This is a genomic window from Streptomyces sp. NPDC039424 (assembly GCF_055639495.1).
The window spans coordinates 14,247-71,917 of the sequence record NZ_JBVKAI010000012.1; the positions used below are offsets into that span (position 1 = coordinate 14,247).

Annotated in this window: 41 protein-coding genes and 2 pseudogenes (1 of these 43 only partly in view); 20 read left to right on the plus strand and 23 right to left on the minus strand. The window is 66.4% G+C overall.

Translation table 11 applies throughout. From position 1 onward, the window contains the following. A partial coding sequence (locus ACZ7L0_RS26850; RefSeq protein ID WP_471245128.1) for a radical SAM/SPASM domain-containing protein occupies positions 1-1,009 on the minus strand: 1,009 nt, incomplete at its 3' end. 556 nt (positions 1,010-1,565) lie between these two features. Between ACZ7L0_RS26850 and ACZ7L0_RS26855 the strand changes: the two genes are divergently transcribed. Both ACZ7L0_RS26855 and ACZ7L0_RS26860 read left to right on the plus strand, forming a co-directional pair. Next, the gene (locus ACZ7L0_RS26855; protein WP_471245129.1) at positions 1,566-2,003 is read left to right on the plus strand and encodes a hypothetical protein; all 438 of its coding nucleotides are present in this window, start codon (positions 1,566-1,568) and stop codon (positions 2,001-2,003) included. 132 nt (positions 2,004-2,135) lie between these two features. After that, on the plus strand, positions 2,136-2,447 hold the full coding sequence (locus ACZ7L0_RS26860) for a site-specific integrase (protein WP_471245130.1): 312 nt from the start codon (positions 2,136-2,138) through the stop codon (positions 2,445-2,447). Between the two features lie 51 nt (positions 2,448-2,498). On the opposite strand, the gene ACZ7L0_RS26865 is transcribed toward ACZ7L0_RS26860, so the two are convergent. The 3 genes from ACZ7L0_RS26865 to ACZ7L0_RS26875 all read right to left on the minus strand — a co-directional run bounded on the left by ACZ7L0_RS26865 (position 2,499) and on the right by ACZ7L0_RS26875 (position 4,343). Continuing rightward, complete coding sequence (locus tag ACZ7L0_RS26865) at positions 2,499-2,723, minus strand: hypothetical protein (protein ID WP_471245131.1); 225 nt, start codon at positions 2,721-2,723, stop codon at positions 2,499-2,501. A gap of 119 nt (positions 2,724-2,842) precedes the next feature. Next, complete coding sequence (locus tag ACZ7L0_RS26870) at positions 2,843-3,205, minus strand: hypothetical protein (RefSeq protein WP_471245132.1); 363 nt, start codon at positions 3,203-3,205, stop codon at positions 2,843-2,845. Positions 3,206-3,272: 67 nt separating this feature from the next. Next, positions 3,273-4,343, minus strand: a complete 1,071-nt coding sequence (locus ACZ7L0_RS26875) for a hypothetical protein (protein WP_471245133.1) — start codon at positions 4,341-4,343, stop codon at positions 3,273-3,275. A 390-nt stretch (positions 4,344-4,733) separates the two neighbouring features. Between ACZ7L0_RS26875 and ACZ7L0_RS26880 the strand changes: the two genes are divergently transcribed. Beyond that, positions 4,734-5,012 carry a hypothetical protein gene (locus ACZ7L0_RS26880; protein ID WP_471245134.1) on the plus strand — a complete coding sequence of 93 codons (279 nt, stop codon included), beginning with the start codon at positions 4,734-4,736 and terminating at the stop codon, positions 5,010-5,012. Positions 5,013-5,255: 243 nt separating this feature from the next. Here ACZ7L0_RS26880 and ACZ7L0_RS26885 read toward each other — a convergent pair whose 3' ends face one another. From ACZ7L0_RS26885 to ACZ7L0_RS26915, 7 genes are all read right to left on the minus strand, one after another. Continuing rightward, positions 5,256-6,086 carry a DUF6207 family protein gene (locus tag ACZ7L0_RS26885; protein WP_471245135.1) on the minus strand — a complete coding sequence of 277 codons (831 nt, stop codon included), beginning with the start codon at positions 6,084-6,086 and terminating at the stop codon, positions 5,256-5,258. A 7-nt stretch (positions 6,087-6,093) separates the two neighbouring features. Beyond that, on the minus strand, positions 6,094-6,987 hold the full coding sequence (locus ACZ7L0_RS26890; RefSeq protein WP_471245136.1) for an XRE family transcriptional regulator: 894 nt from the start codon (positions 6,985-6,987) through the stop codon (positions 6,094-6,096). Positions 6,988-7,713: 726 nt separating this feature from the next. After that, positions 7,714-8,703 carry a hypothetical protein gene (locus tag ACZ7L0_RS26895; protein ID WP_471245137.1) on the minus strand — a complete coding sequence of 330 codons (990 nt, stop codon included), beginning with the start codon at positions 8,701-8,703 and terminating at the stop codon, positions 7,714-7,716. Between the two features lie 755 nt (positions 8,704-9,458). Then, on the minus strand, positions 9,459-9,602 hold the full coding sequence (locus ACZ7L0_RS26900) for a hypothetical protein (protein WP_471245138.1): 144 nt from the start codon (positions 9,600-9,602) through the stop codon (positions 9,459-9,461). A gap of 393 nt (positions 9,603-9,995) precedes the next feature. Continuing rightward, on the minus strand, positions 9,996-10,445 hold the full coding sequence (locus tag ACZ7L0_RS26905; RefSeq protein ID WP_471245139.1) for a hypothetical protein: 450 nt from the start codon (positions 10,443-10,445) through the stop codon (positions 9,996-9,998). A 17-nt stretch (positions 10,446-10,462) separates the two neighbouring features. Next, the gene (locus ACZ7L0_RS26910; RefSeq protein WP_471245140.1) at positions 10,463-10,672 is read right to left on the minus strand and encodes a hypothetical protein; all 210 of its coding nucleotides are present in this window, start codon (positions 10,670-10,672) and stop codon (positions 10,463-10,465) included. Between the two features lie 466 nt (positions 10,673-11,138). Next, positions 11,139-11,309, minus strand: coding sequence for a DUF5670 family protein (locus ACZ7L0_RS26915; RefSeq protein WP_471245141.1), 171 nt, complete (start codon positions 11,307-11,309; stop codon positions 11,139-11,141). 336 nt (positions 11,310-11,645) lie between these two features. On the opposite strand from ACZ7L0_RS26915, the gene ACZ7L0_RS26920 reads away from it, so the two are divergent. The 6 genes and pseudogenes from ACZ7L0_RS26920 (at position 11,646) to mihF (ending at position 21,366) form a co-directional block, all read left to right on the plus strand. After that, a complete protein-coding gene (locus ACZ7L0_RS26920) occupies positions 11,646-14,777 on the plus strand; it encodes a Tn3 family transposase (protein ID WP_471245142.1) in 3,132 nt (1,043 codons plus the stop codon). Between the two features lie 183 nt (positions 14,778-14,960). Beyond that, positions 14,961-15,257, plus strand: coding sequence for a trypco2 family protein (locus ACZ7L0_RS26925; RefSeq protein ID WP_471245143.1), 297 nt, complete (start codon positions 14,961-14,963; stop codon positions 15,255-15,257). Between the two features lie 54 nt (positions 15,258-15,311). Then, positions 15,312-19,502, plus strand: coding sequence for a tetratricopeptide repeat protein (locus ACZ7L0_RS26930; protein ID WP_471245144.1), 4,191 nt, complete (start codon positions 15,312-15,314; stop codon positions 19,500-19,502). A gap of 118 nt (positions 19,503-19,620) precedes the next feature. After that, entirely contained in the window at positions 19,621-20,637 is a 1,017-nt protein-coding gene (locus ACZ7L0_RS26935) for a recombinase family protein (RefSeq protein WP_471245145.1), read from the plus strand. Continuing rightward, on the plus strand, positions 20,630-20,956 hold the full coding sequence (locus ACZ7L0_RS26940; protein WP_471245146.1) for a hypothetical protein: 327 nt from the start codon (positions 20,630-20,632) through the stop codon (positions 20,954-20,956). The genes ACZ7L0_RS26935 and ACZ7L0_RS26940 overlap by 8 nt, the downstream gene beginning before the upstream one ends. A 96-nt stretch (positions 20,957-21,052) precedes the next feature. Beyond that, positions 21,053-21,366, plus strand: a pseudogene (gene mihF / locus ACZ7L0_RS26945) (integration host factor, actinobacterial type). Between the two features lie 218 nt (positions 21,367-21,584). Here mihF and ACZ7L0_RS26950 read toward each other — a convergent pair. From ACZ7L0_RS26950 to ACZ7L0_RS26975, 6 genes are all read right to left on the minus strand, one after another. Next, the gene (locus tag ACZ7L0_RS26950) at positions 21,585-22,205 is read right to left on the minus strand and encodes a hypothetical protein (protein ID WP_471245147.1); all 621 of its coding nucleotides are present in this window, start codon (positions 22,203-22,205) and stop codon (positions 21,585-21,587) included. Positions 22,206-22,348: 143 nt separating this feature from the next. Continuing rightward, complete coding sequence (locus ACZ7L0_RS26955; protein ID WP_471245148.1) at positions 22,349-22,795, minus strand: hypothetical protein; 447 nt, start codon at positions 22,793-22,795, stop codon at positions 22,349-22,351. Between the two features lie 5 nt (positions 22,796-22,800). After that, complete coding sequence (locus ACZ7L0_RS26960) at positions 22,801-29,631, minus strand: polymorphic toxin-type HINT domain-containing protein (RefSeq protein WP_471245149.1); 6,831 nt, start codon at positions 29,629-29,631, stop codon at positions 22,801-22,803. A 211-nt stretch (positions 29,632-29,842) separates the two neighbouring features. Next, complete coding sequence (locus ACZ7L0_RS26965; protein ID WP_471245150.1) at positions 29,843-34,183, minus strand: LamG domain-containing protein; 4,341 nt, start codon at positions 34,181-34,183, stop codon at positions 29,843-29,845. Positions 34,184-35,231: 1,048 nt separating this feature from the next. Then, on the minus strand, positions 35,232-36,521 hold the full coding sequence (locus tag ACZ7L0_RS26970) for an MFS transporter (protein ID WP_471245151.1): 1,290 nt from the start codon (positions 36,519-36,521) through the stop codon (positions 35,232-35,234). 17 nt (positions 36,522-36,538) lie between these two features. Further along, complete coding sequence (locus ACZ7L0_RS26975; protein ID WP_471245152.1) at positions 36,539-37,261, minus strand: AfsR/SARP family transcriptional regulator; 723 nt, start codon at positions 37,259-37,261, stop codon at positions 36,539-36,541. Between the two features lie 496 nt (positions 37,262-37,757). On the opposite strand from ACZ7L0_RS26975, the gene ACZ7L0_RS26980 reads away from it, so the two are divergent. Both ACZ7L0_RS26980 and ACZ7L0_RS26985 read left to right on the plus strand, forming a co-directional pair. Beyond that, on the plus strand, positions 37,758-39,143 hold the full coding sequence (locus ACZ7L0_RS26980) for a radical SAM protein (RefSeq protein WP_471245153.1): 1,386 nt from the start codon (positions 37,758-37,760) through the stop codon (positions 39,141-39,143). A 33-nt stretch (positions 39,144-39,176) separates the two neighbouring features. Beyond that, on the plus strand, positions 39,177-40,280 hold the full coding sequence (locus tag ACZ7L0_RS26985) for a SagB/ThcOx family dehydrogenase (protein ID WP_471245154.1): 1,104 nt from the start codon (positions 39,177-39,179) through the stop codon (positions 40,278-40,280). A gap of 345 nt (positions 40,281-40,625) precedes the next feature. Here ACZ7L0_RS26985 and ACZ7L0_RS26990 read toward each other — a convergent pair. Then, a pseudogene (locus tag ACZ7L0_RS26990) lies at positions 40,626-40,822 on the minus strand (IS256 family transposase); the annotation flags it as partial. A 224-nt stretch (positions 40,823-41,046) separates the two neighbouring features. On the opposite strand from ACZ7L0_RS26990, the gene ACZ7L0_RS26995 reads away from it, so the two are divergent. Further along, entirely contained in the window at positions 41,047-41,301 is a 255-nt protein-coding gene (locus ACZ7L0_RS26995; RefSeq protein WP_471245155.1) for a hypothetical protein, read from the plus strand. Positions 41,302-41,464: 163 nt separating this feature from the next. Here ACZ7L0_RS26995 and ACZ7L0_RS27000 read toward each other — a convergent pair whose 3' ends face one another. The 3 genes from ACZ7L0_RS27000 to ACZ7L0_RS27010 all read right to left on the minus strand — a co-directional run bounded on the left by ACZ7L0_RS27000 (position 41,465) and on the right by ACZ7L0_RS27010 (position 44,746). Beyond that, a complete protein-coding gene (locus ACZ7L0_RS27000; RefSeq protein WP_471245156.1) occupies positions 41,465-41,848 on the minus strand; it encodes a DUF6009 family protein in 384 nt (127 codons plus the stop codon). 196 nt (positions 41,849-42,044) lie between these two features. Continuing rightward, entirely contained in the window at positions 42,045-43,586 is a 1,542-nt protein-coding gene (locus tag ACZ7L0_RS27005) for a DNA primase family protein (protein WP_471245157.1), read from the minus strand. Then, the gene (locus ACZ7L0_RS27010) at positions 43,583-44,746 is read right to left on the minus strand and encodes a bifunctional DNA primase/polymerase (RefSeq protein WP_471245158.1); all 1,164 of its coding nucleotides are present in this window, start codon (positions 44,744-44,746) and stop codon (positions 43,583-43,585) included. The genes ACZ7L0_RS27005 and ACZ7L0_RS27010 overlap by 4 nt, the downstream gene beginning before the upstream one ends. Before the next feature lie 1,679 nt (positions 44,747-46,425). On the opposite strand from ACZ7L0_RS27010, the gene ACZ7L0_RS27015 reads away from it, so the two are divergent. Continuing rightward, positions 46,426-47,919 (plus strand): cytochrome P450, encoded by a 1,494-nt coding sequence (locus ACZ7L0_RS27015; protein ID WP_471245159.1) that lies wholly within the window; start codon positions 46,426-46,428, stop codon positions 47,917-47,919. Between the two features lie 109 nt (positions 47,920-48,028). Here ACZ7L0_RS27015 and ACZ7L0_RS27020 read toward each other — a convergent pair whose 3' ends face one another. Then, on the minus strand, positions 48,029-48,724 hold the full coding sequence (locus tag ACZ7L0_RS27020; RefSeq protein ID WP_471245160.1) for a hypothetical protein: 696 nt from the start codon (positions 48,722-48,724) through the stop codon (positions 48,029-48,031). A gap of 295 nt (positions 48,725-49,019) precedes the next feature. On the opposite strand from ACZ7L0_RS27020, the gene ACZ7L0_RS27025 reads away from it, so the two are divergent. The 7 genes from ACZ7L0_RS27025 (at position 49,020) to ACZ7L0_RS27055 (ending at position 56,128) form a co-directional block, all read left to right on the plus strand. Continuing rightward, positions 49,020-50,228: a cytochrome P450 family protein gene (locus ACZ7L0_RS27025; protein ID WP_471245161.1), complete on the plus strand. Its 1,209-nt coding sequence runs from the start codon at positions 49,020-49,022 to the stop codon at positions 50,226-50,228. 275 nt (positions 50,229-50,503) lie between these two features. Beyond that, a complete protein-coding gene (locus ACZ7L0_RS27030) occupies positions 50,504-51,490 on the plus strand; it encodes a cytochrome P450 (protein WP_471245162.1) in 987 nt (328 codons plus the stop codon). A 273-nt stretch (positions 51,491-51,763) separates the two neighbouring features. Next, the gene (locus ACZ7L0_RS27035) at positions 51,764-52,396 is read left to right on the plus strand and encodes a hypothetical protein (RefSeq protein WP_471245163.1); all 633 of its coding nucleotides are present in this window, start codon (positions 51,764-51,766) and stop codon (positions 52,394-52,396) included. Further along, positions 52,396-53,637, plus strand: coding sequence for a DUF6545 domain-containing protein (locus tag ACZ7L0_RS27040; protein WP_471245164.1), 1,242 nt, complete (start codon positions 52,396-52,398; stop codon positions 53,635-53,637). Before ACZ7L0_RS27035 ends, ACZ7L0_RS27040 begins: the two co-directional genes overlap by 1 nt. A gap of 224 nt (positions 53,638-53,861) precedes the next feature. Continuing rightward, positions 53,862-54,389, plus strand: coding sequence for a hypothetical protein (locus ACZ7L0_RS27045; protein ID WP_471245165.1), 528 nt, complete (start codon positions 53,862-53,864; stop codon positions 54,387-54,389). A gap of 989 nt (positions 54,390-55,378) precedes the next feature. Continuing rightward, a complete protein-coding gene (locus tag ACZ7L0_RS27050) occupies positions 55,379-55,855 on the plus strand; it encodes a hypothetical protein (RefSeq protein ID WP_471245166.1) in 477 nt (158 codons plus the stop codon). Between the two features lie 12 nt (positions 55,856-55,867). After that, positions 55,868-56,128, plus strand: a complete 261-nt coding sequence (locus ACZ7L0_RS27055) for a hypothetical protein (RefSeq protein ID WP_471245167.1) — start codon at positions 55,868-55,870, stop codon at positions 56,126-56,128. A gap of 197 nt (positions 56,129-56,325) precedes the next feature. Here ACZ7L0_RS27055 and ACZ7L0_RS27060 read toward each other — a convergent pair whose 3' ends face one another. Next, a protein-coding gene (locus ACZ7L0_RS27060; protein WP_471245168.1) for a hypothetical protein crosses the window boundary here: on the minus strand, positions 56,326-57,671 show its 3' portion. The gene runs 703 nt beyond the window's last position; only the last 1,346 of its 2,049 coding nucleotides appear in the window; its start codon lies off the right edge, out of view; its stop codon occupies positions 56,326-56,328.

Here is a 57,671-nt window from a genome sequence, read left to right on the forward strand (position 1 = left end):
GGTCCTCGTCCTCCTCGCGTTCGACGCTCGGGTCGCAGTTGGGCGTGCAGCTCTGCGGACACGAGCTTTGCGGGCACGCGGGAAGGTCCTCGTCCTCGTCCGGAGACTGGGTCTCGCCGCCCTTGTCCGGCTCGCCCTCGGCAGCGTGGCCCTCCGTGGTCCGTCCCGCCGCGAGCTTGGGCAGCCACACCGTTTCATGGATCGTCGTGCGGATCTCCCGCAGCGCAACACCGCGCACGATGTCGGCCAGCGTGGTGTCGAGCACGTTCCCGACGGGCCACTGTCGCGCCATCACACACGGATACGTCTCACCGTCAGGGGCGACGCAAAGCCGCCCGGACCAGCAGTGGCCACACAACTCCGACATCTGCGGTGGCTGCGACCTGAGGTCCTCGCCGCGCCCGAAGGCACGCACGGAGGACGATCGGACGTGCCGCACGCCGAGGTCAGCAAGGAAACGTTTCGTGCTTTCGATGTCCGACGGCGTCTGATCAATTTGGATCACCGCGGCACGGGTATCGATCTCATTATCAACGAGGCGTTTGAGATTACCAATGGTTCGAGCGTGGCTCGTCCTGTTCCTGGTTACAGCCGCATGCACCTCGGGCCTGTCGGAATACACCGACGTGGCGAAGTAAATGTTAGCACTGCGGGCGAACTGCACTGTCTTCTCGTCGAGATGGGTGAGGTTAGTGAATACCTCGACGAACTCGAACCCGATCTCCTTGGACGCCTCAAGCAAGCGCTGAAATTCTGGGTGGAGCGTGGGCTCGCCGCCGATGAACTGCATCTTACGACAGCCCAGGGAATACGCTTGAGTCATGACCGACAGGTAGTCGTCCGCCGTCAGCCGATCACTGTCGCCGGTCTGCGGGCCAGACTCCGTATAACAGTGAACGCACTGCAGATTGCAGCGGTTCGTCAACTCCAGCCACAAGAAATCCAAACCCGCACCGACCGGCTTGCGTTCACTCTGAGTGGGTGCCTGAGAAGGCATTTCAGTCTTCATGACGCCTCGCCGTCCCTAAATGCTTCGCCACGTCGGCACCAGTTTTGCATCCGCGCATCAAAAGGGCTGGAAGGACACGGCCCTGCTCTCGTACAGCTACGGCCAGGTGGCGTGTAGCGCTGAGTGACGCTCGGGGCTGCGCTCATTGCGAGGGTCAGCGGTGCAGCGGTTTAGCGGCAGCGATGGCTCCGTTTCAGGGTCGGCTCATCGGACTTCTGTCGCCTGGCGGCTCGTCAGGGTGGCCGCAGTAAATACCGGATTTACTGCGGTGGGCCCTCTAGGGTGATCATCGCGACCTGCGGCGGGGCATTCCGGCCGCGCAGGTGAGGTGTACGCATTTACTGCGGCAGCGCCTGGAGGGCGGGGCGGGCGTGACGATCGAACCAGTGACCGATAACGGGGTTGGGGGCGCGTTGCGAGTTCCGCGTGCCCGCGTGGTGCCCCTTTCCACCCCTCCGGCGACTTATACGACCGCGGTCGAGCGGTACCTCACCGGCGCGGGCATCGCGAAGTCCTCCGCGCGATCTACCGGACCTCGCTGACGACGTGGGGGTGGATGTTCGCCGGTGAGCGCACGCCGACCGGGCCCGCCCGACGCGGCGCGAAGCCGCCTATATACCCCATCGCCGCGATTGACGACCCGGTGCTGCCGGAGGTGCTGGCCGAGCTGGCGGCGGCCCGGGCGGACGAGATGGACGCCGACACCGTCAACCGCGAGCTGTCGATCGGGCGCAAGGCGATCGGCTGGTGGCAGCGGCAGGGCTGGATCGCCTGCGACCCGACGATCGGCATCGAGCGGCGCCCGGCGCCACCGGACCGCACGAAGGCTCTCGCGGAGAACCAGATCGCCGCCCTTTGGCGCCTGGACGCCGCGCTGCGGGAGAAGACGCTCTGGAAGATGCTCTACGAATCGGCGGCCCGGGCAGAGGAGATCTTGTGCCTGAACGTCGAGGATCTGCACCCGGGCGACAAGCGCGGCCGGACCCTGGCCTAGGGCGGGGCGACCGAGTGGATCCACTGGCAGTCCGGCGCCGCCCAGCTGCTACCCCGCCTGATCGCCAGCCGCAGCCGCGGCCCGCTGTTCCTCACCGGCCGCAAGGCCCCCACCGGAACGGCGACCCTGGACGTGTGCCCGGAGACCGGCCGGGCCCGGCTCTCCTACCGTCGGGCAGAGGAGATCTTCGAGGAGAACACCCGGTTGCTGGCCAACCCCCTCGCCTCACCCGAGAACATCGAGGACCTGGACGGCTGGACCCTGCACCGGCTCCGCCACAGTGCACTCACCCACGACGCCGAGGGCGGCACCTCCACCCCGATGCTGCTGGCCCGCTCCCGTCACGCCTCCGTCCGCTCCCTGGAGCGATACGCCCGCCCCGGCGTCGACGCGGTCGCCAGACACGTCGCCGAACGCGACCCCGCCGCACGCCGGCATCGATGAACCTGCAGAACCTACCGGCGGGTTACTTGCCCCCTGGTGTCCGAGCTGGGACTACCGGGCCCAGTACACGTGCACGTACCGCTTCAGCAGGTCGGCCCCGATCCCCCGCCCGCGGGCGTCTTCGCGGACCGCGAGGACGCCCAGCAGCGCCCCAACGATGTTCCCCTTGCGGTCCTGGGCGACCAGCGGCAGCGACATCGCGGCCGCCGCCGGCTGCAGGTCGCCAGCCGCCGCTGCCCGGACGAGCCCGCTCACCGCCGTCCTCAGCGCGTACACGAAACAGCTCCATCGAGGTCACTCTCGCCCCCTGAACAAGAAAAAGGGGTGCTCCACTCAGTGGTTGGAGCACCCGTGCCGGAACCGCAGTTCGAGGTGCGGTCGGCCTCTCGCAGACTTCAGGCTGCGCGGCGTGCGGGGTTGGTGTTGGCGCGCTGGGCGGTGGGTGCGTTGCTAGCGACCTTGATCCATGTACGGCAGATCGCGATCACGGCGTCGTAGCCGACCACGAGGGTGGTCAGGCCGAGGGCCATGGCGGTGTCGCTATGGGGCAGGTGGTGGCTGAAGTACAGGCTGGATGTTGTGGCGATCGCCGGGAGAGCGAGGCTGCCGGCCGGGCGGCGTGTGTTCTTCAGCTTGGCGAGCCAGCGGTCGCGTACGTCCCTAGGCGGGATGACCTTGAACCAGTTGTTGCTCTGGGGCGCGTTGCCGTTCACGGCGTCGCGGGCGACAAGGCTGAGGGGATTGTCGTTGGTCACCATTGTTTCCTTGAAGGGGCGGCCGGCTCGCGCCGGCCGCAGGGATGGGTTACGGGGGTGTTGGGCGGGTCTAGATGTCTTCCTCGTCGCCGAAGTCGAACTCGAAGTCGTCGTAGGGCGCGAGTGGGTCGAGGGGGTCGATGTCGTCGGCTTCGTTCTTGAGGATGCGGCTGATGCGGTGGGCGTCCCAGCGGTTGCGGGCGACGACGAAGTCGCCGAAGGCGATTTCGCCGGTGACGGCCTTGTACAGGTGCCTGCTGGCATCCCAGGGCTCTTTGAGGATCTTGCCGTTGTCGAGGAACCGAACGATCATGCCGTGGCCGACGGCGACCGGGATGATGGCGGAGTTCAGGACCGGCTCGCGCAGGTGCACCGCGCCCGGCACGGCGCCTCCCAGCACGGCCTGGGCGATCGCGGAGCTGGTGTCGACAGGGAAGAGCGGGTCCCTGTAGTGGCGACGGATACGGGAGGCCTCGTCCATCATCGAGTGCGGCAGGACCACGCAGTTCGGGTCGGGTTCCGCCACCGTCGGCTCCCCGGTCATGGCAAGCCAGCCGTCATCGAGGGACAGCCGGTAGGAGCCGGAGCAGTCGGACAGCAGCGCGGTCTTGGGGGTGACGAGCGCCGCGTAGAGGGGCCTGTCGGGCAGGTACGTGGTGATGGCGATGGACGTGGCGGTGGCGTCGCTCGCGGACAGCCAGCGGCGCAGGGAGCCGGTGAAGGCGACGGAGACGGCGGGCTGTTCGGCCTTCACCAGGGCGCGGAATTCCTCCTCGCGCTCGGCGGGGGTGCCGTCGTCACCGAGCACCGTGGGGGGCCGGCCGGACTCGTTGGCGAGGCTGGTCAGGGTGTCGCGTACGGCGTGGACGAGGCGGCGTTCGTGGGTGCGGGCCTGGTCTTCCCAGTAGGCGTCCTGGGTGAGGATGCCGGGTGGGATGTAGCGCTGTCCGAGGAGGGCGAGGACCTTGGCGTCACGTTCCTCCTGGGAGAGTTCGGCTTCCATGTCCTGGCCGTAGATCTTCTCGTGGCCGAAGGCGTCCATCATGCGCAGGGCGGTGTCGCATGCGTGGGCGGTTATGCCGCCGGTGGTGAGCGGCTCCTTCAGGCCGGGGCCGAGGGTGGCGGGAAGCTCGTGTAGCACAGGGAACTCCTTGCGTATGGGGGCTTGCGTGAAGGTGCGTGCACGGGGCGCACGCGGTCGCATGCGCTACGTGACAGCCATCATGACACGACCTTCGTGTAGTTCAGTCGGAGGATGGCACGTACGACTACATGACGCTCTCGACACGCCCGAACTAACGGAGTGTCAAACACCACACCGAGAGATGTACAACCGGCGACAAAGAACTCATGTGCGGCGCAACACATATGTCGTAGCCACTCCAAGGAACCTTGTAGTGTCGTAGTCTGAGCGGCGTTCAGTCAGCGAGAGTGCTGTCCGGCGGCAACCGGTCAGCACGTCGAACCGGGAATGGCATGCCCCGATCCCTGGCACGAACGGGGCATCCAGTCCCCGACGAAGGGAACACGCGTGTCGAGCGAGCGCAGGAAAGCAACCGACGAACAAGACCGCACGGTCGTCGTCTCTGTCCGCTTCCCCGGCCATCTACTGGAGCGCATCCAGGCCATGGCAGCCGTGCTGTCGACCACGGCCAACGCCGTCATCCGCGAAGGCATGGAAACCTACGTGCGAGAACGGGCCGCCAGCGACGAATTTAAACTCGCCAGCGAACAGTACGTCGCCCAGGCCCAGGCCCGGGTGGCCACCGTCCTCGCCGACCCCCCAGACAGCCGAGTATCGCGCGATTGACGCATTCAGACGGATCACCAGGCGATTTGTGCACACCGTGCTCACTATTTGATCCATACCGGTCCCATCGAGCCGGGGTCCGTCGCACGGACCTCGGCTCCGCTGTGAACCGGGCCGCCGGCCCCAAGTGCATCGGACCCGTCGTACGCCAGTCCACCGCAGGCGGCCTGCCTATGCGATGTCGGCCGCTGATACGCCGGCACGGCCCATGCCGAGACTGCCGCCGACTACTGCCGCGCGGCATCAGCGGTGCCCGCCGCGCACTGCATCCTGCACACGGCTGTCGCTGCTGCGGTTATGGCCGGAGCGGTTCGGCAATGCCCTGGGGGCCGGGTTGGGCCGCTGCGGGCGCTCGCTGGCGCCAGGGGCGTGCGAGGTGGTGGCGAGGATGATGGCGATGTGGGTGGCGAAGTCCTGCCCGGGCAGGGGGATTTCACGGTCAGGGTGCCGGGCGTAGCCGGCTGTGACGGCGGCGGGGACGTAGTCCAGGACGGCGGTGACGGTCTCGCTGCGGGGGCGGTCGCCCGGCGGTGTCAGCCGGTTGAGCAGGCGCAGGACGGTGGGGGTGCTGCGGTCCAGGCGGAGGCTGTCGGCTGGTGCCGTCGCGCCGGGCAGGGTGACCGTCTCGGGGTCTGTCTCGGTGTCGATGCTGGTCTGCTCCCGCCAGAAGTCGGCCGCGTACGTCTCACCGAGGGCGCGGTGGTGAAGGTAGAGGCAGTAGGAGGCGGCGTCGTCTCCCGCGCCGGCCGCGTACTGCCACCAGAAGCGGGCTCCTTCTTCCGCGTCCGCGAGCTGCAGGACGCATCCCAGCACCCAGGCGCCCCGCGGGGCGGGCAGTTGGTCGGTGACGAAGTCCTCCAGCGAGGCCGTGGAGTGGGTCACGGCTGCCTCGCACAGGGTGTTCAAATTCGTCATGGCAGTGTCGTCGGCGGTTTCTGGGCCGTCGTCCCACAGTGCGAAACCGTCCGGTGTCAGGGCCGGGTAGGCGCAGTCCTCGTAGGGGACGGTGTCCGGGGGGACAGCGGGCTGCCGCTGCAGCCGGGCTCGGGACAGGAGCTGGTCAATGGTGGTCATGAGCTGATCACTCCCTGGTGTCGTCACGTCGGCGGTAGATGTCGTCCAGGGCGGCGCGGGCGTGCCGGTCGATGGCGCGGGTAATGGCCGGGGACAGGCCCAGGACATCCGGGATGACGTCCTCGTCGATACCGCAGAGGTATCGCAGGACGGTGACGTCCTGCTGGTTGCCGGGCAGGCGGCCGATCGCGTCGAACAGCATCACCAGCTCACCGGCGTCGGCGAGCCGTTCGGCCAGGTCGCCGCTCTCGTTCTGCGACTGCGTCGACAGGGCCGCGGCCCGCAGGTCGACATGGCCCTCGGGGTGCCGGCACGCGCGGGCCATCACCCGCGAGCGCAGCAGCCGCCACGCGTAACGGCGCACGTCCGCGCTGGCGGCGGCCTCGTCCCAGTACAGCCACAGGATGTCGAAGGTCTCCGACACGACCCACTTGGCGCGGTGGTCGGTGAGCAGGAACGCACGGGCATAGGCGGTGTAGTGGCCACTCAACGACTCAGTGAAGCCCTCGTGGGCCACCGGCTGCAGCTCCCGCTCGAGCGCCACGTCCTCGACGGAGCGGCGGATCCAGTCCGGCTCCTTGCAGGCCTCCTGGGCGGCCGCCGCCCACAGCCGGCGCATCGGCCACGGCGGGATGTCCAGGGCTTTTATCACGCTGAAGGTGATCTCCCAGCCAGGGTAGTAGCCGTTGCCGCGCAGCAGTTCGGAGATACGAGTCTTGGAATACCCCGAGCGTGCCACGAGCTCGTCCAGCGTCAGACCGCTGGCGCGCAGCCGCGCGCGGACCGACTCCAGCCAGGCCCGGTGCGCGGCACCCACGTCCGCAGAGATCGGCTCGGGCTTGCGGCCCCGCCGACTGACAGGCTCCCCGTCAGATCGTTCCGGCACCGCGGAGGACGTCATCGCGGTGCCTCCTTCCGCCGCACGCGCGGCGTCGCGACCACCCGGCGCGAACCGGCCGGACCCTGAAGGGGTAAACCGGGCCGCACGACAAGATCAGGCCCTGCCGTACCGGGCGGCACAAACCCCGTGACGGGCACCGGGAGGTGCCCGGGCACGGCCCGCGCCGTGCCGGATGGGAAGACCGCCGCCACCGCAGCGGCGGTCGACACCTGCGAACTGGACATCGCACCTAGTTCCCTGGAATGGGCGTCTGGAAGGAACCCCTCGCCAGGCGGTGCTGAAGCGCCTCACGAGGAGCAGGACGCCAGCATGGTCCGTCCAGCCCTCGCCACGCCAAGTGATCATGGAGTTACGGAACAATAGGAGTCAGAGAGGCGGGAGTTACCCGACACAGCCAGTCAGGCGCGCACACATTGCGGCGCTTTTCAACCCGTATGAGTGGGAAAAGCCACTTACCGTTGCAGCAGCCCGCCCGATCCCCACCATGGAACACCGACGCCCCGGCGTCGAACCTTCCCGTCTGGAAGGCTGTGCGGGCCCTCGTGCTGAAGAACCACCCAAGGAGGGACGCACACCCCTCTCCCGCCCGGCATCCCTGTGCCGGGCGGGAACCCAGACACTGCCTCGCACTCCCCGCCGTCGGCCACGTTGCCGTCCTCATGTAGCGGGCGAGGTTCAGCTCCTGTCCGTACTTTTCCTGTGCGTTCGGGTACTGCTGCCGCGGACTCAGTCCACATGCGGTGAGGCTGCACCGGCCTCCGCGTACAGGCCCCGGATGTCGTCGGCAAGGCCGGGTTGGTCATCCAGGTCAACATCCCGGGCGTTGCCGATGAGGCCAAACAGGTCGTGCACCAGCCGGTCGTACGACACGGGCAACAGGAGCCCGTGGGGCGGGCGGGCATCCTCACCGAGAACGGTGGGCTGCGGGCGGGCCCGGTACTCGGCCAACGCGCTCTGATGGGTGCGGTAGGTGGCCACCGCTTCGTGCAGCCGATCCGGCCACGGCATGCGGACCGGCGGCGGTGCGGGCCGGCCCTCGAAGACAGTGCCCGCATTGACGAGCTGGTGCGCCTTGCGGGCGGCCTCGGAGGCGTCGGCACGCTGCTGCAGGTCGTGCACCGCGTCCAGGCGCAGCGCCAGGGAGATGATCGGGCCGGCGTGTGTGGTGGCCCAGATGTACTCGGCGCGGCGGGCGCGGCGGGCGCGGGCGACCTCTACGCGCTCGGCCTGGGTCCTTTCCTCGGCGTCGGGGGCCATGTCGTCGATGTCGTCGCGTAGTTGGAGATACCGGCGTTCGGCGGCCTGCCGGCTCTTGAGTTCCTGGGCATCGGCGATGCGCCGCCAGGTGACGTTGAGCGCGCGAGCCGCGCCGATGAGGCGCCGCTCGTCCAGGAGAAGCTTGTCGCGCAAGGCGCGGACGACGAGGAGCGCCGCAAGCACGCTGGTCTCGTCGATGTCCGGATCCCGGTAGCGGACACGCTGGATCAGCTCATCGTATTTGGCGGCCACATCAGTCAGGTCGCGGTCCTCGGGCCTGAACTCGCGGCTGGCGGCCAGGGCCAGTTCACCAGCCCATTCGTCCGGGTCTCGTTCGCGCTGGGTGTGTAAATGCAGCCAGGCCGCAGCGCGATTGGTTTCTTCGGGCCGACTGCAAAGTGTCGTCTTAATGACGACGCTTTTTGTCGTCCGGCGGACGACATTTTCTTGAGAAGGCATACGTGTATCCATGTATGAAGTCCAGCAGGGATTAGCGAGGCTCTTCTGGGTGGGGCACAGTGTCCTGGCCGCGGGTCACCGAACGGCGCCGACGGAAGAGGCGTGCGGCGGCCGCAGTCGCCGCACCGGTGGCCAGCACGAGGACTCCGGCAAGGTACTGGGGCCACACTTCATGCAAAGCACTCTGCATCATGGCAGGTCAACGCGCATGCTGTGGTTCCACACGCGCGGGTCTCCTCTCCGGAAGAAGGGCCTTCGGGCGGCATGGTGCCGACGAAAGCTGTGGTTGGGCCGCTGAGCCGCGACCCGCAGCACACGCCGCCTGCACGCCCGCGCACGGCAGGGGCGCACAGACAGCCATGTCCCTTGCCATTCAAAGAGTTCCCGTCTCGGACCGGATACCTGATTCAGAAAAGCGCCACCCTTCGCCACCCCTGAAATAAAGAGCGCCGCCATTCGTCACCCCGGAAGCAGGAATTCCGGGATCAACGATTCCCGCAGTCTGAAAAACGAAGGCACTGTGCACACATGCACACCCGAACTCAGCCGGGAACGCCAACGCCTGGCGGTACCGGGCCCTCCCAGCGCGCGGACCTCCGGCGACTGGCTTACCCAGGCCAAGGCTCACCGCGACCTTGGTGATACCACCCCTCGCGGGCGGGCATCCCGCACCCCCTGGTCGGCGAGCTGATCAGCACCCCCAAAAGAAGATCAACGCCGGGAACGAAACAGCTTGTCCCGGCCCAGCCCCTCCGCTACGGCGTCACGGCGGCCTGACGGCGCCAACGGTTCCAGGGCGGTGGGATGCGCACACCGTCGGGTCCTTGGAGAACGTCGAGCAGGGAAGCCTGGAAGGAGTCGCCGGCGCCGATGGTGTCGACGTTCTGCGCGAACAGCATGATGCGCAGCGGCGTCTCCAGGACGTGCGCGCCGACGCGTACCGGCGTCCGGGACCGGATGCGATGCGGCTTTGGTGGCTGGTGGCGGGCGACGGCGAGGTCGGATGTGGTCGAACACGACCTGGTGGTCGCGGGCGGCGCGGGTGCGCCAGTCCAGGACCTGTTCGCGGGTCAGGTCCTCGAGGACCAGGTCCCGGTCGACATCGGCCTCCGGCTGCGGTGAGGGCGGGGCGGGTGCCAGGCGCGGGGCGGGCAGCACGACCCAAGCCGGCGGCGTGGCCGGCTCATCAAGGGCGGGGTGCTCGACCGGGGCTTCGGCGCGGGCCTTGGCGGCCGCTGCCCGCCGGGCCCGGACCTGCTCCCACTCGTCTTCGCGGGCCCACGCCCGGGCGGTCACCGTCTCGTGCAGCTGCCGGTCGATTGCCGTACGGCGCTCCGCCTCGGAGGCGTAGGGCAACGCAGCCCGGAGGCCGTACACACACGGACCTGCATCACCAGGTCCCGGTCCTCAAGACGCTCCAGCACCCGCTCGCCCGCCGACGCCGTGCAGCCCAGCAGCCGGGCCAGCGTTGCGGCCGCCCGACCGCGCCGGGTGCCCACCGTGCCGCCGCACTGCCGCACCCGACCGTTCTCCCTCGCCTCCAGCACCACCAGCAGCAGCGCCAGCCGGTCCGTCGCAGCCGCCCGGCCCGTACGCGACCCGAGCAGCCCGGCCGGGGTTACCCGCCCGTCCCGGTGCACCCAGCCCGGCGCCATCACAGCCTCCAGCAGCCGCAGCAGCGTCGCGAGCTCCTTCTTCGTCAGCGCCAGCGGATGCCCAGCCACACCGTGCGCGGCCCACATCGGCAGAACCTTGCACTTCAGCCCCACGTCCTGGCCGACCGCGACGTCACCGACCGCGCCACCGTCCTGCGTACCGCGATCAGGTACCTCGGTTCCGGCAGCTTCGGCCACGTCGTACTGCTGCTGCAACCCACCCACGCCTCCGCGTGCCCGCTCTCGCCCTCGATGACGACGGTGAACCGAAAGCCCAGGGCCGTCGGATCGGTGCTGTTCGTCGCGTCGCTCATGCTGTGCTCCTGTCGATGGTCCACGCTGGGCACGATCATGATCGAGAAGTGCATTGTTCTGCACAGAACGCTGGACGGGCACGCCGCCTGCGAGCAGTCTCAGATGACTGACTCTGCGGTGGCGAGCTGGAGCAGGGTTGCCACTGATTGGCGGTCGCATGATCTGCCGGCAAGCATCAGCCGGGGCCCGATGCTTGCCGCTTTGACACGGTCGCGGGCCGCCCGGCCCGTTTGTCGCGCAAAAGCGGTGCGCAGCGGCCCCGCAGACAGGAGGAGCAGGGTTCCACTGCGGGGTCTGCGGGGCCGGTGCATCACTCACGTACCCTGCGGTGCGCCCGATACGCCCGATCCCTCCCAACCGCCCTGGCAGGAAGCCTTCCTACGTGGGTGGGGCCCGGCCGTACCCGGCCGGGCCCCACCCACCTCTCGCGCGTAACGCGGTCCTCGCGCCGAGTGTGTCCGTCGTCTACCAGCGGTACCAGCGACCCTTGCGGCCGCCGCTGTCCGCCGTACGGACGATGAAACCGAGCAGCCACACGACGAGCACGATCACTGCGATCCACCACAGTGCCTTCAGGGCGAAACCCGCGCCGAAGAGGATCAGAGCCAGCAGAAGAACTAGAAGCAGGGGAACCATCGTTATCAACCTCCTGACCGTCGGATGCCCTTACATCAGTCCTACAAGCACACAAAATATGAGTTACTTCCATGGAATGAGGGGCATATGCGCGGCGCACGCCGTGGACGGTTCCCCCTTTCTCGCACCTCACGCACCGCGGATACGCAGCATGTATCACTCAAAGCGATGCCATGGCCCTGGATTTGCCGGGGCCGTTACCGGCCTCGGGGAACAACGGAACAGCCACTAGCGCTAAGCACTTGATCTTGGTCGTCTAGCACAGTGGTCCCAGGGCTCGCGGTTGTTCGCCCGAAGATCACGTGAGTCGTCCGGCCCGTGGCTACCGTCCGCCGGGTGCCAGTGGAAATTCTGACTGATGAGCAGGCCGAAGCGTACGGGCGGTTCGTGGAGGAGCCGACGCGGCCGGAGCTTGAGCGGTTCTTCTACCTCGATGACGTCGACCGGGAGCTGATCCGGAAGCGGCGCGGAGATCACAACCGGCTGGGGTTCGCGCTCCAAATGTGCACCGTCCGCTACCTGGGGCTGTTTCAGGAGGATCCGCTGGACGTGCCGTGGTCGGTGATCGAGCACCTGGCGGAGCACCTGGGCGTGGAGGACGTCTCGTGTGTGAAGCGGTACACCGAGCGGCACATGACGGCGTACGAGCACGCGTGGGAGATCCGGGACGCCTACGGCTACCACCAGTTCGAGGACCACGAGTGGGGCCGGAAGTTCCGCGCGTTCCTGCACGGCCGTGCGTGGACGCACGCAGAGGGGCCGGTCGCGCTGTTCAACCAGGCGGTGGGGTGGCTGCGCCGGAGCCGGGTGCTGCTGCCGGGCGTGAGTGTGCTGGCCCGGCAGGTGGCGGAGGTCCGGGCGGTCGCGGAGAAGCGGCTGTACGCCACGGTGGCCAAGGCCGCGCGGCGGGCGGACGCGTCGCTGCCCGGCGACCTGGTCGCGCTGCTTGAGGTGCCGGAGGGGCGGCGGGTCTCGGCACTGGAGCGGCTGCGCCGGCCGCCGACGCGGACCACGGGCACGGGCATGGCGAAGGCCCTGGAGCGGGTCGATGAGATCTCCTCCTTCCATCTGGGCCGGGTGAGGATCGGCAAGGTCCCGCCGAACCGGCTGGCGGCGATGGCCCGCACGGGGTTCGGCAGCAAGGCGCCGAACCTGGAGCGCACCCCGGAGCCGAAGCGCACGGCGCTGCTGACGTCGGTGGTGCGGCACCTGGAGGCGTCCGCGATCGACGACGCGCTGGATCTGTTCGCGCTGCTGATGCAGGTGAAGCTGATGAGCGCGGCGAAGCGGGCTACAGACAAGGACTGGCTGGCGGCGAAGCCGCGGCTGGCGAAGGCGTCCCGTACGGTCACGGCGGTGTACCGGCTGTGGAGCGAGCAGCTGAGCCTGGTCACCGAGCACGGCGCCGACCTGGACGCGGCGGCGCTGTGGCGCGCGCTGGAGACGGAGGTTGGTCCGCGCGAGGAGGTGGAGGCCGCCGCCGCGCTGCTGGACGAACTGCTGCCGCCCGGCGACGACGAGGCGGAAGCCGAGATGCGGCGCCTGCTGGCCACCCGCTACAACACCGTCCGCCCGTTCCTGTCCCTGCTCGGGGAGTCGCCCGCGCTCGGGGCGGCCTCCGGCGGGGCGCGGGTGCTGGCGGCGGTGAAGCGGCTGCCCGCGCTAGCCCGGCGGAAGGTCAAGGTCAAGCCGCTGCTGCCGCGCGAGATCGACAGCAAGCTCGTGCCGCCGGCGTGGAAGCGGGCTGTGTTCTCCAACCCCGACCTGCCCGAAGGGGCTGTGGACCGCGACGCGTACGTGGTGTGCGTGCTGGAGCAGCTCTACCGGGCGCTGAACCGGCGGGACGTGTTCGCGTCGCCGTCGAACCGCTGGTCCGACCCGCGAGCGCGGCTGCTGGACGGCCAGCAGTGGGAGGCAGTCGCCGAGGATGTCCTGCACGGCCTGAGCCTGGATGAGCCGGTCACCGAACACCTCGCCGGGCGGGTACGGGCGCTGGACGCCGCGTGGCAACTGATGGCCGAACGGCTGGAGGAGGCCGGGCAGGACGCCAAGCTCAGCTTCGAGGTGCAGCCCAACGGGCGGCTGAAGCTGAACGTGGACCGGCTCGGCGCGGTCGGTGAGCCGAAGTCGCTGCGCTGGCTGCGCCAGACCACCGCGGCGATGCTCCCGAAGATCGACCTGCCGGACCTGCTGTTCGAGGTCGACTCCTGGACCGGGTTCCTGGACGCCTTCGTGCACCTCGGCGACGGCCGCACCCGCATGGAGAGCCTGAAGACCTCCCTGGTGGCGCTGCTGGTCGCGGAGGCCTGCAACATCGGCTACACCCCCGTCATCGACCCGAACGACGAGGCACTCACCCGGGCCCGGCTCGTGCACGTCGACCAGTACTACCTGCGGGCGGACACCATCGCCGCGGCCAACGCGCACCTGATCGAGGCTCAGGGACGCGTGCCGATCGTCGCGCACTGGGGCGAGGGCCTGCTCGCCTCCGTCGACGGACTGCGGTTCGTGGTGCCCAAGCGCACCATCAACGCCGGCCCGTCGCCGAAGTACTACCACTTCAAACGCGGCATCACCTGGCTGAACGCCGTGAACGACCAGGTCGCGGGCATCGGGCAGATGGTGGTGCCCGGCACCCCGCGCGACTCCCTGCACATCCTGGACACCCTGCTGAACCTGGACGCCGGGGTGAAGCCGGAGATGGTCGCCACCGACAACGCCTCGTACTCCGACATGGTGTTCGGCCTGTTCTCCATGCTCGGCTACAACTTCTCCCCGCGCTTCCGTGACCTGGCCGACCAGCGGTTTTGGCGCGCGGAGATGCCCGGCGTCACCACCGGCGGCTACGGTCCACTGGAGGCCCTCGCGCGCAACCGGGTGAACCTGAACAAGGTGATCACGCACTGGCCGGACATGCTGCGGGTGGCCGGCTCCCTGGTGACCGGGCAGGTCCGCGCCTACGACCTGCTGCGGATGTTCGGCCGCGAGGGCCGCCCCACCCCGCTGGGTCAGGCGTTCGCCGAGTACGGGCGGATCGCCAAGACCCTGCGTCTGCTGCGTGTGGTCGACCCGGTCGACGACACCTACCGACGGCAGATGAACCGGCAGCTCACCGTCCAGGAGTCCCGCCACAAGCTCGCCCGCGACATCTGCCACGGCAAACGCGGGCAGATCATGCAGGCGTACCGCGAGGGACAGGAAGACCAACTCGGCGCGCTCGGCCTGGTCCTCAACGCCGCCGTGCTGTGGACGACCCGTTACTTGGACGCCGCGGTCGCTGAGCTGTGGGCCCTGCCGGCCGACACGCGTGAGCACGACGTCCTCGTCGAGGACGTGGCCCGGCTTTCCCCGCTGCGTCACGCGAACCTCAACTTCCTGGGGCGCTACAGCTTCCGCTCAACCGTCCCGGACGGCGGGGCCTTACGGCCCCTGCGTGCCCCGGACACAGATACAGAGGACGACGTATAGGGGTAGCAACGTATGCCCATGGTCGAAGAGGGCGCGACAGGGTCGCAGAACGCACCAACGATGGCACGGTTTCTGTGGGTTTACTCCAGGAGAAAGAATCAGATACGGCCCCTGCCGCAGGCAGGGGAGACGAGAAGAGGGGGGATCGTGATGGGCAGCGTAAGCGGTTCGGGCGAAGAATGGATGGACTTGGCGGACGCCATCGCTCTGTTGCGGGATCAGATCGCCGAGGCCCAGGATCGGATCGCCGCCCCTGCGGGCGGCGGCCATCGGGGGGTGCTGTTCACGCTAGGGGAGATCACGCTGGACCTCGGCCTGGAGCTGACCGGCACCAAGGGGGTCAACGGCGGACTGCGGTGGAGCGTGATCAGCCTGGGCGGCAAGAAGGAGAGCGGCCGGAAGGCCACTCACGCGGTGACCGTGAAGCTGCAGCCGCACCTGCCCGGCGGCGGCGACCTTGACGTCAGCGACGAGGAGTAACCCGGTCCACGACCAGTACCACGCAGGGCATGAAGCAAGAACGGGGGGACTGTTGTGGAGTTCGACCGCCGGGTGCAGATCCGGATACGCAAACCAGGCACAGACAAGCAGGGCTTCGGCTCGGGCTACCTGATCGCGCCGCGGCTGGTGCTGACCGCCTCCCACGTTGTGGACGGCATGAACCACGCCGACCCTCACGCGCTCAGGGTGAGCCGCCCCGATGCCAGCGGACAGGAGTTTCCCGCAGCCGTGCGCTGGCGGCGCTTGGATGAGACGGTGGACGCCGCGCTGATCGAAATCCGCGACAGCCACGGCTGGCAGACGCCGGAGTCCCTCAGCGATCTGCTCACCCGTCCGCCGCAGAGGTACGGCCTGCTCATCGGCACCCGACCGCACCCGGTCACCCTCACCGGTTTCCCCCGTATGCAGAAAGACCCCGACGACGGTCGGCGCCTGGACGAACAGCTCACCGGCCGCATCACTCCAGGCACCGGATCCCTCGCCGGTCGCTACGAGATCTCCAGCACCGACCCCACTCTCCCTGTCGACATACCTCCAGGCACATCGGGGAGCCGCTGGTCGGGCATCTCCGGTGCTGCCGTCCTCACCGACGACGGCTTCGGCGGGGACATGCTGTGCGGCGTCGTGCGCCGCGACCGCCAGGCCGAAGGCGGCACCCGCCTGACCGCCACCCCCGCAGCCCATCTCCTCGCCGACCCCGGTTTTCGCGACCTCATCACCGAGCACACCGGCTGGGAACCCGTCCTCGAACCCATCGAACCTACTGCGCTGCTTACCTCCTCCGCCGCCGCCCGTGCCTTCCGCTCTCCCGCCGCGCTGCTGCGCGCGGACGCCGAGGCCGTCGCCTTCCACGGCCGTGATGCCGAACTCGCCGACCTGCGCAGCTGGTGCGAGCACGAACCGGACACTTTCGCGATCTCGGTCATGACTGGGCCAGGTGGACAGGGCAAGACCCGCCTCGCCCGCCGCCTCGCCGACATCCTCGGCTGGGAGGGCTGGGTCACCGGACAACTGCGATCCGACCTCACCGACGACCCTTTCTTCGACGGCACCCCACCCGACTTCACCACCCTGGGCACCGCCCTGCCCCTGCTCTTGGTCGTCGACTATGCCGAGACCCGTCCCCGCCTGCTGCGCCGCCTCATCACCCACGTGCACCGCTCTCGCCACCGCGTACGGCTCCTGCTGCTCGCGCGCTCAGATGGCGAATGGCGCACCGGTTCCTTTCAGGCCGTCCCCGACGTGCGGGACCTACTCGAAGAAGCCCCGGTCATCCCTCTCGGCCCGCTCATACCCGCCGGCAAACCCGCTCATGACCGGCAAAGCGCCTTCAAGCAGGCCGCTGACGACCTCGCCTGCCTGCTGCCCAAGGTCCCCACCCTGCCCACACATGACTGGAAGTCCCTTGCTGGCACGATCCGGCCCCCCTCCGACCTGAACCACCCTCGCTACGACAACGTCCTCACTCTGCAGATGACCGCCCTGGTCACCCTCCTCCAGCACGGACCCCGGCCCGCCGACACGCCCCCCGGCACTCCGCCGGAGCGCACCCTCCTCAAACATGAGGAACGCTTCTGGGAGGCCAGCGCAAAGACCCCCGCCTACAAACTCGACCTGCCCGTTCCCACCCTGGGTGCTGCGGTCGCGACGGCAGCCTTGTGCGGGGCCAGCACCCCGGACGAGGCCCGACAGGTCATCACCGCTCTGCCCGGCCTGCCCGACCACCAGCAGGCATCCGCCACAGCCTGGCTGGCCTCCCTGTACCCGGGTGGCCCGGACCGCTACTGGGGATCCCTGCAACCCGACCGCGTAGCCGAATACCACGCCTCCCGCATCCTCGAAGAACACAGCCGCCTGCTGCCCGCCCTCCTCGCCGCAGGCACCCCCGCCCAGCAGGCCCAGACCATCACCGTCCTGGCCCGCGCCGTCATCGCCCACTACAACGCCGAACGCACCACCGACAGCGAACACGTCCTGCGCACCCTGGACACGGCCCTGATCAACGCTCCCCTCGACTACGAGGCCGTCCATACCGCCTCGGCCGCACTGCCCTACCCATCCCGCATCATCTCCCCCCTCGCTCTGGGACTCACCGAAACCCTTGCCTGGGCTGACCGGCAACTGGCGCAAGCCTCCCCCGCCTACGAACCCAACTTCGCCAGCTCGCTGTCCAACCACGGCATCCGGCTGGCGGAGGCGGGGCGCCGCAGCGAGGCACTCACCACCGCCGAGGAGGCAGTGGAGATCTACCAACGGCTCGCGGCCGACGATCCCGCTGTCTACGAACCCGCCCTCGCCGGCTCGCTGTCCAACTACGGAGGCTGGCTGGCGGAGGCGGGGCGCCGGGGCGATGCGCTCACCGCGACCGAAGAGGCGGTGAAGATCCGGCGCAGGCTCGCGGCCGACGATCCCGCTGTCTACGAACCCGCCCTCGCCACCTCACTGTCCAACCACGGCAGCCGGCTGGCGGAGGTGGGGCGCCGCAGCGAGGCCCTCACCGCGACTGAGGAGGCCGTAGAGATCCACCGTCGGCTCGCGGCCGACAACCCCGCCGTCTACGAACCCGACCTGGCTCTCTCACTGTCCAACCTCGGCGCTGATCTGGCGGAGGCGGGGCGCCGCAGCGAGGCCCTCACCGCGACTGAGGAAGCCGTAGAGATCCACCGTCGGCTCGCGGCCGACAACCCAGCCGCCTACGAACCCGAACTCGCCGGCTCACTGTCCCGCCTCGGCAGACGGCTGGTGGAGGCCGGGCGCCGCAGCGAGGCCCCCACGGCGACCGAAGAGGCAGTAAAGATCCACCGTCGGCTCGCGGCCGACAACCCAGCCGCCTACGAACCCGAACTCGCACGCTCGCTGACCAATTTCGGCGCTGATCTGGCGGAGGTGGGGCGCCGCAGCGAGGCACTCACCGCGACTGAGGAGGCCGTGGAGGTCCACCGTCGGCTTGCGGCCGACAACCCAGCCGCCTACGAACCCGAACTCGCCACCTCACTGACCAACCACGGGGTCCACCTGGCCGAGGCGGGGCGCCGCAGCGAGGCCCTCACCACGACCGAAGAGGCGGTGAAGATCCGGCGCAGGCTTGCGGCCGACAACCCCGCCGTCTACGAACCCGAACTCGCCGGCTCACTGTCCAACCTCGGCGCTGATCTGTCCAGGGTGGGGCGCCGCAGCGAGGCCCTCACCGCCGCCGAGGAGGCCGTGGAGATCCTGCGCAGGCTCGCGGCCGACAAGTCCGCCGTCTACGAACCCGACCTCGCACGCTCGCTGTCCAACCTTGGGGTCCACCTGGCCGATGCGGGGCACCGAAGCGAGGCCCTCACCACTAAACAGGAGGCGGCGGAGATCCTGCGCAGGCTTGCGGCTGACAATCCAGCCGTCTACGAACCCGACCTGGCTCTCTCACTGTCCAACCTCGGCGCTGATCTGTCCGAGGCGGGGCACCGCAGCGAGGCCCTCACCACGACCGAAGAGGAGGTGAAGATCCTGCGCAGGCTTGCTGCCGACAACCCCGCCGTCTACGAACCCGACCTCGCCCGCTCGCTGTCCAACCTTGGCGTCTGGCTCGCGGAAGCTGGGCGTCAGAACGGCGCCGCCGCCGCGATCGAGGAGGCCTTCACTGCGATCGAGGAGGCGGTGGAGATCTACCACCGGCTTGCTGCCGACAACCCCGCCGTCTACGAACCCGACCTCGCCCGCTCGCTGTCCAACCTCGGCGTCTGGCTCGCGGAAGCTGGGCGTCAGGACGAGGCCTTCGCCGCTGCCGAGAAGGCGGTGAATATCCTGCGCAGGCTTGCGGCCGATAATCCAGCCGTCTACGAACCCGACCTGGCTCTCTCACTGTCCAACCTCGGCGCTGATCTGGCGGAGGCGGGGTGCCGCAGCGAGGCACTCACCGCGACTGAGGAGGCCGTGGAGATCCACCGTCGGCTTGCGGCCGACAACCCAGCCGCCTACGAACCCGAACTCGCACGCTCGCTGTCCAACCTCGGCAGACGGCTGGGGGAGGCCGGGCGCCGCAGCGAGGCACTCACCGCGACTGAGGAGGCTGCGGAGCTATACGACCGGCAAATTGACACGCCGCCCTCCGTGCTTCCGCAACTTGACGCCGTACTGGGCCTGCTGGCGGATCGACTTGAGGAACTCGGGCGTGAGCAAAAGGTTGGGAAGTTCCGCCGCTGGTTCAGGAAGAAGCCGCTCCGACCCGATTCTCATAATTGACTCATCTGTGAGAGTTCTGCGAGAGCCCCCGGAGTGATCACGTTTCCGCAGGTCGCCACTCGCAAAAGCCCTCTCGAAACCGGCGCGTTGTGCGAGGCAGTTCTGAGAGACTGCCGCCATGGATTTGACGCCCGATCAGGCCGCATTGGCGGTAGAACGTCACGACTGCCCGAACTGTGACGCGCCCGCCGGCTCCGCCTGCCGCACCCGCGGCGGCAAGACCGCGGCGAAGTACCACACCCCGCGCTTCGTCCTCGTGCCCGCGCTGCGCGAGGAACTCGAAGTGCCGGTGCCCGCCGACCGGCGGCCGGGCCGCGCGTGGAAGCAGGGCCCCGCGCTCGCGGTGGTCCCCGCTCCCCGCGCCGAGCGGCCGGTGAGGATCGGGTACGCCAGGACGTCGACCGCCCGCCAGGAGCTGGCGAGCCAGCTCGAAGCCCTCCGCCGGGCGGAGTGCCACAAGATCTTCCAGGAGCAGATCAGCACCCGGATCAAGGTCCGACCCGAACTGGAGAAGGCGCTCGCCCTGGCCCACCAGTTCAAGGAGGCCGCCCCCGAGACGCCGGTCATCTTCACCGTCCATGAGCTCAAGCGCCTCGCGCACAACGCCGCCGAACTCATGACGCTGTCCGCCGAGCTCCAGGACGGCGGCATCCAGCTCGAACTCCTCACCGGACCGCTCACCGGCATCTACGACCCCAACGGCATGGGCGCCATGTTCTTCGCCGTGCTCGCCGTCGCCGGGCAGATCGAGCGCAACTACATCCGGGAGAAGACCCTCGAAGGCCAGGTCGCCGCAGCGGCCAAGGGCAACCACGGCGGACGGCCGAAGGTCATCGACGACGACATGCTCACCTTCGCCCTCGCGCTGAAGGACAAGGGCGTCCCCGTCCCCGAGATCGCGAAGAAGCTCACGATCAAGGAGGGGAAGAACGCGGGCAAGTCCCCGTCGGTCGCCTCCCTCTACCGGGCGTTCGCCGAGGCCGAGCAGGCCGTCGAGGTGGACGACGGTCTGCCGCTGCGGCCCAAGCCCGCCCGGATCCGCCGGCCCGAGGACCCGCTCACCCCCGAGGAGATCGAACTCCGCGAACGCCTCCAGGCCCAGCCGCCCCCGAACGCTGGAGGCCCCCGTGGATGACCTCGCGGCCGTACGCGCGCAGGAGTACGAGAAGGTGTTCAGCGAACTCATCGCCACCGCCGAACGGCTCGACATGCTCCGGCGCCTGGAGGGCGGCGGCGTCGACCCCCACGCGACCGCGGCCATGCACGCGCTCCGCTTCGCCGCCACCATCCTGTGGCCCACCATCCCGAGCGCCCCGCCGACCGGCTTCCGGCACGACAGCGAACGCCTCCTTCAGCTGGCCGCCCACTGGCGCGAGGCGGCGCTGGAACTCGGCGAGTTCGCCCCCGCCCGCCCCGCCCTGCGGCTCGTCACCGACACGACACCACCCTTGTAGAGGGGGGCGCGGATCCCGTAAACCTGCTGGTCACCAGCCGCACGGCGGAGTGATGATGACCGCCAACGCCCGTACGAAGGAAGAGGAGCGGCGCCCATGGCTCTGCCCGTACTGACCGCCGAGGCTCGCGCCGAGGCACTGAAGAAGGCCGCCGCCGTCCGCAAGGAACGCGGCGAGGTCCTCGAAGCCCTCAAGACGAACAAGGTCACCTTGAAGGAGGTGCTGGAGCGCGAGGACTCCATCGTCGGCACGACGTACGTACGGCGCCTGCTGGAATCGCTGCCCGGCATCGGCAAGGTCCGCGCCGGCCAGCTCCTGGCTACCTCGACATCTCCGAACGCCGCCGCGTCCAGGGCCTCGGCGCCCGCCAGAAGGAACGCCTCCTCGAACTCTTCCCGCCGCGAACCTGACCAGCGGCGCCGCCCGCCCGCTACAACGGCAGGGGACCCCGGTGATCACCCTCACCGGGGTCCCCTGCGTTCGTGATCAATCTCAGCGCCAACGGCTGTACCGATGTTCCCCAAGGCCGACGTCGTTGAGGAGCTGCTGGCGCAGGCCCGCAACGGGAGCGCCGAGTGATCCCCGCACCGCCGCACGAACCGGACCATGCTGCCGCTCTACCCTGTCCCTACGGACAGGACTCCTCGAACTTCACGGCCTTCAAAGACACCGGCTGCCCCGTCAGCTCGGCGCCAGCCGAGGGCTCTTGGCTGCACACCTTCCAGTTCGACTCCACCAAGACGTTCCGGTCCTGACCGGAAGCATCTGTCACTGTGATGCTGGTGGAAGGATCGAGGGCCTCCCGCGCAACCTTGACAAACTTGCCCTTGAAGTCAGGCATCTTCCCGGCTGCCTTCGGCGGCTCCGTTTGGTCTGTGTCCGGGCACGTCTCCTCAAGCTTGACAACCCCGAGATCAACTTCAGTGTCTGTCGTCCGCCTGCCCGGCCCTGGCGTCTGGAAGCAGACCTTCCAATCCCGGTCGAGTACTTGCTTCCGTCCGCGGCCGAGTGAGTCATGCGACGCAAGCGCGTAGAAGCCAGCGGCCTGAGCGGCGTCCTGGGCGCTCTGCAGCCCTTTGCCAACAAGGTTGGGCAGGTCTGCCGTCTTCGCCCCTTCGGTGGTAGCCGACGTTGTTGGCGCCGAGGATTCAGTTTTCGGTGGGGCTTCCTTGGAGCCGTCATCCCCGCACGCGGTGAGCGACAGCAGGGCGAGGGAGCTGAGCAGTGCGGTGATGACATGGTGGCGCATGTTGGTGATGGTGCCGATAGACCGAACAGCTCGAGCAGTGCCAGCAGCGTCTCGGGCGCGTCCTCGGTCGGGAAGTGGCCGGCGCCCGGAATCTCGACCACGGGTGCGTCGGGGTAGCTGAGCCACAGCACCGTCGCCGGATCTTACGAAGATCCGAATCCCGGCTGTCCGGGCAGCGGCATGCTTGGATCAAGTCCGAGTCTATCTTTGACGATCGTCCAATTGATGTCGACAAGCCGGTCGCCGATATTTTCATCGGACTGCACAGCGGCAATAACTTCGTTCAGTCTATTTTGCACGAAGTCAACCTCTACCTCGAAAGACTCCGACTGTTCGGCTAGCGTTACCTGCACTGGAACGTTGTCAATGTAATACCGCCAGATCCGCGGCGGAAGCTCCGGTTCACCGGCAGGGGGGGCCACAGCAATTCTCCATTCCCCTCGCTCTCGAATCACGTGCACTTCACACTCCTCCCCGATAAAACGAAGCAGGATGTCTTCGAATCCGCCCGTTTGGCGCTCTTCCGTGACAGAAAATCCGCGCCCCAGGAGCCATTCAGATAGGTCGTCTATCAACTTCTGTCCAGTCACGACATTCACTTCCCGGGAATTAACGCATCCCCTGCATCATTGAAGGTGTAGCCATTCTTCAATAGGTGATTAATTTCGCTATGATAGATGGAATTATCAATCGATTTGCCCACCGGGGTGGCCAGCCTGAATGTGGCACCCTCCGCTATGCCCCTGTCAAGAAATTTCAAATTTTCCGCCCACTTCTGCTCCGGCGTGAGCTTATTCCAGTGACTCAGCGGCACCTCGAACCACTGCCCCCCTTCCATTTCGGCTACTCTCTGATAGTCAGGGGTGTTTCCAATTACTCGTACTCGAGGGCATCCGCTGCTGTTATGAACTAGCAGCGGAGTTGACCCGGCCAGCACATAGTACGTGTGCAGATCCTCGACTGTGAGGTTGTACATGTCGGCTTCGCCGGGCTTGGTCTCAACACCAGCGACCTGAAGGTGCCCGTTCTTTTCGGTGTTGAGGCTGTGGCCAGGTCGCAGTCTGCCGGCAGGGACCCAGGCGCGGGTCGTGTCGTCCCAGAAGGGGTGGTTGGCGGTGGTGTCGAGCGTGGCCAGGTGGCCGTCGGCGGCCCGGACAGTCACCTTGACAAGGTCGTTGTCGTGGTGCACGAGTTGGGCCGTGACCCTCCGCGCTCCCTTGCGTTTGCCAGTCTGAGGATCGGCGGCTGCGACCTTGTCGCCAGGTCTGACTTTCCCGATGGGTTTGATTTTTCCGTTCTTGAGCAGGACGGGCGTGGAGTGGGAGAAGCTGCATGCCGCTTGGATCAGCCTTGCCGTCGCGCTTTCCTCGATCTCAGCGGCCGCTGCTCTCGAGAATCCCCGGGCTGCCAGGCCTCTACTGAAGCTTCCCCAGCCGAGGGAGAGAATGGTGATGGTGTCGTCGATGGCCGCTTCGGTGCAGTCACCGCGTCCCATGATGCAGTGATAGGTCGCGGTGATACCCCAGGGGTCGTTTTCGGCACCCCGCAGCAGTCCGGCGCGTTTCGAAGTCTCGCAGAATGACTTGGTCTTGTCCGCTCCGTCCGCGCGCGAACACATGTCGTTCGCGAAGGCGGAAAGGAACTGCGCGTAGCTGTTGTGACGCGGATCAAGCTGAGAATAGCGCGCGTACAGTTCCTTCTTGGTCGGGATTCTGATCCCGCCGATGAGAGGCTGACCGTCCTCTGAGACGCTGTAGCCGGGGCCATAACGAGGCTTGTGTCGGGTCCCGGTGCCGCCGCTGCTACTGCCGCCGCCGGAGGGGTCGACGATGTGCGGTGTTTCGGTATGAGGCCCAGGGCCGCACGCGTTCCATCCGTTTGTGCAGTTGGGGATAATGAGACCGGAAGGGTCGGAATAGGTGACGGGGCTGCTGTTGGAGTAGGCGTAGGCGTTGAGCTGCTGCGGGTCGCTGGGGTCGAGGAGGGGGTCGACGGACAGGAAGTGGCCAGTTGAGGGATCGTAGTCGCGCGCGCCGAGGTGTGTGAAGCCTGTGCTGTTGTCCTTTGTGCCGCCGACGAAGCCCTTGTCACCTGGCCATTTGGCTGGTGTGGTGCCCCGTGTTGCGCCGAATGGTGTAGAGCGGCGTTGTTGCGTTGTCAGGTCGGCTGCGTTGATGGCGAGTTCGGAGGTGCCGTGGTGGTCACCGATGAGGAAGCTGAGTTTGTTGTCATCGGTGCGGATGGCTTGGTTGCCGCCGCCGAGGTCGTAGTAGCGGGTTGCCTTCTTGGTGGTGGATCCCTTGGCCAGCGTGATCTGGGTGTTGCCGAGGTAGAGGGTGGTGTCGGTGTCGGTGTGGGTGATGAGGCGGTTGCCGTCGGCGTCGTAGATGTAGGAGGTGGTCTCGGTGTGGCCGCTGCTGTCGGGTTTGGTGACTTGAGACAGGTGACCTTCGGCGTCCCAGATGAGGGTTTGTTTGTCGCCGCTGATGGTGCGGGTGGCGGTGTTGCCGGCGTCGTCGTAGGCGTAGGTGTCCTGTGAGATGCCGTTCGGGCCGTTGGTGTCGACCTGGGTGAGGGCGTGGGGCCGTTTGCTGCCGGTGGTGGGGTAGGTGTACGTGCGGTTGATGTCCTTGGCGGCGTCGCCGCTGATGTCATGCTGGGTTTCGGTGCGGCGGTTGCCGCTGAGGTCGTAGGTGTACGACTGCCAGTAGGGGGCGGGGCCGCCCAGGAGGGAGGCGGTGGGGATGGTGGCGCAGGACAGAGTGTTCTGTGCCCAAGCCTCCGTGAGGCGGCCGAGGTAGTCGTAGCTGAAGCATTGGTTGTCGGTGCCGTCTCGGGAAACGTCTGCGATGGAGGTGATGTGGCCGGCTTCGTCGTAGCTGTAGGTGGCCGACTTGTCGGTGCCTGTGATGCCTTCCCGGTTCACGCTGGAGTTGTGCAGGCGCTGGGTGCCCCACTCGTAGGTGTTGGTGACGTCGGTCTTTTTGGCTCCGGCTGCCTGGTAGGTGTACTGCAGGGGCTTGCCGGTGTAGCTGTAGACGGTGTTGGTCAGATAGGTGGCACCGCCGCTACCGCTGAGTGTCTTCACCCGTAGGACGTCGTCGTAGGTGGGTGAGATGGTCTCTGCGGTGAGACTGCCTGCGGCTGGGTAGCTGGTCGACTGAATGGTGCCGTCGACGTTGTATTGGACGTTCGACTGGTAGGAGCCGGCCAGGTCGCTTTCGGTGGAGGGGATGGTGACCGTGGTCCGGTGTGGCCGGTAGAGGGTGTCGTATAGGCCATAGGTGGTGGTGTAGGCGGAGCCCGTTGCGCCGCCGACGTAGCGGGTGACGGAAGCGAGTTGGCCCTTGTAGTCGGTGGGGTCCCACACGTGCTTGGTCAGCAGGGTCCCGGAGGCGTCGCCCTGGTGCGTTTCGGTTTCTCGTCCGAGGCCGTCGTAGACGTGGGTGATCTTGTTTCTGTTGGCGTCGATCGTGTGGTCGAGCTGGTTGCGGTCGGTGTAGTAGGAGTCGGTCTCGCCCTTGTCCGGGTCGGTTGCGGCAGTCTGGTTGCCGCGCTGGTCGTACCGGTAGGTCCAGGTGTTGCCGGCCGGGTCGGTGAGCTTGGTGAGTTTGCCGGCGGGGTTGTACTCGTACAGTGTCTTGTCGGCCGTACCGGTGGGTGTGGAGCCGTGGTATTGCCACATTGCCGCAGTACGGCCGCGGGCGTCGGTGACGGTGGTGGTGGGGGTCGCGCCCTTCGGTGGGGTGATGGTGGCGCGGTCGCCGCCGTAGGCGGTGGTGGTCGTGGACAGGACCTTGCCGTTGTCGCCGTTTCCGGCGATCTGCTGGGACTTGATGATGCGGCCCAGGCCGTCGTAGGTGTTCCAGGTCTGGGTCTCCACCGCGAGGGCGTCGTCGAGTGCCAGGAGGCCGGTGGAGGGGGCGCTGGTGTTGTAGTAAGGGGCGAACACCTTGGAGGTCAGGCCGCGTTCATCGTAGAAGGTGTCGCTGATGAGCCGGCCGCCGTCCGGCCCGGGTCCCTGGGTCTGGCGCTGGCGTAGGAAGCCGTCGAAGAGGGTGTAAGAGGTCCTGCGGCCGGTGCCGTACAGGGTGGTGGTACCGACTGCGACCGGTTTTCCGTCGGTGATGGTGTAGGAGAACTCGTAGTTCGGGGTGTCGTTGTTGGCCTTCGAGCGGTTCGGCAGCCAGATCTTCTGGGTTCGGCCGAGTGCGTCGTGGGTGGTGTCGCTGCGCTTGCTGTTGGTGTCGACGACTGTGGTGGGCAGGCCGCGGACCGTGTCGTAGGTCGTCGTCATGGTCTGCGCCGTGGTCGCGTCACCAGGTGTGGCAGGCGGTGTGGTGACGGTGGAGGTGGTGGGGAAGCCGGTTGCCGGGTTGTAGACCGTGGTGGTGGTGCGGCCGTCCTTGCGCGTCGCGCGTACCGGGCCGGTGGTTTCCGTCGCGGTGATGGTGGCGGTGAGATCCGTTGCTGTGGTGGGGCGGCCGTAGCCGTCGAAGGCTGTTTCGGCTTCGAGGTAGGTGGCGGCTTTTCCGTCGTGCGACTTCAGCGTCGCCGTTCGGGTGACGTCACCCTTGGTGGGGGCTGCGCCGTAGTCGTTTTTGTCGTAGGCGGTGCGAATGTCGGCGATGACGTCCTTGGAACGGTCAGGGATGTCTGCGCACTTCACTGCGACTGTTTCCACGCGGGAGGGTGCGTCGAGGATCCAGCTGGTGGTGTTGTCCGCGTAGGTGGTCCGTGTGCATTGGTTGTCTGTTGCGGTGGACTCGTCGCCGAAGTCGTCGGTCTGGGTGACGCGGCCGGCGGTGTCTTCGAACGAGTTGGTCTGGTAGGTGGTGCGCCATTTGCTGCCTGCGCCATCGTCCAGGGAGGTCCAGGTGCGGGTGGAGGCTGCGGCGGTCAGGTTGGCGGTGGTGGTGCCCCAGGAGCGGACGCGTTTGGCTGTCTCGTGGTGCCATGGGGTGCTGACGGCCTTGTCAAGGATCTTGCCATCGGGTCCGCTGTACTGCTCGGTCTTGTACTCGAAGCCCGCGACGGAATTGTGGTCGGTGATGGTGCCGCCGTTGTCGTCGGATACGGTGACGGACTTGGTGCCGCCGGATGGGGCGGCTTTGTCACCGTCCATGCCGCGCAGGAAGTAGTGGTCGGTCTGCGATTTCATACCGACCGGTTCCTGGCCGCCGGTGTGCACGCGGACGTGGGCGTATCCGCGCCAGGTGGACCAGGTCTTGTACTTTTCCTTGGTCAGGCCATCGTCATCGTCGTAGTGCCAGGCTGCGCCGTCGAGGTAGCTATAGCGGGTGACCATCTCCGGGGAGGACTTGGTGCGGTCGGTCTGGATGACGGAGTCGACAACGTACTTGTTGAACCACTGCAGGGTTGGGTCCTTGTCGCCTTCCTTGGTGAAGTAGACAGGGAAGCAACGGGTCGTGTTCGTCTGCGGGGTCGGCAGGTCGGAGGCGTCGCAGGCAGCCGCAGAGTAGTTCACGGTCACCTCTCCGCCGGTCTCATCCGAGATGCCAGACAGCCGTTCTTTGATGAACGGGGCGGTGTTGTCCTTGTCGTTCTTGAGCCGGTTGGTGCGCTGGTCGTAGGCGAGGGTGACCTTGGGCAGCGTGATCTCAGGGCTCACGGCCCGTCCGATGTGCTGCAGAGAGTCGAGAAGCAACTGATAGTCGATGTCGGACTTGCCCCAGCGGTGGTCCAACTTCCAGGTGTCGACAGGTTTGTAGGTGCCGTCCGATTGCCGGACCTCGGTGGTGACGGAGGTAAGCCGTTTACGGCTCCAGAAGGACGGGCTGGCGTTGTAGCAGTCGGCGCCTGACTTGCAGTTCAGGTCCCAGGGCGTGTCGTACCAGTAGAAGGACTTGTCGCCGATGGTGGACGCGTCGCAAGTCACGCCCGTCTCGGGCAGGCAGCGCTCGGACGAGGTGAAGTCGACCTTGGCCAGGGCTTTGGCCGAGTACATCGCAGAAGACTTCAGGCCGTACTCGATGCGGTCGAGGTAGCCGCCACGGTTGTAGATCGTTTCGTCGGCTGCTTTCAGGTTCCGCGCGTAGTAGTTGGTCTCCTTGGTGTAGTAGTAGGCGATCGCGTTACCGTGGGTGTCCACGGCATAGTCCAGGTTCCATCGCCAGGCCTGCTGGCACCAAGAGTCAGCGAAGGTGTCCTTGTGGCACTTGTCGTTCTTGTCGTCGCCGAAGACGGGCGTCGTCCAGGTGGAGTCGGTGGTTTCGCCTCCGCTCGACCAGCCGGGCAGCTTGTTGTATCCGAAGTAGTACTGCGTGCCGTCGGTGGTGGTGACACGCCAGTACTCCTGGTCGTTGTCACCGTTGTCGCGGTCGTCTCCGGTCTTGCCGTAGACCCGGTCGACCTTTGTTCCGTCATCTCCCTTGAGGCGGAAGGAATTGGTGCCGGTGCCGGTCGCGATCAGCTCACCGGAGTGCCCGTTGAAGGACAGGGTGGCGTTGTCATAGGCCCAGCACAGGTCTCCGGTCTTGGCTCCGTCGGCGTTGGTCACGCCGTCGTCGGCGCAGGACTTGTAGCTGCGTTCGATGAAGCCGGGCCACAGGTCGAAGCCGTCTCCCGCCCAGGAGGACTGGTTGTTGCTGTTGGAGGTGCGGCCGTCGATGCCGCCAGAGGAGTAGTCGAGACCGACCTGTGGCTTGAAGGCGCCTGGCACGTCGGGGACGGGCATGTCGTAGGACCAGGTGAAGTCGCCCGTGTTGAGGTTGGTCTGCCACGAGGAGGAGGCGGACAGCTCTGTGGCCTTGTAGTCGCCCTGGTCACTGGACGTGCCCGCAGTGGCCGCGAGCAGCAGGGAGGCAGCGCTGCCATTGCCCGGAAGGGTCAGCGTCTGGGCGGTGAGGGTCTTCGCGATGGTGTCGTTGTGCGACACGACGGGCGTGGGCTTGGAGCACTGGGTGTCCTGTGGGCGGGTCGCGGCGCAGGCAGGCAGTTGTACCAGCTTCAGCCGCGCCCCGTAAGCGCCGCCGTAGGCCTGTGCAAAGGCGGAGTAGTCCACGCTGATGCCGACGGTGTTGCCGGTGGCATCGGGTTGCCGTTTGAGCGAAAACAGCAGGCCGTCGACACCGACGCGCCGGGCGGTTTTCTGGTTGAGGACACGGAGGGTGGCGCTGCCCGTCAAGGGTGTGTGGGAGGCCTTCTGGGCCTTGGACAACGGCGTGCGCTTTGCCGTCTTTGGCGTAATGAGGGTAATGGGCAGGCTTCCCGCCCGTACGGCCTTGCTTTGGGTGCCGGGCTGAAGGGACAGCGTGGCGGAGCCAGGCTTCGCCCAGGCATGTCTGGGTCTGGCCTTGGGCGTTCGTGGCGCGCCGTCGTCCAGGCGGGGCCGTGACGGGACGCCGTGCCCAGACAGCGGCTTTTCTGCAGCGGGTATGTGGGGTTCGTTGTCCGCTTCGGCCACGGAAGTAGCCGAAGCCTGGAGGATCGAGCCCACCAAGACAGCGGAAATGAGGACGGCAACCCGGCGTCGCATGCCCATCGCCATCATCCGTGCTCGCATCACGATCAATCCGTCCTCGTCCTTCGCGTCTCGCCATACGTCACGGGTGCGCTACGGGTTGTAACTGCTACTGTGTCTGCTCGGGCCAGTCGTGGTGCTCTGGTTGCTCTGCTCAGGGGCCTGCTGTCGTGTCGAGGTCGGCTCCGCCGGACAGACCTTTGATCTGCGCCTCGTTAGCTGCGCCCTGCAGGACCCACACATCGTCGAGGGCGCCGCTCCAGTACTCGCCCCAGGTGATGGAGCTGGTCCTCAGCCGGCCGAGCTGCAGGCCCTTGGTGGCGGCGAAGGGCAGTACCGAGGCGTTCCAGGAGACTTTCTCGGTGCAGTCAGGGTCATTGGGGACGCCGTCGTCGTCATCGTCCGCACACGGGGTGGCTTGCGTCTGGCCGTCGACGTAGAGGGTCATCTGTCCGGCGAAGGCGTCGTAGACAACGATGATGTTGTTCCAGTCGGTGTTGTTCTGGAAGTTGCTGTGCTCGGCGGTGGCTGTCGCCGCGGTGGTGCTGTCCGCGTTGGCCATGACCAGTTGCCACCGGCCAGCATGCGCGGGGTCGGTTGCCTCGGGGACGTAGCGGACCGCGAAGCCGCTGTTGTTGGTGCCAGCCATGCTCATCACGGTGACGGGCTTGGTCGGGCGGCTGGGGGCCGTGACCCAGGCGGAGACTGTGAAGCTCCTGCTTGTGTCGATCGGCGAGACGGTGGTAGCGGCAGATCCGGTGCCCTGACCGTTCAAGACCAGAGCTCCACCACCGATGGGATTGTCCAGGCTGGTGTTGTCGATCTTCGCGTTGCCATTGAGCATCAGAGGATGCTGAGTGTGGTCCTCGCGCGTGAGATCGTCAGGCGAGGCTACCGGGCTACCGGATGAGGCATCCGCCTTCCAGCGGCCTTCTACGGTGGCCTGGCTGTCGAACATGGCGGCGATCTCTGGGGCGGACAGCGCGCGATCGTAAAGCTGCACGTCGGAGATCTGGCCGGGGAAGAAGCTGCCGGTCGTGCCGCTGTAGTTGCCCGCACCGATCTGCACCGGTCCGCTTCCGTAAAACGGGGCGTCGAACTTCGACGTGGCCACCCACTTGCCCTGCACATACAGCCGCAGGTCGTTGGTGACGGCGTCGTAGGAGCCGACGACATGGGTCCACTCGCCGCCCGGCGCCAGGTCCGGGTCGCCTTGTGCTGCGCGGACCGGTGTGCCGCTGGTGCTGTCTTGGGTGTACTGGTTGAACGACCAGCCGTAGGTGGGCGAATAGTAAAGCTCGAAGCCCGGCTTCACCGTGCCGGTCTGGGTGGCGATGACCGCCGCGTGGCTGGGCTTGCTCTTGGGCAGCTTCGCCCAGGCGGTGACAGAGAAGCTGCGCTGGTTGTTGATGTGGGGCCCTGTGGTCGTCGCGTAGTCGTCGACGCCGTCCAGGCTCAGCGCAGTGCCGACCCGGCCGGCCTTGCCCGCGGTCGCGCCGCCCTTGAACACGGCCGGATTGACTTCGGCATGGCCGGAGACCTGCGTCCTTGCGGTGCCGTCGTCGTTGGTGGCCGACTCGTCCAGGGAGAAGACCGCGCGAGCGGGGCGGCCGGTGCCGATGGGCTGTTTGTTGTAGAGGCTCGCGACCTCGTTCGCCGCCAGCGGCTTGTCGTACAGGCGGACGTCATCGATGGTGCCGGGAAAGAAGCTGCCGGGCTCGCCGTTGTAGGAGCCGGCACCGATCTGCAGGCCGCGGCGAGCGTCCCAGGGGGTGGAATACGGAACGGTTCCGGCGAGCGTGCCGTTGACATACAGGGACAGCTGGCCGGCGGAGGAGTTGTAAGTGCCGGCCAAGTGCACCCATGCGCCTGCTTTGGCACCGCCTGCGGCAGCCTGCATCACCCTCACGGGTGTGGCCGTGGTCGCGTCGGCCGAGTACTGGTTGAACGCCCACCGGTCGTATGTCTTGGAGTAGTACAGCTCGAAACCTGGGGCATTGTTGCCCGGTTGTGCCGCGACCACTGCCGCGCCGTCGGGCACCTTGTCGAGATGCACCCAGGCCGCCACCGAGAAGCCGGTGGAGGTGTCCACGGTGGGAATGTCGGAGACCAAATAGTCGTCCACGCCGTCGAGGGAAACCGCACTGCCCTGCACTCCCGCGGCACCCAGCGTCGGACTGCCCTTCAGATCCAGGGTCCGGGCCGCGGACGTTCCGGCCGCTTTTGTCGCGCCCGAGGCGTCGTCCAGCTTCCACTCAGCCCGGGTGGGCTGGCCGGACTTGACCCGGAAGACGTAGCGCGACTGCTCGCTGATGCGGCCTGCGGAATCAAATGCCTGCGCGTAGAGGAAGTTGATCCCGGACCGCGTGGGCCGGAAGCTGACTGTTCTGGCCGCTCCGCCTGTGGTGGTCACCTCGTTGTCCGACGATGGTTCTTCGTTGACTCCGAACCAGTACTTCACTACGTCGGTGTCCGGCGCATCCAGGGTGAAGGTGCCGTAGCGTCCCACCCCGTCGTAGACCGGGTCGTTCGGGTTGCTGTCGTCCTTGGCCGGGTAGTCACCGGAGGTGATTCTCGGTCCCTCGGGTGTTTTGGTGTCCCAGACGAAGTAGCAGCCCGTCGCCGATCCCGCGCCCGACCATGGCGAAGGGCTGTAAATTTTGGCTTGGTCATAGTCCCAGGCCCGCGCAAACCAGGCGACAGTTTTGTCTTTGGGGATCGACTTGTCTGTGCCTGGTAGGTCCTCGGTCAGGGTGATGCTGAACTGGCTCCCGGACGGCTTTGACTTCAGGGTCTCCTTCTTGGAGGTCCACTGAGGCTTGAAGCCACTTCCAGCGTCCCACCACAGCTGGAACTGCACAGCCACCTGGTCCTTGTCCGGGTCTTTGACGTCGTATGCGGTGAGCTGGGGCAGGCGACGGATGTACGCCTTCTTCTCAGGCTTCTTACAGATTCCGCCCGGCTCCTGGTTCAGGTGCGCCATAGGGATCTGCGCCGGCGGCTTGTTGTACTTCACCCGCAGATAGGCGTCATCGGAGAACCGCTTCCAGCCGTACTTGTCGCCCTCGTCGGCTGCCCGCAGACCGAAGGATGTGTAATCCGACCCGTGGGAGGCGGCGTACTTCGCTGCGGCCGTTGCGTCCAGCTCGAGCTTGCCTGCCGGACAGTCGGCGCCGCCGCCCATGGCCACGGACTTGGAGTCCAGCTGATCGAGCCAGTTGTCCGCCGAGTTGTTCCACGTCGTGTTCTTGTCGAACGGCTTGGTGCGCCAGAGTTGAACCGACCGTGCACTGCATGACCCCGACCACGTCTCCTGTGCGACGAATGTCGCGCCGAGGATGGACTTCCCTGACAGGTCGGCCGTGGGAAACCTGTAGAACAGACGCTTTGCGTCGTAGGGCGCGCAGTAGTACCAGCCGCAGTACCCGACGCCGGCGTCTTTGTCCCCATTGAACCGCCACTGCGGCTCAGACGCCCAATACCGCGACACCATGGTCCACTCCCCCGCCTTGGGGGTGTAGGTCTGCGGATCGATGTAGACCGGGAACGTCGTGTCCGAATCCGTCAACAGGCCATGATCTGGCGTAAGTTTCAGCTCGCTGCCGTCGGTCGCGACATCGACACCGATCGGTGCCACCTTGGCCCCGTCGCCGGGTGCGTCTGCCGCGTCTGACCCATCACCGGCTCCGGAGCGGGCGACAACATGCTTCCTGGTTCCAGAAGAGGCTTGCGCGGGCTCTGTGGAGTCCCACATCAAGGGCTTGGCTGCTTGGAAAACCACGCCGCCGGCGTTGGTGTCCACGGCCTCCAGCCCTCCGGAGGTCGCTTCCTGCAGGTCCAGACCCGGGGATGCCACTTTCAGCTTCAGCTCGGCCAGGGCAGGGTTCTTGGCTGCCTCGGGGGTGTTGACCACCAGCAGCTCCGAGTAGCCGTCGGTGGTGGCCTTCATCTTCAGGTCCACGTCCGGCAGCACATTTGCGTATGTGGCAGTGTCGCCGTCGAGGCTTGGGGCGGGGAGCCGGGTCGGCCAGGAGAAAGACAGCGTCTTCCCGGACCGTGCCAAAGAAACCAGGGGGCCTGTGCCTCCCCCGGAGAAGGCCAACCCCACGGCCGCCGCCTTGGGAGCCACGGTGCCGTCGGACTGCGTCGTGAGCGCGTTGTCGATGGCCTTCCACTGCCCGGCAATGCGCGTGCGGACGGGCTTGAGATGCTGTATGGCTTCCATCTGTCCGTCGGGCGTCGCATAGACCTCGCTGGACTCCGTGCGCAGCGAGGTCACCTCTACGTTGCTGCCGCCCGCCTCAGCCGCCCTCTCCGCAGCAGACACTGTCTGGGCTGCCCGAATCTTGCCGGAACCCGACACCCGGGCCGAGTACGGCGCGGCGTGAGCGGCAGTACCGCTCCACATCGACGGGAGGCCAGCGGCCACCATCGTGGCGACCGCCAAACCAAGCCCGGCTCTGACCACACCACGTCGCGCGTGGGACTCGCTCATCTCCCCGCCCCCCTGACCCCACAAAGCCCCCACCTGGGAGTCACATGAACTTCAAAAGTCCCGGGACTTTAACTGCGCCTTACCTGCGCACGTCAAGGCTGTGAGATTAGTCAACGCTATGACCGCTTTACGCAAACACGACCACTTCAGCCACCTGTCCGAAATGCCGGGACGCGCAGGTTTCCTACCGGATTGCTGCACCTCTCCGGGCGGGCACATCAGGCATCTTCATCCATTTACGTTCGCCAAAATCAAGACAGCCCCCACCGCATCAATTTTGGAGCACAGGCCTCCACTTTGCGTGGAATTTAGCTTCCTTTGAGCAAGGCCGAGCGCTCCCTCTACCTGCCCACTTCCTGGGCTGGCGACCGCGCACTTGATGCACTCCGTGAAGTTGAGTGACCGATAGATGATCACGTATTGCCACGGGTTACTGCCGGGCGGTTCCTCATCGAGGTCCCGCCCTTGTCGATCAGCAGCGTCAAGTTCTTGGCGCTTCGCCTTGGTCGGCCCACGCCGATAGCCAGACTCAGCGGATCCCTGTGAGGGACGGCTGGACATGGGTTACCTCTATCGGCCTCCGCAAGAACAGGGGGAGGACGCCGAAGAGGCAGGGCCACGGGTGTGGTGGGCGCCCGGCGGGCTGCTGGGGCAGCTCCCCGTGCACGCCGCGGGGTATCACAAGAACCGGCCGGACGACTCGAACCGACGCACGGTGATGGACGGGTGGTCTCCTCCTACACGCCGACCGTGCGCGCCCTGCGCTATGCCCGTGAGCAGGTTCTCAGCCGGCCAAATCCGCGCCCCTCGGCCGCGCGGGCGCTGAGTCGCCATGCTGACCACGCCCGGGTTGCCCGGACACGGCCGACTGCACGATCTTCCGACCGGTCGGGTCCTCGGCCTGGCATTTGATGCGGTGGTCCCACGGATGAGGTACTTCGGGCAGCGGACGCCTGATGCGCCGCGTGCACGTACTTCACGGCGGCCTTGGGGCGGATGCCGAAGAGCCGTGATCTATCCGCGGCAGATGGGCCCTTCTTCGGGACTTCTACTGATCTGGTTCTGCGGGGTTGGTGGGCTTGCCGGTGTCGAGTTCCTTCCAAGCGGGGAACATTATGTTCACCAGGACGACAGCGAAGTACAGGGCAGAGCCCGCCAGGAGCACTGCAGGTGCCCCCAGAGCTCCGACCAGGACGCCTGCGAGCATCCCACCGAAGGGGATGCCCGCGTACGCCATGGCGTCCGCGATACCTCCGACACGTCCTAGCATGTCTCGGGGGATGCGTTCCAGGACTGCCGCGCCAAGGATGGGATTGAGGAAGCCCTCCGCGAAACCGCTGATCGCGATGATCACGAAGACCCAACTCACGGATACGTCGAGTCCGAGGATCAGGAATCGAGGGCCGCCGGCGATCAAGAGGGCGCCGAGAAAGACCGCTCGACGCGGGAGCCTGTGGGCAAAGGCGGCTGCAATGGCGCTGCCCGTGATCGCGGCAACGGCCAGCGTTCCGCCCATTGATCCCACGAGTTCCGCCCCGCGTCCGTCGCCGTTGGCCCATACGGGGAGGAGCACGGTGGAGAAGGCGGTGTCCAGCAAGCCGAGCAAGGCGAGCAGGGCTATCGCCGTCATTAGGAGATGGTCACCGCGCAGGAAGCGGAAGCCTTCCGCCATGCTCGCGAGATACGTTCGCCACCACGTGGGGACAGTGGTCTGTGTCGGCGAGGGTGTGTCCCACGCATCGTTTTCGAGGCGGGGAATCATGAAGGCCACAATGAGCGAACCGACGACGAAAAGAAGTCCGTTGATGCCCAGCGCTGCCTGAGGGCCAGCCGCCGCAACGAGCCAGCCACCGCCGGTCAGGCCCACGATCGCGGCTCCTTGTTGAATGGTGCCAGCGAAACCGGTTGCGCGGGGCAGGGGCACACATGCCCGTTCGGCGGCCGCGGGCACCATCGTCTCCTTCGCGAGGTCTCCCGGCGCACGGGCGGCTCCGATAACGGCGACCAAGATCAGTAGTGTAGGAAATGTCAGGCCATCAGCCCAGTGCAGCAGAGGTATGGCGCATAGGGCGAAGGCACTGACAATGTCGGCTACCCATGAGGTTCGTCGGGCTCCGACGTGATCGACCACCGAGCCCAGGAACAGTTTGCCCGCGACGTAAGGCAGCAGCTGACAGAAGCTCACCAGACCGGTTTGTGCGGCGCTTCCGGTGAGAGTGAGGACGTACCAGGGCAGCGCGACGGCGGAGCTGCGTGATGAGGTCAGGGCCACCGCAAGGGCGGACAGGACGCCGACCAAGGGGCGCAGGGTGCGGCTCTGCCTCTGCTGCTTGTTCACGCTTGTGTCGGTGTTATTCATCGAGCGCCAGCCCCGTACGCGGCGGGCTCCCCTGCCTGGAGCATGGAGGGGATGACGGGGCTGGGTGAGACTCCGATTTCCCGAGCGAGCAAGCTTTCGTAACGTCGAAACCGCATGTGTGCCTCGGCGATCTCGCCTTCCCGCAGACAGGCTTCGATGGCGATTCTCCGAGGGGCTTCCCGGAACTCGTGGACTTCGGCAGCAGCGTCCGCGACTTCGGCTGCAGCAAGGTTCATGCCCTGCCGCAGCAAAGCCTCTGCCATGACTTCCAGTGCCTGTCCCCGCTGCACGTCCCACTCACTGCGCCTCGACTCTACGCAGGCGACATCAATGTCGCCGAGCAGTGGCTGCCGCAGGACCCGCCAGCCGCTCGGAGGTGGACACGGTATGGTTCGCGGCCAGCGTCCCACGTCCCGCAACAGTCTCAGTGCGGCGTGGTAGTCCACCACTACTTCCGAAGCCAGACCGATGCTCGTGTGCTGTACGTCAAGCAGACGATCCCCCATCGCCTCGTGCAGCCTAAACACGAGCTGCCGAAGCCTAGTTCGCGCTCGCCATCGAGGCGTGTCCGGAAACAGATCACTGGCCAGCCGATCCCGGCTGACCGGTTCGTCGTGCACAGCGACGGCGGCCACGAGCTTCTTCTGCGACGGCCCTAGCGATACCGGCAGTCCGTCGTCCAGGCAAAGAAAGTCCGACAGCAGAATGAGCTTGAGCACCCTGTCTCTCCCCCCTCACAACACGTGTAGAACGCTGCATGGTGCATCAGGTTGCACACCACGACAAGGCCAGCCGATCAAGGAGTGACTGAAACCCGCCCCCTGCCGTTGCCCGCCTTCAAGGAAGGCCGACGGACGGGCTGCACTACGGCAGTCAATGACTCTGACCTGCGGACATAACGCATGATCTACGACGGTGGGTGGGCGGAGCGACGATGCCGAAACGGTACGGCTCCTAGCGTTCTCTCGTCGGCCCGTCCCGAGCCGACATCACCCCTCGCACCCCCTGTGCGAGCCGAACGATCTGGAGGGGCCATGAACAACGAACTGACGATCCAGCAGATGGACGACGAGCTGATCGAGGTCGTCGAGGCAGAGGGCGAGTCCCTCACGCTGCTCGACCGCAACGGCGTTTGCTGACGACTTCCGCGGATGCCGGGGGTGCCGACTTTGTCGGCACCCCCGCTTCCTTCTCCCTCGCGCTCAAGGACGTGACATGCGCACTCGCACCTACCGCCCCTCGCCGTTCATGCGCCTCGGAGCCGAGGAATTCGTCAACCACCGTGGCCGGCGAGTCGTTCCAGCAGTTCGCTCCGACAGCACTGCCCTCTTCTTGATCCCTTCTGCCATCGCACGATTGCTGAGTGCACAAGTCATCGACACGAGCCGAATCTCGGACACGGCACTCAGATCACTTGTCCAGCAAGGGCTCATCACCGACGACGCTCATGGGACACGCAATGCGCATTACGAGAAAATGCGCATCGCCGCCAGCGACAAAAGCACGAGATCGTTCACTCTCTTTCCCACCTCGTACTGCAATATGGGCTGCGAGTACTGCGGCCAGGAACACCGAAAGGAGCCACTGAACGCGCGCCACCGGCAGTCCGTCCTCGACCGGATTCGCAGCTCTGCTCAAGCCGAGGACGTGCAAAGCATAAATATTGGTTGGTTCGGCGGCGAGCCGCTGATGGCATACAACACCATCCGGGAGATGAGCGAACAGATCATCTCCTCCTGCTCAGCGAAGTCCGTCTCCTACGCAGCGAGCATCGTGACTAATGGAGCGCTGCTCACTCGGCGAAAGCTGGACACGCTGGTAAAACAGTGCGCAGTCACGCGATTCAACATCACCATCGACGGACCGGAAGACGTCCACGATGCACACCGCCCCCTCAAGAGCGGCGCAAAGTCATACCGCCGCCTTACCAGCCTTCTGGCAGAAGCCACTCAGAATACGGAACTGGGTGAGGCGTCGTTTGTGTTGCGCACCAACATCGATGTCGAAAATTGCGACTACATAGATGCATACCTGGCAGAAATGGCCGAGCTCGGTTTCACGGGTAAGCGTAACGTCGTTTTTCAGCTTGTCCCCATCCACAGCTGGGGAAACGACGTAGAGAAGCGGCGCGTAGGGCGGGAGTCGTATCTGCAGCGCGAGGTGGAATGGCTTTCGCTCATGCAGCGCCTCGGTCTGCAGACGACTCTGCTCCCCGGGGGCGTCAGGGCCAAGACGTGCAGTGCGGTGGGGCCCAGCAGCGAGGTCATACTCACAGACGGCAACGTGTTCTCCTGCACCGAGCAGCCCCTCGTTCCTTCCTTGGAAAACGACAGCCGGCTCGCGCACGTCAACGAGCTGAAGCCAGGCGGCCTGCGGCCGGCGGGCGCCTACGACTCGTGGAACGACTCCGTGGCCTCCGGAGAGATTCCCTGCTCCACCTGCTGGTTCCTGCCAGCCTGCGGAGGAAGCTGCCCGAAGCTCTGGGCCGAAGGCGAAGTTCCCTGCCCCAGCATCAAGTTCAACATAACCGACCGGCTTTCCATCGCCGCACAACAGCATGGACTCCGACGAATCGGTGACTTCGCGCCGGACGGTGAATGACCGCCTCCCCCACGGCCCCAGGACAGGAACCCTATGAAGGTCAAGGCGATCAGCCCTCTTCAACTGCAGTCCGATCATGACGGGATTTACGTAACCTCCCCCAAAGTGCCGGGGCGGCTCCGCGTGAAGCGGCAGGTAGCAGAAATACTGCTGAGGCTTCAGGAGCCCCACGACCAGTCCGCCGTCAGTCATCCCGAACTTTCTGACGAGCAGACACGGTCAGTGATGCAGACACTCCTTTCAGCCGGATACGTCCTGCCGGCAGAGGAAGCTGCGAAGGAATCACAGAATCCTCACCCTTGGGATCTGTGGGGTGCAAACGCCTGGAATTTTCACACTCAACTGAAGGACGCCCCATTTCTCCGAGGTGCCTCGGATGAGATGGACGCCTACGAGACACGCATCACCTCACGCGTGAGACCACCCAATGTACGCAAGGAAGACCCCGAGGCACCTATACTCCTGCTTCCGCGCGTGCGCTCCGAAATGAACGTCTCCTTCCGCTCCGTCCTGGAGAACAGAAGAACGCACAGACATTTCAAAAAGGAGACGGTCGGACTCGACGACTTCGCCACGCTGCTGCACTATTCATTCGCCCCTATGCGCTTCGCCGATTCAGGAGTCATGGGAGTTCAGCAACTGAAGTCCTACGCCTCGGGCGGTGCCCGGCACGAAGCCGAGGCCTATGTCGCCGTGTTCAACGTCCACGGCGTCGAAGCGGGCACCTACCGGTACGACACGATCAGGCACGGCCTTGTTCCCGTCCAAGCGGACCTGAGCCGAGCAGCGATGGAGCGTTTCACCTATGACCAAAAGTTCTTCACGACCAGCGCCTTCGGCGTGGTCACGACGGCCCTGACCGAACGGATGGCCTGGAAGTACCCGCACCCGCGCGCCTACAAACTCATGCTCCACAACGTAGGACACCTAGTACAAGTTTTTTCCATGACGGCCTCTGCTCTCGACCTCGGTGCTGCTATAACAGGTGGTTTTAGAGACACCGAAGTCGAGAACGCTTTGGGACTGCAGGGGAGCAGCGAGTTTCCAACCTTCTTTATGAGCTGCGGAGTGCCGGAGCTGACACCAGAAGGCCAACCATCAATCTACAGACCACCGACAAAACCGGCACTATCGTGACGCAGTAGGAGGGCTGGTGTCCTTCACCGGGGAACCACTACTCCGCCCCATCCGGGCTGACCAGTGCCCAAGTCACCGTCGGGGTCCGGCTCGGCGAGCAATCGTCAATACCTGTGGATCAGCGGTTCTCAGTTTCGAGAAGTTCTGAGCCGGGTGAGCCCTTCGATCGTCCCCAACTCCGTGTGGAGGGTCGGCTCAGCGGCGACCAGTGATGCGGAGAAGGACCGTTATGTCGGTCGTTCTCGTAGAGGTCGTCTTGGTCGACGTCTCCGGGAATGGCGTCCGGCTGGATGTGGAGGAGTGTTCGTGCCGTAGGTGTCGAAGCTGGTCATCGTGGCATTCTCCTCAGGCCGCGAGGGTCTCGGCGCGTTCGACCAGCGGGCTTTTCTCGCACCTGCCGCCCGCGCGGACCAGCGCCACCAGATCGGCCCCGGTGATCGCCCTCCCGCAGGCCTGGGCCGACCAGCTGGAACACCATGGCGAGGGCGGTGGCAGGGATCCCCGACGCCGCAGGTGACCCTGGTGCGGAGCTTGACCACAGAGCATTCACACTGCTCGCGCCAACGTATGGACACCGAGAGCTCCGGTTCTCAATTCCACCTCGACCAGTCAGCGGGCTTCCTCTCCGCCCACTGACTCGCCCCACATCGAAGGACTCACTGCCGTAATCGGTGAGTCCTTCTGCTTTCCGCTCCCTCCCCCATCCCTCAGTCGTTTCGGAGCAACTGAGACGAAGAGCGCCACTTGGAAAGTTCGAGATCACATCATGATCCGCGACCCGTTCGAAGGCCACGAATCCGCCCACAACCGCGGCAAGACCATCGGCGGCGCTGGCGTCAGCGACGACAACATGCTGTCCATCGCCCTCCACCTCCGCGGCCAGAGCTATAGCCTGCGCGGCATCACCAAACGTCTCGGCATCACCATAGGCACAAAGAGGGGACAAGCCCTCGCCCGCCACCGTCATTGCGAATGCTGCGCAAGACGACGAACAGATCGCTGCCGTCCCGGCGCGCCGTAGGCACCGACAGTGGAGGGGCCACGGTGGCTGGCTGTCGCGGTCGTGCGGGAGGAGGAAGACGCGCCCACGGTAGAGGCCGCAATGCAAAAGACCGCCTGGCCTATCAACAGCGATATCGAGAGAGACAACGGTTGGCGGCATAACTTTGCGCGCCGTCTTGTCTCTATGGGGCCGAGGACGCTATGGCTTCTGTGCGTCGCTGGGAGCGGGGTGTCTTGGCGCCGGGATTTTGCGGTTCGACGGTCCGGGGGTCGACTGCTTCACCCGGGGCGCCTTCGGCGTAGGGCCCGTCAGGCTGGCTGTCCCGGTCGTGCGGGAGCAGGAAGAAGACGCGCCGACGGTACAGGCCACTGTCGGGATCGGGTTCGGCTTCATCGTCCAGGACCGCGTAGCCGACCATGCGGCCGTCGCGCGCGTAGGGCGGCTTGTTGTTGCGGCGCTTGGTCTTGTCCAGGGCCTGGCGGACGTAGTCGAGCGTGCCGGGGTCCTCCAGCCACACCACGTCCTGCTCGTGGGTGATCTCGCTTGCGTGCAACAGCGAGCTCATGGCTGCAGCCCCTCCTTCATCGGCCGCTTCCCTTGGCGGGAGGGGGCCTGTGGTGCGTGTGTGTTGCGGTGCTCGGCGTGCCAGGTGGCGGTAGAGCAGGGTGCGGGGGCCGCCGGGTGCGGGGCCGAGGTTCCATGGTAGTGCGGCTGGCGGTGCAGGCGTAGAGCCGCAGGTGCCATTGTCGGCATGTGGTGGGTCATTCGCTGGCTGCCAGGGCGATGCCGGGGTAGTACTTGCGGCCGTTGGATTTGATCATCTCCGAGGGTGAGTTGAGGCCGACTTCCTGCCGCACCCGAGTGGCAAACGCGCGGGGGGTGGCCGGGCGGATGCCTTCGCCGGAGGTGCACCAGGAGCTGTATTCCGTGTACAGCAAGCCCTGCTCGACACGCAGTTCACTGTCACCGTCGGCGTCGCGGGTGCAGCATTCGGCGAGAAACCGGCCGATGTGGTCTTCGGTGGTGGCATAGGCGGTGGTGGCAATGCGGACCCTGTCGGGTCCTTCGAGGGGGTCGCGGGTGGTGAGGTAGCGGCGGGCACCCTCGATGAGCCACTGCAGGATGCCGGGGCCTTCTTCGCGGACGAGTTCGAAAGCGAGGTTGTCGATCCGGCGTTCGGCGGGGACGGTGCGGGTGAAAGGCACGAGGCGGATGCGGCGCCAGAAGGCGAAGCCGCCGGTGGAGACCTCGGGACGGTGGTTGCCGAGCAGCCACAGGTGGTGTGTGGGAGTGAAGGAGAAGTAGTCCTGCCGCATCCGGCGGGCTTTGATCTTGTCGCCGCCGGTGAGAAGACGGACGCGGGCTTCGTCGAACTTGTCGTTGGGTTTCAGTTCACTGCACACGATGAGGCGGCGGCCGTGTAGTTCGGTCAGTTCGGTGGAGTGCTCGGCGTAGGCGCCGCGATCCATGAGGAAGCCGGGTGGGGCGGCGTCCGCGTAGTCGCCCAGGAGTTGGATCATGACGTCGAGCAGGACGCTTTTGCCGTTCTTGCCTTCGCCGTGGAGAAAGGGCAGGACCTGGGCACCGACGTCTCCGGTGATGGAGTAGCCGAGAAGCAGGTGCAGGAACCCGATCATTTCCTGGCCTTCGGCGTCGTTGCCGAAGGTGTCGGCCAGGAAGCGGTCCCAGCGTGGGGTGTCCATCGTCTGCGGGGCGACGGTGGTGGCCCGGGAGTGCAGGTCGCGTGCCGGGTCGGGTTTGCGTAGATGCCCGGTGAACAGGTCGACGACACCGGCTGGCGTGCACAGTGCGTGCGGGTCGCCGTCCAGGGCGTCGGGGTCGACCGACAGGTCTGGGGCTGCCTTGGCCTGGGTGAGCAAGGCCTGCTGGCCGGCTGTGGAGAGTGTCTTGCGCTTGTGGTGGGCCAAGTCGCGATCGCTGAAGATGCCTCGTGGGTCGGTGGTGGGCATGTCCTCGGCCATCTCACCGGCGGCCCACAAAGCTGCCTTCTCGCCGCCAGTGCGCTTCCAGCGGTAGCCGTCCCACATGAACCAGCCGAGGCCTTCGGCGTGGCGGAACTGGTCTCGGTAGAGCTGGACGAACAGCCGGGCGTTGCCGCGGTCGGAAAGCGACGGCGGCAGGAGCCCGGCCGGGGATCCCGCGGGGGCGGCGGGTGGGGGCGGGGCAGCGGTGGCGGTGGCCTGTGCGGGCAGCAGGGTCGAGGGCTGCTGGGCCGCTTCGAGCTCGAGCATCTGCTGGGCAGCGGCCTGTGCATCGAAACGCGGCATGTCGGCGCTGCTCATGAACGTCCTTCAAGGTGGAACGGGTGGGCGGATCCTGCGGCGAGTCCGCTATCGATGATTTTCTCGTTGCGAGCCATCTGCCATGGTCTGGCTTGCTGGGCGGCCTGGAGGAGGTCTTCACGGACTGCGCTCTCCTCGAGCTGGCCGGCGGCGGCCAGGCCTCCGCCGGTGTAGGCGGCCCGGTTCAGCTTCTCTGTAAAGCCGGTTCCTTCTGGAGTTGAGGAGCAGGCAGCGACTTGTTCCAGCAGTGGGGCGAGCACCCGGCGTGCGGCCGCGGTCCTGCCTTTGCGGCGCCCCGCAGGTGCCGGCGCAGCCCGTTTCTGGGGGCGCTGGGGGTCATTGAGGTGCCCGGTGCGTACGAGTTCATCCTGCAGCCATTGCGGCAGCGGTGCGGGGTGCCGGGTGGTCCCTTCTGCCCGGTAGGTGCCGTCGCTGGTGCGCGTGCCCGGGGCGACGATGTAGCCGCCCTCGGCTCGCACGTCGACTTGCCAGGCCAGCGCAGTCTTGGGGCTGGAGCCGGTAGAGCAGCGGAACTTCATGGCCGGTCTTGGGTTGGAGTACCACACATGGAGTCCGCCGGAGGGGGTACGGACGCGCAGGGTCTCTTCGTCCAAGGCCGGGTTCCTGTGGCCGCGGTAGGCCGCGAGCAGCGCGAGCGTGTCGAATCCGGAGGCCAGGCCGGTCAGGTTCACCCCGTCCGGGATGGAGATGCCTGGCAGGAGACGGGCCCGGTCCGGCACCGGCGCCTGGTGCGCGTCGATGTCGATCACGACTAGGTTCGCTGGGCCGCAGGCAACGCCTACTCCCGCAGACGGCTGTTCGCCCCACCAGGCGTCGATGTAGGCGGTATTCGTAGTCGCCGCGTGGAAGCCGTGGCACGGCCTGCCTGCTGGGGGGCATGCGCACGTCTTCGGATCGTGGTGCCGGTCCCTGCACTGGGGGCAGTTCGCTCCTGGGGTCTTGCGTCCGGGCGCTAGCGGGTGCACTGGCCAGCCCTGCGCCGCGCACCACAGGGCCACGGCGTGTGGCGGCCTTGGGCCGCTCAGGGCGGTCGGCACACGATGCTCACCAGCGCGCGGCACGCGAATCGTCCTCGTCAGCTCTCGTCTTCTACTCAGTCCCTGCGGCAAAGCACCAGGCCACGTACCGAATGACGCCATCTCAGGGACCGAAGGGACTGTACTTCGGGAACAGAGTGTAGGGGCCCGGCCGTGGATGGGCAGCAACCTTCCGCCGCGTGCCGCACTTTTCCGTTCTTCGGTCCCTTGAGTCCCTTCGCTGCCGGCCTGGGGGTGGAGGGGAGAGGCCCAGTCGACAGACTTCGGAGGGAACGAAGGCAGCCATCTCCTCACACAAGCCAAGGTTTTCTCGCACGTTTCACGGAGCTGAGGCGCCAAGGCCCAAGGACAGGGACCCAAAGATCCGCGAGCCAGGGACCCGTCAGTCCTTCCGCCCCTGCCAAGAAAACAGCAGGTCAGGAACACTTTCCCAGCAGGGGCAGGGACTCGAGGGACCGAACTTCGCAATTATGAACCGCAGTCATAACAGGCAAGAAGTAGACGTGCGCCCACGCGCGTGAACTCCCTACGTTGCTGACGTCATAATTAGGAAACTGGGTCCCTCCAGTCCCTTGGTGGCTTGGTAGACAGCCCCTGACCTGCAGGAACTTGCAGGGACGGAAGCCAGCCAACCGTCAGAGAGGGACCCTGGCCTTCAGTCCCTGCGGCCTCTACAGGCCAGGTACCGGCTGCGCGTCCTGTAAAGCCTGAGGGACCGGAGGAGCTGTGAGCCGAGCCGCGCCCACCCCTGAACGCCCCTGGCAGGCCTCTGTCGGGTTGCCGGACCCCCGCGGCGTTCAGCGCGGCTGCCGGCCGCCGGCCTGGCCAGCGGCGCGCGGGGGTAACCGCAGACGAGCTCGGCTGTCGATCCGGCGAATGCCGCTGCGTGTGGTGTTCAAGGCCCGGGCAATTTCCGCTATCAAGCCCGTAGCCTCACTGACCTGCATGGAGACCTCACTTGACGTGGGCGTCCATACCCCTGCGGGAGCATGACGATCCGCAATTTTCCTGCAGTTGGTGAGCAACTGTGTCACCAGCTGGTGGTATTCGCCCATTTCTTCCTTGGTAAAGGTTGGGCTAGCAGGGTAGGGCGTTCTCAACGGGTCCCCCTTGGCGCTTCCGCGCCTCTTGCGGATGCTTGCAGTGGCTGAACGGATCGAAGGCGTCAGTCATGGCGGCGCGCACCGTGCAACAGTCTTGACCATGGAGTGCACCTGCCGACGCCGTTAGCTCGCACCAGCTTTGGAGTCGGCATCACCCGATCGTGGTGCACCCCCTTCAAGACTGTCAACGAACGTGAACGCCATTTTCGGCCACGTCTTGCTGGCGCTTGGGTGCCACGAACTGCGACATGGCTGCCACGATCGATGTCAACGACGGACCGCGCCGACCTCCCCCGACACAGGCACGTACACCCACAAGTCCTTGGCTCTACGTCAGGAAGGGAGACCCTCGGGACTTGAGGAACTGGCCAGTGACGGGCTTCGACCGCCTGCCTCTCTCACACCCGTAGACCTGGTCTCTCGACTGGGCACGATCGGCAGGAGTTTGACCAAAACCATCTCACCGGCTTCATGGTTGACCAAAAACTGCCAACGTGACATTGAGTTCACACGTGAGCGTTGCCGGCGCCAGGCGCGGCCAGATTCGGATGACTCTGCCGGCCGGAGTCGAGCACCACTGAATGTGATCAAGAGATCATGTTGCGACGGCATTCCGTAACGCCTCCGCGGGCATGGATCACGCGTTTCTCGACGGCCCCCCAAGGAGGGATCCGCGCCATGAGCGCTCCCGCGACGTCGCCCACCCCCACCGCACCCGGAAGCCTTCCTCTGATCGGACACGGCCTACGCCTCGCACGCGACCCCCTGTCGTTTATCACCTCGCTGCGCGAACACGGCACCGTGGTGCGCATCCGCATTGGCCCCACTCAGGCCTACGTGGTGACTGATCCTCAGCTGACCCGCAGAGTGCTGGTCACTGATGCCGCTCACTTCGCCAAGGGCGGCAAGATCATTGATGCGCTGCGGGTCTTCTTCGGCGACGGCCTTGCCACCATTGCAGACGGCGATGCCCATCTGCACAACCGGCGGCTGATGCAACCGATGTTCAACAAGGCGCACATCGCCGGCCGGGGCGACACCATGATCGCCCACGTCCGGGCGATGGTCAGTGCGTGGCCCACAGGGCAGTGGCGCGAGGTGTACCCGGACATGAACGACCTCACTCTGGGAGCATTCCTCGTCGCCCTGTTCGGCGGGGACCTGCCCGATGGCCTCGAGAGCAGGTTCACCTCACTCATTCCGGAAATCATGAGAGGCACGATCCGGCAGACCATTCTGCCGCCCTGGGTCACTCGGCTGCCGCTACCCGCTAACCGGGCTCACTCGGACCATGTTGCGCAGCTGCGCGCCCTCATCGACGAGGCCATCGAGCACCGTGCCAGCCGGATATCCAGCGCCCCCTCCCCCGGCAGCGCAGCGTCTTCGGAAGCCGCAGGGTGTCCGCACGCCGCAGCGGACCAGGCTCAGCAGACGGGCCTGTTCGACTCCCTGCTGACCGCCGAGGAGCCGCTGACCCGCCAGCAGCTGCAGGACGAGGCCATCACCTTGCTGACTGGTGCCATCGAGACCACCGGCACCACGTTGGCCTGGACCCTGTATGAGCTTTCCCGTCATCCGGAGATCGCGCAGCGGCTGCGCACGGAACTCAACTCGGTGTGCGAAGGCCGCCCGCTGCGCTTCGACGACCTCGACCAACTCCCCAATGCGCGGCAGGTGCTGCAAGAGACCATCCGCAAGTACGGGCCGGCCTGGCTGGTGACCCGAACCGCCACCCGGGATGTCGATCTGGGCGGCCACCTCATCCCCGCGGGAGCCGACGTCGTCTGGAGCCCTTACCTTCATCAGCACGACCCGGAGGTCTTCCCCAACCCCGATGCCTTCGACCCAGACCGCTGGACGCCAGAAACCCTGTCCGCAAGCCGCAGATCATTCCTCGCCTTCGGCGACGGCCGCCGAAAATGCATCGGCGAGAACTTCGCTTGGGCCGAGCTTCAGATCATCCTGGCGACCGTGCTGCAGGTCTGGCCGTATTTCACGGTCACGTCGAAGCCGCCCCATCCTCAGGCGGTCGTCACCGTCAAGCCGGATCGCCTGACCATGGCGTTCTACCGGAAGGCGGAGACGATGAAGCAGGCCAGCGAGCGAATGTCGCGTCTTCTGGTTCTGCCGCCTCTGCGCACCGCCACCAAGGGCCGCAGCGCGAGTAGTTGACCTCTTGCAAATCGTGGTGCGGGCGGCGACCGCCCGCACCACACCCGCAGAGCCTCTGTCGCCGGCCAGGACATGGATGGCACCGCAGCCCGAGCGCACTCCGCCAACGTTAGCTATCGGGGCCGGGCAGGGACTGGCTGCTGGCCGGGTCTCCGGTGCCCGCCGTACCCTTACGCGCTTGGATCAGGCTGTCCACAGTGTCCAGGAGTTCCTCCATGGTCGGAGGCTGTGTCCCGGTGTAGCGCAAAGAGGTTGTCCCCCCGCCCAGGACGAAGAGCCCTTCGCGCAGCGCGCCCGCGACCAGGCCGTCCTTGATTTTCTGCAGGCGGGCGGCGAGGGCATTGCCTTCGGGCTGCGACAGGAAGCCGCGTTCGACGCCGTAGTACCCCTCCAGGGGGCTGCTGTATTCGGGCCTGCTGCTGCGTGCGCCGTCGGTAAGCAACTTGATCAGGCCGTGGGAGAGGCCGACCTCCGCGCCCATACGGCGGGTGCTGTCCTTCACCCGCGGATCATTTGTCGCCCTGGGGGCCGGGTCCTGGGTGCGCTTCAGCAGGGCCAGGCGCTGGGCCACGAGCTTGCGGAAGTAGGCCTCGCGGGCCGCTTTTCCGTGGGGTTCTTGCTCGGGCTCGTCGCCGTCGAGCAGTCCACGTACGCGCTCGGGTTCGATCCCGGTGGCGACAGAGAGCTCGCTGACGTCGATGACGTCCTTCCAACTGCTATATCCGAGGCGGGCGGCGGCTTTGTCGATGCCGGCGAGAAGTTGCGCGATGTCGGCTGCGGTCACGTCGCGAGGAACTTCGTTCACCAGGAGGTCTCCAGGGGCCACGGCAGACAGCGGTTGTGTGCGCCCGCAGCGTAACTGTGGCTGTGCACGGATCACTAGTGTATCCATTTGTTGACAGTCTGGGGGTTGGTGTTCCAGGATCACGGCGTTCTCGGCAGGCCAGGCTTCACGGTCCAGCCGCGTGTCCCTTTTCCCGGCATACGGAATCGGTGTGATGTCATCCTCACCAGCTGTCCAGCCGCCTCCAGGTCAGCCCGCTTTACCGCCCCCGGGGTGCCCGGTCCCCCACGAGGCCCTGCCCCTGTCCAGCGCGCAGATGCTCAGTGATCCGGCCCGCTTCTACGAGCAACTGCGCCGGCACGGACCTGTCGTACGGGTGCACTTGGACGGTGACGTGCCTGCCTATCTGGTCATCGGCTACGACGCATGCACCGAGGTGCTCCGGCGCGGCTACAACTACACCCACGACCTGCGCCAGTGGAGCGTGGCGCAGCAGAACGCCATCCCGCCGGACTGGCCGCACTTGCCGCAGGTCACGTGGCGGCCGGACATGCTGTTCGCCGACGGCCCGGAGCACGAGCGGTTGCGCGCCGCCTTCAAGCGCACGGCCGCCAAGATCGGCTCCCGTTACCTGCATGCGACCGTCCTTCGCGCCGCCGACCGGCTGATTGACGGGTTCGTGGAGGAGGGCCAGGCCGACATCGTCAGCCGGTACGCCCTGCCTCTGCCGATGCTGGTCCTCAGCCGTCTCCTCGGCTTCCCGCCCGAGGAGGAGCAGCCGCTGCTCACGACGGTCGTGACCATCCTGGACGGAGGGGACGGCGCGCTGGAAGCCAATGAGCAGCTGATCCAGCTCATCGACGCTCACCTCGGGCGCCGACGCGAAGAGCCCCGCGCGGACCTGGTGTCCTGGGTCCTGCACGACACCGACCTGGCACCAGCAGAGACCCAGTCGATGGTGTGGCTGACCATCATGGCAGCCATGGGCTCGACCACCGCGTGGCTGGCCAACTGCGCCGAGCAACTGGCCCGGGGCAAGGAGACGAGACTCGGCCTACGCAGCGGGATCATCGATGTCGCTGGCGTAATGGATCAGGTGCTGTGGGACCACCCGCCGGTCCAGCAGGTCATCGGCCGGGTCGCCACCACCGACCTGGAACTCGGCGGCCGCTCCATCCCCAAGGGGGCACTGCTCATCCTCGGCCTGGCCGCCGCCAACCTCGACCACGCCCGGTTCGGCGGCGCCGACGCACGCTCCTCCTACACCGATCGCAATCAGTCACATCTCGCCTGGGGAAGCGGTGACCATGAATGCCCGGCACCCGGCCTGGCCACCTCGATCGTCCGCGGCGGGCTCGAGCGGTTGTGGACGCGCCTGGACGACATCCACCTCACCTCCCCCGACCGGCCCACGACATGGAGTCCGTCGATCACGGTGCGCATACCCGACGAACTGAACTGCTCGTTCGATGCGGGACGGGCCCGTGCGCGCGCTCAGACCCTCGCCCCGGTGGGAGGCCGCTGATGTATGACGATCTCGCCACGTGTCCCGCCCCGTTCCCCCTCGACCCCTACGCGTCGGACGTCCACGGGGAGGGGCGTGTGCTGCGGTCGCTGGGCCCGCTTGTCCCCGCCGTCATCCCAGGTGGCATCAGGGTCTGGGCCACGGCGCACCGGGACGTGGCCGCAGCCGTGCTCGGAGGGTCGGCCTTCCGCAAGAACCCCAAGCACTGGGCAGACCTCCGGAACGGCAGGGTCCCCCGCGACTGGGGCCTTCTTTCGTTCATCACCATGCCGGGCATGCTCAACGAGGACGGCATCCGCCACCGCCAGCTTCGGTCACTGGTGAACCGGGCCTTCACCGCCCGCCGGGTGGAGAACCTGCGCCCGCACATCGAGGTGACCGTCCGGGAGTTGGTAGGCAACCTCACGGCCACGCCGCCGGATGAGTTCGTCGACCTTCGCCAGCGCTTCGCCTTCCAGCTGCCCATGCGGGTCATCTGCGAACTGTTCGGGCTGGACCGCAGCAACGGTGACAGCCTCGCCGTGGACTACGCGGCCATCCACGACAGCCGCAAGAGCGCAGAGGAGAGCGCCGCGGGAGCTGCGGGCGTCGCGGCCGTTATCGCTGCTTTGATCGACGAGAAGCGGCAGCAGCCGGGGGACGACCTGACCTCTGCCCTGATCCGGGCGACCGACGGCGAAGACGCGACGCTCGACAATGGGCTGCTGGCCAGCACGCTGATGCTGTTCCTCTTCGCCGGGCACGAGACCACGATGAGCCTGACCACCAACGCGCTCAAGGCGCTCTCGGACCATCCCACTCAGCTGCAGCGCGTGCGCGCCGGCGCGGTCCCCATCGACGACGTGGTGGAGGAGACTCTGCGGTGGAACGGGGCCGTCAACTGGGTCATGTTCAGGTATGCCGCTGAGGACACGGTCGTGCCCGGCACGAACGTCACGGTGAAGCGGGGCGAGGCCGTCGCGGTCTGCGTGGCCGCAACCGGGCGCGACAAAGACGCCTTCGGCCCGGCGGCCGAAGCCTTCGATGCGACGTCAAGCCCGCTCGCCCAGCACCTCGCCTTCGGCCACGGGGTTCACTACTGCATCGGTGCTCCGCTGGCCCGCATGATGACTCGCATGGCGCTCGACCGATTCGTCCACGCCTTTGACATGGATCGCGTGGGGGCTCCCGAGGCGCCGCCGGTCAGCTCCTATGCCACCAATTCGGACTCGGCGCTGTGGGCCCGGCTGACTCCCCGGCACATGGTTTCGGCCGCAGCCTAGAAGGGCCGCTGTGGTGCGGTGCCGATGCCGCCGGATCGCAGCACTCCATGCGCAATGCCGCAGCCCGCCTCGATCACACGAGCTGATAATCTCTCTCCGCATGTCACCGGACACAGACTGTTGCGGCCACGGGAAACGGGGAGCGTGAGTGACCGATGCGCGACAGCCGCCGACAGGCACCCGTCGAAGCGCCGATATGCCGTCCACGGGCAGCCGTTTACTCCACGCAGCCGGCCGTCAGCGCCTGCCCGGATTGGGAAGGCTGACCACCACATGCGCCGCCCCACCGGCCCAAACCCCCTCGCTCACATCGCCCGGGCAACCGTCCGTGCCAGCGCAGCGGTGCGCGAGCACCGCACCTGGGCCCGGGAGCGGCGCGACGCACTGAATATCTTCCACGACGGACTCGGCCTGGAGCCGGGGGCACGCTTCCAAGACGTCCTCGATGCCATCGGCGACAAGCGCGGCCGTCCGCTCGAATTCCTCGTGCTGCCCTCCCTGTCGGCCGCGGTGACCGGCATCAACGTGGTGGGCACGGACCAGGATTACATCGGCGTCAGCAGCAGACTGAGCCCCTGGCACCGGGCCCTGGTCGGCCTGCACGAGGTGCGGCACCTGTGGGCCGCAGACCACAGCAGCAACGACGATGCTGCCTGTTTCTCCACGCACACCCATTTCGACGGCGTGACCCTCGATGCCCTCAGCGAGCAAATGAAGGCCCTTCCAGAACGCATCAGGCAGGAGATTTTGACCCGTCCGGCAAGGCTTCGCGCGGGATACCAGAGACCCGAAGAAGTCCAGTGCGAAGTGTTCGCCAGGGTCGTCCTGCCCCTGCTCGCCCTCGACCCGGCAAGCCAGAACAGAGGTTCTATCACCAGCAGTTTCAGCAACCGCCGGAACATCTGATGACGACCACCTTCACCATCGTCAATCTGATCATTGCAACGATGGGCCTGACGGTCGGCACCGTCAAGGCCCTGGCCGCGCGCCACGATCGAGAAGTGACGATGAAACTGACCGCCTCGGTGATGGTCCACGGCGGCCTCGTCTTCCTGCTCGCCGCCCCGGCCGTCTACAAGAGCGTGGGCGCAGCGCTGCACTCAGCCAACATCTGCGCGCTGTTTCTCCCCATTCTCACGCTGAGCGCCGTCGCCCACGCCCATGTGCTGGGCCATCTCTGGCAGCCCAAGCGACCGGAACCGGCCGCACTGCGCCGCGCAGCGGCACACTGGGCGCCGGTCTATGCGGCCACCGTGCTCGCCCTGGTCGGCCTCTACACCCACGCGGACCTCGGCCCAGCGGCGCCTCTCACCGTCGCTACCGCCTACGCCCGCGTACCAGAGGTGGTGGCCTTCTACCTCATCTACTGTGCGGCCCTGGTCACCACTATCGCGGCCACCATGCGGCAGTGCTCACAGCTGACCCGGTCCATCGCCGGCGACCTCGCCGAGCTGCGGACGTGCCTGCGCTGGTTCGCTCTGGCACTCGCGCTCACTGCCGGGAACGGCGTGCTCACCGTCGTTGCCATGACGGCCTCTCTCATCGACCACCGCCGCCACGACGGCCTGGCCGAACTCGCCTGGCTGACCGTCATCGCCAGCTGCATCACGGCCAACATCGCGATGGCTGGGCTGGTGCTCTACTCCCGCCGCGCTGAGCGCAGGGACCTGCGCTCCCTTCGTCCTCTGCACGATCTTGTGGTTGCGCAGGACGAGGAGGTCATCCTGTCCCCCCGGTGGTCACTGTGGGCTGGATTCGACACCCACCTTGACCTCAATTCCCTCATGGCGGAGATCAACGACGGCGCTAGCCGCCTCAGCCCCTGGTGGAGCCCCATCCCCGGACTCGCCGTCGCCCGCTTGGTCAAGGACACTCCGGACGCTGCCGGGCCCGCTGTGGACGACTGGGACCTGACGGCAGCCCAGGCTGCGGCGACGCTGCTCCACGCAGCCCAGGCCCGTCAGGAGGGCATACCGGAACTTCCGCCGACTGCGCGTCTGCCCAAGCTGCCGGGAACAGATGTCGAGCCCGCCGCCGAACGCCACCATCTCGTACGTGTGGCCACCCTGCTGACGCATCCGACGGTACGCACGGCAGTCACGATTACCGACGAAGCATTGAACGTCACCGGCGGACGCCCCCAGTGACCACCGCGCACCCTTGCTCCTGCGATACCAAGCTGAGACTCGATGCCCCTGTCTACTGCCGCCACAGTCACCGATCCGTTGGGACGGCGCGACACCGGCTCGGGCCGGTGGGCTCACACGTTGAGACATCGCGTATTCCCTGCAGCCAAGGACCCGATCCCCACTGGGTCTGGTTGACTTGATCCACTCTGGCTCAGTGATCAAGCCCGGCCTACCCTGGCCCGATGACCGCGCCCGCCGTCTTCCCAGCCGACACCTTGCGCCTGACCCCGCTCAACGCGGCCGGCCACGCTGTCGCGCCAGGTCCCGTCCTCGCTCCACCCCTCCCGGTGCGCCTCATTCTCACCATGCATCCACGCACCGACGGCACCGGCATGGACCACATGCTCGTAGCGATGACGATCGTCCTCGACGACGACCTCGACCCCGCCGCCCACCAGACGGTCCACGAGATCCACCACGCCATCGGCGAGACACACAATCTCGCCCTCGAAGCATGGACAGCGACCGAGCAACGCAACATGTGGGCCCACCTGGTGATTCCGTGGACCACCCGCCTGAGCCTGGAGATCACCAGATCAACCGAACGCCATGAGGGCCAAGACGTCACCTGCGTCTCATTCTTGTCGTGCCGCTCACGCCCCGACTCCCCGATCTGGCAGACCCCCGGCCGGCCCCCCATCGACGCCGACAGCAGGCACATGAGCCTGTCAGTGACCTCCACCATCCCACCCACCCACACAGGTGGATGACCAGTCCCTGCAGCAGCGGCTCGTGGGGTGGAGCACGTGGGACAGGCCCCGGCCCCCGTGACGGGACGAAGTAGTGCCGGGCCGCCGCCGCCCACTCCAAGCTACAGTCAGCTAGCGTGCGGGTCGGCGGCCTGCCCGGCTTGCCTGCCGTTGCTGAAGTCTTCCCGCAACGCGCCTCTATGGGCGTTCACCCTCAGTTCTTCCCCAGAAGATCAACGGAATCTTCGCCTCCGACATGTCCCTGCCATACGGTCACCGTGTCCGACCGCTTTCAGAGCGGTCCCCACCGGATAGGCGTCTCTGTGAACATCTCAGCACGTCGCACCATGCTTGCCCCTATGACGACGCTCCTGCTGTGTACGGCCTTGGCCGGGCCTGCCTTGGCCGAAGATGAGACACCGCCACCCGCGTCTTCGACATCTGCACAAGTCGATGACTCCGTCATCAAACGTCTCCGCCCGAGCAGCCTGAGGAAGATGTCACTGAAATACCCGCTGATGCGGTAGACGAGCAGCCGGAAGAGCCTGCGTCTGAGGCTAGACCGCCGCTTCCCGGGGATGTTCCAGCCGGTGTCGACTGCAGTCCGGCTCACGGCGTTTACCGCCCTACCAAGCAGGGCCACCAGTACCACCGGGCGGTAGGCCCGACTAACTCGAACCGCAATAATACGTCCAGGACCGCCAAGTCCACCTTCACGTCGGAGGTCACCGGTGAGGTAGGTGTAGCCGTCACTGGCAAACTGGAAACGTCGGTGGGCACGCTGCTCGCCAGGGTCAAGGCCAAATACGAGGTGACCGTGTCCGCCAAGCTGACGGCCAAGCTGGGGAACTCCATCTCGGTGGACACACCGTCCCACAAGACGACCCACGCGACGTACGGCGTTTGGCGGCTCAAGCACACCGGAAAGAGCTACTGGCTGCACGCGAACTGCACCACCACGCCGGAGCAGACCGTCGTCAGTTACTCCCCCTTCCGGGTGGGTGGTACCTGTGGGAAAGCTGATGCCCGCAGCGGCGCTGGCCGCTGTTGCCGCACTCGCCGTCGGCTGTACCAACAACGAGGGCGAAACCCCGGATAGCCGCCACACGTCTTCCCCTTCCTCGCCGTCGGCACAGTCACCAACGTCTGATCGCGCCGAGCACATCCCCGGTGAATCCGTAACCAAGGCGCCGACCTTGCCAGACGGAGAGGTCGTCGCTAAAGCAGTGAACGCTGCTGGCAACCAGGAAATGGACATACAGGGCGGGCTGAAAGCCGGACCGCTGTCAATCCTGGTGAACTGCCAGGGTAAGGGGAAACTGACGGTCCTGATCAAACCAGTCGGACTGAGTTTCCCGCTGAATTGCGTTGGCGGTGAAGTCAGCAGCACTTACAACCAGCTGAACCTGAAGCGCACCCGCGAACAAGGAACGGTGAGTGTAATGGCTCCCTCAAACGTTCGGTGGGCGATCACAGTCGGACGGTAGCATCGCGCTTTCATGATGCGGGCCAGAGCGATCCCGTTTCCCTGGGCCGCCCTGGCACTGCTGGTCGATCGCGGCATCGTGCTGCGCTCCGGAGGCGGCCGCGGCCACCGCTACGCCCTTAACCCGGCCTTGGCCGGCTACGAGTCGCAGCACGACCTGGAGAAGGAGATGACCCAGCAGCTCGCTGTCGGCGGCCCACCCCCGATCAACGTGCCGGGCTGCGCTAAGCGGCCGCCCAAGCCCGGCAAGGGCGGTCGCCACGCGGTCGCCTGATCAGCCCGAGACGCAGTGGTGCCCCGGCCGTCCCGCCGGGGCATCGCCGCACCTTTACGCGAAAGTACGCCTCTCCAGTATGCCCGCCAGCCGTGTTGTCCCGCTTCCGAAGACGACGGCAGCGGCGTGAGATAGGCCTCTGCGGTCATCAGCAGCTCCACTCACCGTGGGAGTGCTGCCGGTGGGCGCTGCCGCGGCTATGGAGCGGGGGCAGGGCGCAGCAGGTTGGGGTTCTCGCGGCCTCCTGGAATGCGGATGATGACGACGAGGCATGGTTCGGATTCGCCAGGACGTTGGACGGGTTCGATCCAAATACTGTCGAAAAGGTTAGCGGCGCCTTCGGCGTCGACGGTCTTGTCCAGGGCGAGCAGGATGGCGAAGCCAGCGTTCGCGTTTTGATATTCGGTGGCTTGGGCGACGTATTGGCGTAGTGCGGTTTCGCTGGCGTCGTATTCTTCGATCTTGCATTCAACGTTGAATTGCACGGCGCCGAAGGAGACGAGAATGTCGGTTCTTCCGCCTGCCTTGTCGATTACTTCTGAGTTGATGACGCCGAATAGCGCTGAGAACTGCAGGACTTCCCGGTAGTGCTGGTGGAATAGCGCTTCGTCTACTTTCTGCTTCTTGCCGTCTTTGTCCCGTTTGCGGAGGTACTCGGTGTAGGAGCCGCCCATCTTCCGGCCGATGTCGTAGCAGAGGTAGGCGTAGCGGATCGTGGTTTCCAGGAGAGCGGTGAACTCGTCGGCGATGCCCGGAAGCCAGTCGCGCGAGGCTTTCAGCCGGCTGAGGAGTCCGGCTCGGAGGCGCCCGTACTTGGGATCGGCGATGGCCGCGAGGACGTCATCGTGGGTGCGCAGGCCGAGCTCCAGGCGGTCGAGGACGTGCTCCGGCGTCTGGTCAACGAACGCGGCGAAGTCGTCCTCGAGTTGGTGTGCCAGCCGCTGCCAGCGTCGCGCTTTTCCCCGATCACCCGCCTGCTGATCGGTGGAGTTCTCGCTGATCGTGGCGCGTTGGAGGAGAGAGGCATGGAGTCGCTGAGCCGCGGGATCGTCGCGCAGTTCCTCGTCGTGGGCCAGGGCGTGCTGGAGGAAACGTTGCCGGTGCTCGTGCTGGAGGAAGGCGTCCTCGATGACGGGCGCCACCAGGGTCTCCACGGTGGCGGCCGCTGGGGTGTCTGTGAGGACGGCGACCGTGTTCTGCGCGGTGTACGCGCGGAGCAGTGCGGTGAGGATGCCATGGCCGCCTTCGTACCAGGGGTCATCGTGTGCGAGGTGCGCGGCGGCGCCGTCGAGCAGGACGGTGAGTTCGGACCAGGCAATCACGTCGTCCTGGCGTGGTCGTGCCCAGGTCGGGGTGCGGGTGCGGTAGCGATAGTCCCGATAGAGGTGGAGGGTGTCGCGCAGGGTGGATGCGGCGCTGTGGACGCGTGCGGGGGCGTCGGGGGCGGACAGGCCGAGGACGGCTTCGATGGCGGCGTGGTAGAGCTGAGCGTCCAGGCGGTCGGGGTCGAGGGTGATCAGTTCGGCCAGCCGGTCCTGGGTTT

What these genes read in the sequence shown, in the direction of transcription:
- ACZ7L0_RS26905 (WP_471245139.1), bottom strand. Translation starts at nt 10,445, where the DNA reads ATGTGGGCCGCGCACGGTGTGGCTGGGCATCCGCTGGCGCTGACGAAG.
- ACZ7L0_RS26895 (WP_471245137.1), bottom strand. Translation starts at nt 8,703, where the DNA reads ATGCCTTCTCAAGAAAATGTCGTCCGCCGGACGACAAAAAGCGTCGTC.
- ACZ7L0_RS27035 (WP_471245163.1), top strand. Translation starts at nt 51,764, where the DNA reads ATGCGCCGCCCCACCGGCCCAAACCCCCTCGCTCACATCGCCCGGGCA.
- ACZ7L0_RS27015 (WP_471245159.1), top strand. Translation starts at nt 46,426, where the DNA reads ATGAGCGCTCCCGCGACGTCGCCCACCCCCACCGCACCCGGAAGCCTT.
- ACZ7L0_RS26925 (WP_471245143.1), top strand. Translation starts at nt 14,961, where the DNA reads ATGGACTTGGCGGACGCCATCGCTCTGTTGCGGGATCAGATCGCCGAG.
- ACZ7L0_RS26890 (WP_471245136.1), bottom strand. Translation starts at nt 6,987, where the DNA reads ATGACGTCCTCCGCGGTGCCGGAACGATCTGACGGGGAGCCTGTCAGT.
- ACZ7L0_RS26915 (WP_471245141.1), bottom strand. Translation starts at nt 11,309, where the DNA reads ATGGTTCCCCTGCTTCTAGTTCTTCTGCTGGCTCTGATCCTCTTCGGC.
- ACZ7L0_RS27030 (WP_471245162.1), top strand. Translation starts at nt 50,504, where the DNA reads ATGCTCAACGAGGACGGCATCCGCCACCGCCAGCTTCGGTCACTGGTG.
- ACZ7L0_RS26910 (WP_471245140.1), bottom strand. Translation starts at nt 10,672, where the DNA reads ATGAGCGACGCGACGAACAGCACCGATCCGACGGCCCTGGGCTTTCGG.
- ACZ7L0_RS27000 (WP_471245156.1), bottom strand. Translation starts at nt 41,848, where the DNA reads ATGAGCTCGCTGTTGCACGCAAGCGAGATCACCCACGAGCAGGACGTG.
- ACZ7L0_RS27040 (WP_471245164.1), top strand. Translation starts at nt 52,396, where the DNA reads ATGACGACCACCTTCACCATCGTCAATCTGATCATTGCAACGATGGGC.
- ACZ7L0_RS27045 (WP_471245165.1), top strand. Translation starts at nt 53,862, where the DNA reads ATGACCGCGCCCGCCGTCTTCCCAGCCGACACCTTGCGCCTGACCCCG.
- ACZ7L0_RS26995 (WP_471245155.1), top strand. Translation starts at nt 41,047, where the DNA reads ATGATCCGCGACCCGTTCGAAGGCCACGAATCCGCCCACAACCGCGGC.
- ACZ7L0_RS26980 (WP_471245153.1), top strand. Translation starts at nt 37,758, where the DNA reads ATGCGCACTCGCACCTACCGCCCCTCGCCGTTCATGCGCCTCGGAGCC.
- ACZ7L0_RS26885 (WP_471245135.1), bottom strand. Translation starts at nt 6,086, where the DNA reads ATGACCACCATTGACCAGCTCCTGTCCCGAGCCCGGCTGCAGCGGCAG.
- ACZ7L0_RS27005 (WP_471245157.1), bottom strand. Translation starts at nt 43,586, where the DNA reads ATGAGCAGCGCCGACATGCCGCGTTTCGATGCACAGGCCGCTGCCCAG.
- ACZ7L0_RS26870 (WP_471245132.1), bottom strand. Translation starts at nt 3,205, where the DNA reads ATGGTGACCAACGACAATCCCCTCAGCCTTGTCGCCCGCGACGCCGTG.
- ACZ7L0_RS27010 (WP_471245158.1), bottom strand. Translation starts at nt 44,746, where the DNA reads ATGGCGTCATTCGGTACGTGGCCTGGTGCTTTGCCGCAGGGACTGAGT.
- ACZ7L0_RS26935 (WP_471245145.1), top strand. Translation starts at nt 19,621, where the DNA reads ATGGATTTGACGCCCGATCAGGCCGCATTGGCGGTAGAACGTCACGAC.
- ACZ7L0_RS26855 (WP_471245129.1), top strand. Translation starts at nt 1,566, where the DNA reads ATGTTCGCCGGTGAGCGCACGCCGACCGGGCCCGCCCGACGCGGCGCG.
- ACZ7L0_RS27025 (WP_471245161.1), top strand. Translation starts at nt 49,020, where the DNA reads ATGCTCAGTGATCCGGCCCGCTTCTACGAGCAACTGCGCCGGCACGGA.
- ACZ7L0_RS26950 (WP_471245147.1), bottom strand. Translation starts at nt 22,205, where the DNA reads ATGCGCCACCATGTCATCACCGCACTGCTCAGCTCCCTCGCCCTGCTG.
- ACZ7L0_RS26900 (WP_471245138.1), bottom strand. Translation starts at nt 9,602, where the DNA reads ATGCTGTTCGCGCAGAACGTCGACACCATCGGCGCCGGCGACTCCTTC.
- ACZ7L0_RS27055 (WP_471245167.1), top strand. Translation starts at nt 55,868, where the DNA reads ATGATGCGGGCCAGAGCGATCCCGTTTCCCTGGGCCGCCCTGGCACTG.
- ACZ7L0_RS26965 (WP_471245150.1), bottom strand. Translation starts at nt 34,183, where the DNA reads ATGAGCGAGTCCCACGCGCGACGTGGTGTGGTCAGAGCCGGGCTTGGT.
- ACZ7L0_RS26985 (WP_471245154.1), top strand. Translation starts at nt 39,177, where the DNA reads ATGAAGGTCAAGGCGATCAGCCCTCTTCAACTGCAGTCCGATCATGAC.